The organism is Streptomyces sp. NBC_00400 (genome assembly GCF_036048035.1).
Lineage (GTDB): Bacteria > Actinomycetota > Actinomycetes > Streptomycetales > Streptomycetaceae > Streptomyces.
Genome location: NZ_CP107940.1, coordinates 3,986,919 through 4,043,434 on the forward strand (window position 1 = coordinate 3,986,919; position 56,516 = coordinate 4,043,434).

Sequence of the window (56,516 nt, forward strand, 5' to 3'; positions counted from 1 at the left end):
TCGGTCCGCTGCCCGGCAGCTCGCCGCTGGTGGCATGGCCGAAGCGGGCCGGCAGCCCGGCGAGCCGGTCATCCACCCTGGGGAACTCGCAGAACCGGTCGTCAAGCTGCTCCTCGGCGACCGTGCCCGTGATGAGGTCGATGGTCCAGCGCCAGAGGTGTGCCGAGGCCCTGCCGCCGAATGCGGCGTAGCGGGACACATACAGAACGATCCGCTGGTCACCCTCGTCGTGGGCATTCAGGGCGTGGAAGACATAGCAAGGGTCGATGGGCAGCCAGCGGACCTCGCCGTAGGGGTCATCACGCCGCAGCACCCCGAGCCGGGCGCCGTACTCCGGATCCCAGGAAAACGGCATGCCGGGGCGGCTGCGGTCGAAGACGACCGGGAGGTCCATGAAGACGACATGGCCGGCGGTCAGATGGAAGTCGTGCATCATCGTGTGCCCCGGACCATCGATGGGGCGGCTGATCACCAACTCCCCTGACACGTCGGCACGGTGGTAGGTGAGATAGGGCGGGGTGGGGCCGCCGTATCCGAAGAAATGCAGCTCGCCGGTGGTGGGACACGTTTTGGGATGGGCGGTCATGGCGGTGGTGAGCCGGCCCCCGAAGTCATGGACGCCGAGAGTCTCCAGCTCATGGCCGGGACGGCAGTCGATCTCGTAGGGCAAGGACGACTCGACCAGTGCGAGGGTGCGTCCGGCATGCCGGACGATATGGGTATTGGCCACGCCCGCCGCCAGATTGCGGCGGCCCTGCGCATCCACCGTGGGCTCGCCTTCGAAGGTGGAGGTGCGGACCCAGCGGTTGCGGTAGGAGACGGCCCGGCCGCCCTCCAGACGCAGACCGTGGACCATGCCGTCGCCGAAGAACCAGTGCGCAGTAGCGGCAGCCCTCGGGTTGGGGCCGTTCCGCAGGAACCAGCCGGTGAGCTCGGGCGGGATCGTGCCCGTGACCGGGAGGTCGTAGGCGGTCACCTCGTCCTTCACCGGGGCGAAGTTGCCGGCCATGTGGGGTGCGGGAGCGGTCGACGTGGTTGCGGTGGTCGGGGGTGTCGTGGTCATACGGCCAGGCCTCCTTGGGTGTCGGCCCGCGCGCCGGCGTTCTCCATGAAGCGGGCGCGGGCCCGCTCCGGGTAGGCGGCGGTGAAGCGGATGGGAAGGACGAATCCGGCGATCTGGAGGGCGATCGAGACGATGACGTTCCAGCCCTGGGCAGAAGCGACGGCCTGGGCGATCGCGGTGAGCGTGAAGGACAGCGCCCACGCGGCCGTGAGCACGATGTTGATGCGGCGGAACAGCGGGGTGTGCCAGACCTCGGGCGGGGCCATCCGCCGCGCGATCCCCATCGTGAAGGGCCTCCGCACGGCGATCGATACCCAGGCGATGAGCGCCAGCCAGCCCTGCGACAGGGCACTGCCGTACATCTTGAGTCCGCTGTCGGGACGGGCGAAGGCCAGCACACTGAGGCCCGCGAAGAACAGAATCGTGCCGTACTCCAGCAGCCGGTGGTCGAGCGAAAGCCCCGCGGCACGGTCGGCGATGAGCAGCGCCACGGCTATCAGCAGACCGGCGAGCGCCCCCCACTGCCAGCCGGCGGCGGCCACCCCCGCAAAGACCAGCCACGGAATGAAGCTCCGCAGGTAGTTCATGATTCCCCCTCTTCCTGCACGGCCGCGCGCCTCAACGCCGGGACGAGTCGCCACACTTGGCACACATTCCAACTTCGACATGTCGAATATAGAACCTCCACCTTTGACATGTCAACACTGGAAGGTAAAGTGCCGGTCATGAGCCTGAGACATGCAGTGCTGGGCCTGCTGGCCGAAGCCCCGGCAAGCGGATACGACCTGATGAAGCTGTTCAACGCCTCGCTGTCGAGCGTCTGGCCGGCCACGCAGAGTCAGGTGTACGGCGAGCTCACCAAGCTCACGGCCGCCGGACTCGTCGAGATCGCCGCCCACGGCCCCCGCGGCCGCAAGGAGTACGCGATCACCGAGGACGGCCTGGCGCAGCTGCGTCACTGGCTCACCGACGTCGAACCCGGCGGCCCTCCTCGCGATGACGGCCTGCTGCGCGTCTTCTTCCTCGGCATCGTGACGCCCCTCGAGGCACAGACTTTTCTCCTGCATCAGGCCGAGCGCGCCGCTCGTACCCGTGCCACGCTCGAGCACATCGAAGAGACCGCCGAGTGGGACGAGGAAATGATTTCGGTCTACGGGCGGATTGCGCTGGAGTACGGCCTGCGGATGTCGGCGACCCAGGAGGAATGGGCCCGTTGGGCAGCCGACGAGGTGACCAGCGCAAAGGCGAAAAGGGCCAGCGAACTGGCGAGGAAGCAGCACAATCAAGGCCGGCAGGAAGAAGGCCTGGAGAAGGGAAGCCGGCAGAACGAAGCGGAGTAGCGCGAAGGCAGGCAGAACGCCCCGGGCGGCCGCCCCACCGCCTCCCCGTTCCGCAATTCAGGTGCCGCCGCATGCCGCACGCGGCACCCTGGAGACATGGACAACCAGCGCTCCGTGCGCATCTCGAAGTACCTGGCGAAACATCTGCGCCATGAACCGGAGCGGATCGGTATCACCCTCGACGCCCAGGGCTGGGTGTCCGTGGAAGAGCTCATCTCAGCGGCCGCACGACATGGATTCCGCTTTTCCCGGGCGGAGTTGGCGACGGTGGTCGCCGACAACGACAAGCAGCGCTACGCCATGAAGAACGACCGGATCCGCGCCCGGCAAGGCCACTCGGTGCATGTCGACCTCGATCTGCCGCCGGCCGAACCACCCGCCCGTCTCTTCCACGGCACGGTGGCCCGCAATCTGGCCGCCATCCGGGAGGAGGGGCTGCGGCCGATGTCGCGGCATGCCGTCCATCTCTCGCCCGACCGCGCGACCGCGACCCGGGTGGGCGCCCGGCGCGGCAAGCCCGTGGTCCTGACCGTGGACGCGGGGGCGATGCACCGCGCCGGCCACGTCTTCCGGGTCAGCGCGAACGGCGTCTGGCTCATCAGCCGGGTACCGGCCCCGTTCCTGCGTTTCCCGGGCTGAGTCCTCGCTCCCGTAGGACCGCGCCGGAAGCGGTGTGCCGCGACGACCGGGGTCCACCCCGCTGTCCCCATACACCCACACCCGGCCCGCCAGGCCACTCCCTCAGAGGCCGGGCGCCCCCCACACGGGGAACCACCGCGCCAGATCCTGCTCGATCGTCAGGTCGTCCCCGAGCATCGCCCGCGCCTCCAGTTCGAGCGGGTTGTCGCGCTTCTCGCCGCCGCCCTCCTTGGGGGAGAAGGGGTAGAAGGTGCCGCGCTTGTAGAGGTAGACCAGCGCCAGCGACCGCTGCCGTTCATCACGGAAACCGACCAGCGAACACAGCAGCTGTGGGCCGAACCCCGCCTCCTCCAGCGAGGTATTGACCGCGTGCAGGTCGTTGACCAGGCCCGCTACGTCCTCGGGCGGATGCCGCGCGAGCAGCCAGGTATAGCCGTACGCGTCCTGCGTGAACTCCACCGAACCGTCCAGCAGGGAACGGGCCTCCTCCTGGATACGCGCGAACGTCCCGCCCTCGACGCTGGCGAAACACACCGACCCCAGGCCGGTGGGTTCGAATCCGGCGGCGGCCTGAAGGGTGACAGCGGCGGACGGCAGCGCGAAGAGCTGGTCGAGATCGGGGCGTACCGGTTTGCTGCGGCCGAGGATGGCATCAAGAATTCCCATGCGTGACGTACTCCTTGCTCGATACCTCCGGCCCGATCGCGCCGGCTGTCGCCTCTGCGCCCGCCGTCGCCACTGCGCCGGTCGTCACCTCCGCCCCGGCCACTCCACTCATCACGCCCGCCCCAGCTCCGCGGAGATCCTGGCCAGCTGGTCCAGCCGCTGTTCCAGCGTCGGGTGCGAGGACAGCAGCCGGCTGAAGCTCTCCTTGTTGAACGCCGGGGCGAAGTAGAAGGCGTTGAACGGCTGGGCCTTGCGCAGATCCTCGGTCGGGATCCTCGCGATCTGGCCGGTGACCTTGGTCAGCGCGGCGGCCAGTGCCGAGGGGCGGCCGGTCAGCAGCGCGGCGGCCCGGTCGGCGGACAACTCACGGTAACGGGACAGCAGCCGGGTCAGAAGGAAGCTGATCGCGTAGACGACCACGCTCACGGCGGTCACGATGAGCACCGCGATGGCCGCGTTCTGGTCCCGGTTGTTGCGCCCGATGCCGCTCCACAGGGCGGCCCGGGTGATGATGCCGGCCAGCACGCCGAGGAATGAGGCGATGGTCATCACCGCGACATCGCGGTGCGCGACATGCGAGAGCTCATGGGCCAGCACCCCCTCCAGCTCCTCCGGCTCCAGCCGCCTGAGCAGCCCGGTGGTGGCACACACCAGGGAGTTCTTCTGGCCGCGGCCGGTGGCGAAGGCGTTCGGCACATCCGACTCCGCGATCGCCACCCTCGGCTTGGGCATATCGGCCAGCGCACACAGCCGGTCGACGGCGCCGTGCAGCTCGGGCGCCTGCTCCGGTGTCACCTCGCGCGCGCCCATGCTGAACGCCGCGATCCGGTCGCTGAACCAGAACTGCGCGATGAACAGGGCGCCCGCGATCAGCAGCACCACCACCCACGCGCCCTTGAGCAGCACCACCAGCACGCCGACGACCACGACGTACAGCAGCCCGATGAAGAACATCGTGGTGACCATGCGTGTGGTCAGCCCGCGGTCCGGGGCGAATCGGGTCTGTGCCATGGCTCCTCCGAAAGCACCGCAGTTCGCGCAATGCGCCGACCGCTCGCGTGCCGCCCGCGCACCGCGCGCCGCGGGACGCACACCGCGCCCCGCTGCCCCAATTCTCCCTCTTCGGAGCTATATGCGGGGTAAAGCCCAGGCCAGGGGAGCGCCGGGCGCGTCGGGCTGCCGGGCGCGTCGGGCTGCCGGGCGCCTCCGGTGCCGGTGCTGTCGGGCAGCTTCGGGCCGGGGCTGCCGGGGCTCCCGGGGCTGCTGTGCCTCCCCGGGGCCGCAGGGACGCCCGGCGGCCGTGGAGACGCCTCCGGAGCTCCGCCTACCGGGCGGCCAGCTGCCCCAGACCCTCCGTCGCGACCCGTTCGAAGACCGCGACGTCGGCCTCGAAGACCGAATCGGCGATCGGCCAGTGGAGGACCAGCTCGTCGATGCCCAGCTCGGCGTGGCGGCCGGCGAAGTCGACAAAGGCGTCCACGGAGTCCAGCGGACGGTCCGGAGTGAAGCCGGTCAGCATGATCTTCCGCAGGTCGGCGAGGTCCCGGCCCTGGTCGGCACAGGCCTTGCCCAGCCGCTCGATCTGCCCGCGGATCGCCGCACGCGACTCGTCCGGCGTTCCGCCCCCGTTGGAGACCTTGGGGTCCCCCGTCGTCACCCAGGCCTGGCCGTACTGGGCGGCCAGCTTCAGCCCGCGCGGACCGGTGGCCGCCACCGCGAACGGCAGCCGCGGCCGCTGCGCACAGCCGGGGATGTTGCGGACCTCGTGCGCGGAGTAGTGGTCGCCGGCGTAGGAGACGACATCCTCGGTCAGCAGCCGGTCCAGCAGCCCGACGAACTCGGCGAAGCGGTCGGCCCGTTCCCGCGGCTCCCAGGGGACCTGGCCGAGCGCGGTGGCGTCGAAGCCGTTGCCGCCGGCGCCGATGCCGAGGGTGATCCGGCCGTCGCTGATGTCGTCGAGCGAGATCAGTTCCTTGGCGAGGGTGACCGGGTGCCGGAAGTTCGGCGAGGTGACGAGGGTGCCCAGCCGCAGACGGGAGGTCGCGGCCGCGGCGGCGGTCAGCGTCGGAAGGGCGCCGAACCACGCCTGGTCGCGGAAGGTCCGCCACGAGAGGTGGTCATAGGTGTACGCGGCGTGGAAGCCCAGCTCCTCGGCACGCTGCCACGCCTCCCGTCCGCCTTGGGACCAACGGCGGACGGGGAGTATCACGGTGCTCAGTCGCATACCCCCGAGCGTACGGCCGTCCGCACGGTGCGAACGCTTCACCTCGGTGCCGGGGACCGGCCCCGCCACGTCACCCCGGTGCCGTGGACGGGCTCCGCCACCGCCCGTCCTTACGCCATCCGCCCGGCCGCCACGGGCTCATGCGCGCAACCCACCGCACCCCTGTGCACGGCGGTACGGGAAGATGGCCCCGTGACTGATGCCCCCGCCACACCACCACGGGCGCCCGGAACGGCCGTTGCGCCCCGGCTGATCGCCACCGATCTCGACGGCACACTGCTGCACGACGACAAGACGGTCTCCGACCGCACGATCGCCGCGCTGGCCGCCGCGGAGCGGGCCGGCATCGAGGTGTTCTTCGTCACCGGGCGTCCGGCCCGCTGGATGGGCGTGGTCAGCGACCACGTGCACGGTCACGGCCTGGCGATCTGCGCGAACGGCGCGGCCGTCGTCGATCTGCACCGCGGCGGCCGGATCGTCGAGGTCAGCCCCCTGGAGCGCACCGTCGCACTCGCCATCGTGGACGCGCTGCGCAGTGCCGCGCCCGGCACCTCGTTCGCGGTCGAGCGCACCGGCGGTATCCACTACGAGCCGCAGTACCCGCCGCTCCTGCTGGACCCGGCCGCGGTCGTCGCGCCGGCCGAGAAGCTGCTGGCCGAGGACTTCGTCTCGACGCTGTGCCCGCACCCGACGGGGCACGACCAGCTCCTGGGGCCGGGCGGCCCCTCCGGTGATGTCTCTTCCGTAAGGGCTTCTTCCGCTGGTGCCCCTTCCGGCGACGCCCCCGCTGGCGACGTCTCCTCCGGCAACGCCAGCCGCCCCACCGATCCCACAGGCCCCGCCTTCCCCGACCAGCCCGTGATCAAGCTGCTGGCGCACCACCCCGAACTGGACCCCGACGCGTTCCTCACGCTGGCCCGTACGACCGCCGGCGATCTCGCGTCCTTCACCCGGTCCAGCCCCACCGCCCTCCTGGAGATCAGCGGTCCCGGTGTCAGCAAGGCCGGCACCCTCGCCCGCTGCTGTGCGGAGCGCGGCATCTCCCCGCAGGAAGTGGTCGCTTTCGGGGACATGCCGAACGACATAGAGATGCTGACCTGGGCCGGCACCTCGTACGCCATGGCCAACGCCCATCCCGACGTGCTGGCCGCCACGACGGGCCGTACCGCCTCCAACAACGACGACGGCGTCGCGGCCGTCATCGAGCGGATCCTGCGCCACGGCGGCCAACGGGACGGCCGGTAGCCCCGAGGGCGACAGCGCGCCGCCCGGTCTTGCCCCGGCCCCGCCGCCACGCCCGCGCCGCCCTGCCCTGCGCCGCCCCGCCCTCACAGCGGCGCCTCCCACCTCAGCGTCGTCCCCGTACCGTCCACGCCCAGCCCGGGGCCGTACGTGCTGGAGCCGCCCAGCGACTCCGCGCGCTTGGCGAGGTTCTTGAGGCCGCTGCGGCGACCGCTGCCCGAGATGCCGATCCCGTCGTCGGCGACGGTCAGGCGGACGCCGTCGGCGCCGTCCGGGAGCCGGATCGTGGCGTCGACGACGACCTCGATCCGGGAGGCCTGGGCGTGCCGGAAGGCGTTCGACAGCGCCTCACGCAGCGCGGCGATCAGGTTTTTGCCGGTCAGCTCGCCGACCCGGGAGTCGACCGGGCCGATGAAGCCTGCCGAGGGCTGGAAGCCGAGTGGTACGGCCGCGGTGCCGATTTCGCGCAGGACCCGGGTCCGCAGCCCGGACGGCGCCTCGGCCGGTCCCTGTTGCAGGGCGAAGATCGCGGTTCTGATCTCCTGGATGGTGACGTCCAGCTCGTCGACGGCCTTGCCGACGCCCTGTGCCACCTCGGGCACCACGGATCTGCGCTGTGCGCTCTCCAGGATCATGCCCGTCGCGAAGAGCCGTTGAATGACGAGATCGTGCAGGTCACGGGCGATCCGGTCGCGGTCCTCGTAGACGGCGAGCCGCTCGCGGTCGCGCTGTGCGTCGGCCAGCACCAGCGCCAGTGCGGCCTGCGCCGCGAACTGGGTGGCCAGCGTCCGCTCGGCGGCGGTGAACGGGCGGGCCCCCCTGGCCCGCGGGGTCGCAAGGGTGCCCAGCACCCGTCCGCCGCTCTTGAGCGGCAGCATCATGCTGGGGCCGAAGCGGGCCGCGATATCCGTGATCATCCGGGGGTCGGTGGCCGAGTCGTGCACGAACACGGGCTCCCCGGTGAGGAGTTGTTCCACCACCGGGCTGTGGGGCGGAATCTGCGTCCCCATGATCCCGCTGGGGTCGTCCGCCGACACCGCAACGATCTCCAGGCCGCCCTCCTCGTCGGGCAGCAGCACAATGCCGGCCGCCGACTCCGCCAGCTTGCGGGCCTGCTCGGCGACCACCGCGAGCGCATCGTCGACATCGCTGCCGGCGAGGAGTTCGGTGGTCACCGCCACGGAGCCGTCGATCCACCGCTCCCGCTGCCGGGTTGCCGCATGCAGCCGGGCGTTGCCGATAGCGATCCCGGCCTCGGTGGCCAGCACCCGCACCATGTGCAGGTCTTCCTCGCTGAACTCCCTGCCCTCGCGCTTCTCCGTCAGATAGAGGTTGCCGAAGATCTCGCCCTGGACGCGGATCGGCACTCCGAGAAACGTCCGCATCGGCGGATGCCCGGCCGGGAAGCCCGCCGAACGGGAGTCCTTCGTGAGGTCGGCGAGGCGCAGTGGCCGGGGATCATGGATGAGCGCCCCGAGCAGGCCCTTGTGGCCGTCGGGGAGCGCGCCGATCCGTTCGTGCTGCTCCCTGGTCACCCCGTACGTCACAAAGTCCGACAGCCCCTCGCGGGCATCGTCGATGATCCCGATCGCGGCGTAGCGGGCATCGGCCAGCTCGGCGGCCGTCTCCACGATCCGGTCCAGGGTGAGGTGCAGATCGAGACCCGCGCCGACCGTGCGCATTGCCTCCAGCAGCTGCGGTACCCGGGCGGTCAGCTCGGACGACAGTCCCTGCAGACTGCGGGTCGCCTCGGTGGCGGCGTCCATGGGGTCGGGGGCCGCACTCGCGCCGTCGCTCCCGGGTTCCGCGGGGTACGCGGAATCCGCGGCGTCCCCGGGGTCCGCGGGTGGGGGTTCTGCCGTGGCTGCCATGCCACGAGCCTAATAAGAGCTGTTTTCCGCGGAAAGTCCGGTTATGCGGCGGCGGCCGGGCGCGGAGGGGGGACGGGGGCCCTGTGCAGGACGGGACGAGCCTTGGCGCGGGCCCAGGACGGTGCGCGGTCCCGCGCCACCGGCAGCGCGTTGCCGTGTGCCACCGCTGGACGTGGGCCCTACGCCACCGGCTGCGCCGCCCCGTACGCCGCATCCACCGCCCGCTCACGCTCCAGCATCCGCCGGAACGGGCCGTCGGCCGCGGCCAGCTCCGCGTACGGCCCGCACTGCGCGACCCGCCCCCGATCCAGGACCAGCACCTCGTCGACCTCCTCGAGACCGGTGAGCCGGTGGGTGATCAGGATCGTCGTACGGCCCTCGGTCGCGGCCAGCAGATCGGCGGTCAGCGCATCGGCGGTGGCCAGATCCAGGTGCTCGGCGGGCTCGTCCAGAACGAGCACCGGGAAGTCCGCGAGCAGGGCACGCGCCAGGGCCAGTCGCTGCCGCTGGCCACCGGACAGCCGGGCGCCGTGCTCCCCGATCATGGTGTCCAGGCCGTCGGGCAGCCCCCGCACCCAGTCCGCGAGCCGCGCCCGGCCAAGCGCCTCCCACAGGTCCTGGTCGGCATCGCCCGAGGCGCCGTGCCGGTCCCGGCGGGCAAGCTTGAGGTTTTCCCGCAGCGAGCTGTCGAAGAGGTGCGCGTCCTGCGCACACAACCCCACCAGCCGCCGGACCGCGTCACCGTCCAGCGTCCTGGCATCCGTTCCGCCCAGCAGATACGTCCCCGACTCCCGGTCCACAAAGCGCAGCAGCACCTGCGCCAGGGTGGTCTTCCCGGAACCGGACGGGCCCACGACGGCGAGCCGGCGGCCGGCGGTCACGGTGCAGCCCACGCCGTCCAGCGCCGGGCGGTCCGCTCCCGGGTGGCGCGCGGTCAGATCCCGTACGACCAGCGGGAACGGCGCCTCGGGAGCATCGGCCGGCGTGGCCGGCTCCTGCACCGGGACCGGCGCGTCCAGCACCTCGAAGACCCGCTCGGCGGCGTGCCGGGTGCGCCGGCGGTACTGCACGGCGAGCGGCAGCCCGGTCACCGCTTCGAAGGCGGCGAGCGGGGTGAGCACGACCACGGCCAGCGCCACGCCCGACAGCCGGCCCGCGTGTACGGCCTGGACACCGGCCACCGCCGCCGCGGCGACGGTCAGTCCGCACAACAGCGCCGACAGCCCGGCGCCGGTCCCGGACACGGTGGCCGAACGGGAGGCGATCCGGGTCAGCTCCCGGTCGGCGCCCCGCACCGCCTCCGTACGGGCGGGGAGGGCACCGGCCACCGTCAACTCGGCGGTACCGGTGAGCACATCGACGACGCGGGTCGCGAGCCGCCCGCGCGCGGGCGCCAGTTGCCGCTCCGCCCGCCGGGCCAGCGCGCCCGAGAGCATCGGCACCCCCACGCCCGCGAGCAGCAGTCCGACGGCGAGAAGCGCACCGGCCTCCGGCAACAGCCAGCCGGTGAAACCGACCGCGCCCGCGCCGACCAGCACCGCCGCTCCGACGGGCAGCAGCCAGCGCAAGAAGTAGTCCTGCCCCGCATCGACATCGGCCACCAGCCGCGACAGCAGATCGCCGCGACTGCGCTCCTTGAGCCCGGCCGGTGCCAGCCGCTCCAGCCTCCGGAAGACGGCGACCCGTGCCTCGGCGAGCATCCGGAACACCGCGTCATGGGCGACCAGCCGCTCGGCGTACCGGAAGACCGCACGGCCGATGCCGAACGCCCTGGTGGCGGTGACCGCGACCATCAGATACAGGACCGGCGGCTGCTGCGCCGCCCGAGAGATCAGCCATCCCGAGGTCGCCATCAGACCCACCGCGCTGCCCAGCGCCAGGCTCCCCAGCAGCAGCGCCAGCGCGAACCGCGCCCGATGGGACCGGGCCGTTCGCCGCAGCCGGGTGAGCGCCGAGCCCCGGGCGGGGCCGGGAAGAGAGTCGGGCCCGGTGTCCTCATCCGGATCCGGCGCACCGGCCGCCGCCCCGGCGGAGCTCCGGTCCGCCTCGGCCGGGCCGACGACCGTCTGGGCGGAGCCCCGGCCCCCCTCGGCCGGGTCGACGACCGCCTCCTGGCACGACTGGCCCGTCTGGCCCGACCGACGCGAAGGCGCCCCCACGACCGCACCGGCACGGGCCCCCGCGCCCAGCGGATCCGCCGCGCCGTCCCCCGCCCCCAGAGGATCGCCCGTGTCCACGGGCCCCACCGCCCCCGGCAACCGCACCACCCGGTCCGCCACCGCCAGCAACGCCGGCCGGTGGACGACGAGCAGGACCGTACGACCGACGGCGAGCCGGCCGATCGCAGCCACCATCGCTTCCTCGGTCGCGCCGTCGAGGTTGGCGGTGGGCTCGTCCAGGAGCAGGATCGGGCGGTCGGCGAGGAAGGCACGGGCGAGCGCGAGCCGCTGGCGCTGGCCGGCCGAGAGCCCGGCACCGGACTCGCCGAGCCGGGTCGCCATGCCGTCCGGGAGCGCGTCGATGAAGTCCAGCGCATCCGCTTCGCCCAGGGCGTTGCGTACCGCGGCGTCATCCGCATCCGGCCGCGCCAGCCGTACATTCTCGGCGATGGTGCCCGCAAACAGATGCGGGTGCTGCGGCACCCAGGCGATCCGCTGCCGCCAGCTCTCGGGGGAGAGCGACGCGATGTCCCGGCCGTCGACAAGAGCCCGGCCACCGTACGGTGCGGTGAAGCCGAGCAGCACGCTCAGCAGGGTGGACTTGCCGGCGCCGGAGGGGCCGACCAGTGCGACGGTCTCGCCGGGCCGGACCTCGAACGACGTCGCCGGGAGCGAGTCGGCGGTCCGCCCGGGGTGGCGCACCACCAGCTCTTTCACGGTCAGCGCGGTGCCCTCGGGCGCGGGTGCGGTGCCGGCCGTGCGCAGCGGAGTCTCCAGCACCGCGAAGATCTCCTCCGCGGCCGAAAGCCCCTCGGCCGCCGCGTGGTACTGCGCGCCGACCTGCCGCAGCGGCAGATACGCCTCGGGCGCCAGCACCAGCACCATCAGGCCGGTGTACAGGTCGAGTTCACCGTGCACCAGCCGCATACCGATGCCGACCGCAACCAGTGCGACGGAGATGGTGGCGAGGAGTTCGAGCGCGAAGGAGGAGAGAAAGGCGATCCGCAGGGTGCGCATCGTCGCCCGGCGGTATGCGCCGGTGATGGCCCGGATGGAGGCGGCCTGGGCCTTGGCCCGGCCGAAGACCTTGAGGGTCGGCAGGCCCTCGACGACATCGAGGAAGTGGCCCGACAGCCGGGCGAGCAGCCGCCACTGGCGGTCCATCCGCGCCTGGGTGGCCCAGCCGATCAGGATCATGAACAGCGGGATCAGCGGGAGGGTGAGGACGATGGTGAGCGCCGAGATCCAGTCGCCGGTGACGATCCGGGCCAGCACGGCGAGGGGGACGACGACCGCCAGCCCCAACTGCGGCAGATAGCGGGCGAAGTAGTCGTCCAGTGCATCGATGCCCCGGGTGGCGAGGGTGGTGAGTTCGCCGGTGCGCATCTCCAGGGGGCCGGTGCCGTCGGGCGTGCCCGCGCCGGCCGCCCCGGGGCCGTACGGATCCGGGGCCGGCGTGCCACCGTCCGTGCGCCCGAGCACCGCGCCGGGCCCCAGTCGCGCCGCCCGCTCGATCAGCCTCATGCGCAGCTCGGACTTGACCGCCGCGCCGGCCCGGTGCGCGGCCAGCTCGGTGAGCCAGGAGACCAGACCGCGCCCGACGGAGACCGCGGCGAGCAGCGCCAGCGGTGTGGCCAGGGCGCCGGTACCGAGACGGTGCTGGAACGCGCCGACGACGATCTCGGCAATCAGCATCGCCTGGCCGATGACCAGGCCCGCCCCGGCAAGCCCGAGCACCACCACCGCGACGAGGAAGCCGCGGGTGGCGTGGGCGTAGCGGAGCAGACGCGGGTCGACCGGTTTCACGTGAAACATCCGTCCTGCTGGGACCGCCCCCGGGAGGGCGGCCGCTCAGCTAGTGGGCATCGGCGATGTGCTGGGTGCCGATGCGCTTGCGGAACACCCAGTACGTCCACCCTTGGTAGAGCATCACCAGCGGTGTGGCGAAACCGGCGCACCACGTGATGATCTTCAAGGTGTAGGGGCTGGACGAGGCATTGCTGACCGTGAGGCTCCAGCTCTCGTTCAGCGTCGAGGGCATGACGTTCGGGAAGAGCGTCAGGAACAGCATCGCGACCGCGGCCACGACCGTGATGCCGGAAAAGGCGAACGCCCAGCCCTCACGCCCGAGCTTGTTGGCCCCCAGCGCCGCTACCAGCGCGACCACCGCGACGATCATGGCGATCAGGCTGGTGCCGTCGCCCTTGCCTGCCTGGGTCCAGCCGAGGAAGCCGACCACCGGCACCAGGGTGAGCACCCCGAGGACGGCCGCCATCCTGCGCGCCCGCTCCCGGATGTCGCCCGTGGTCTTGAGCGAGGCGAACACCGCACCGTGGAAGGTGAACAGCGTCAGCGTGACCAGCCCGCCCAGAATCGCGTACGGGTTCAGCAGGTCGAGCACGCTCCCCACATATTCCTTGTGAGCGTCGATCTTGACGCCGTGCACGAGGTTGCCGAACAGGACGCCCCAGAGCACCGCGGGCAGCAGTGAGGCCCAGAAAATCGCGTTTTCCCAGTTCCGCTGCCAGCGCTCCTCGGTCCGCTTGTGGCGGTATTCGAAGGCGACCCCGCGCACGATCAGGCACACCAGGATCAGCAGCAGCGGCAGATAGAAGCCGGAGAAGAGCGTGGCGTACCAGTCGGGGAAGGCGGCGAAGGTCGCACCGGCCGCGCTGATCAGCCAGACCTCGTTGCCGTCCCAGACCGGGCCGATGGTGTTGATCAGTACGCGCTTCTCCCGCCGGTCGCGGGCGAGCAGCTTGGTGTGGATACCGATCCCGAAGTCGAACCCTTCGAGGAAGAAGTACCCGGTCCAGAGGACGGCGATAAGGACGAACCAGACGTCGTGGAGTTGCACAGTCGCCTCCTAGTACGAGAAGGCCATCGGCCGGTCGGCGTCCGTGCTGTCGCCGCCGATCTTGGTGGGCGGGTTGAGGTCGGAGTCGGTGAGCTCCTGCGGTCCGGCCTTGATGTACTTCACCAGCAGCTTGACCTCGACCACGGCGAGGATCGCGTAGAGCGCGGTGAAAACGATCATCGAGGTGAGCACCTCGCCCTGCGAGACGCCCGGGGACACCGCGTCCGAGGTGCGCAGCACGCCGTAGACGACCCAGGGCTGGCGGCCCATCTCGGTGAAGATCCAGCCCCACGAGTTCGCGATGAGCGGGAAGCCGAGGGTGACGAAGGCGAGCGACCAGTACCACTTGCTCAGCCGGGCACCGAGCACCTTGTTCTTGGTGAGCGCGAGGTGCGGTGGTTCCTCGTCCCCCGTCCGCAGCCCCGGAGCCAGCCAGAACTTCTTACGGGTGAGCCAGAGCCCGGCGAGCCCGATGGCGAAGGACGACATACCGAAGCCGATCATCCAGCGGAAGCCCCAGTAGGCGACCGGGATGTTGGGCCGGTAGTCGCCGGGCCCGAACTTCTGCTGCTCGGACTTGTTGACGTCGTTGATGCCGGGGACCGGCGAGCTGAAGTCGTTGTGCGCGAGGAAGGACAGCAGACCGGGTATCTCGATGGCGACCGTGTTGTGCCCCTTGTCGACATCGCCGTAGGCGAAGACCGAGAACGGCGCAGGCTGTTCCTTGTCCCACAGCGCCTCGGCCGCGGCCATCTTCATCGGCTGCTGCTTGAACATGACCTTGCCGAGCGAGTCACCGCTGACCGCCGTGAGGATGCCCGAGATGACCAGCGTGATCAGCCCGAGCCGCAGCGACGTCCGCATGACCTTGATGTGCTTCTTGCGCATCAGGTGGAAGGCGGCGATACCGACCATGAAGGCGGCGCCGGTGAGGAAGGCCGCGGTCAGCGTGTGGAAGGCGACGACCAGGGTGGTGTCCTGGGTCAGCACCTTCCAGAAGTCCGTCAGCTCGGCACGGCCGTTCGCGGCGTTGTACTTGTAGCCGACCGGGTGCTGCATCCAGGAGTTCGCCGCGAGGATGAAGTACGCGGACAGAATCGTGCCGATCGAGACCATCCACATGCAGAAGCAGTGGATCTTCTTCGGCAGCTTGTCCCAACCGAAGATCCACAGTCCGATGAAGGTGGACTCGAAGAAGAATGCGATGAGCGCCTCGAAGGCCAGCGGGGCGCCGAAGACGTCACCGACGAACCGCGAGTAGGCGGACCAGTTCATCCCGAACTGGAACTCCTGGACGATGCCGGTGACGACACCCATCGCGATGTTGATCAGAAACAGCTTGCCCCAGAACTTGGTGGCCTTGAGGTACTTCTGCTTCGCCGTGCGTACCCATGCGGTCTCGAGTCCGGCCACCAGAGCGGCGAGGGAGATCGTCAGGGGGACGAACAGGAAGTGGTAGACGGTGGTGATGCCGAATTGCCATCGCGCCAGAGTCTCTGGCGCCAACGCCAGTTCCATGCCGTGCTCCTTACGTCGCCGTTGCACTACGGCAATGCCCTGTATGCACCACATAAAGTGGCCCATACAGGACGCGCTTGTGAACGCGTTCACATTCACAAGCAATTATCTCCTACGGGTCTCAGCCATTTCTGCCGGGGGGTACGTGACTGCGGTCACGCCCGACCACCGGGCGCCATCCCGCCCTCCACCTGCCACGATTCCAGCCCGCACCGACGGCGGTCGGCGCACCCCGGCACCCGTCCGCAGCGGCGAGAAAGCGCGCATCACGCACGAGGCCGCAGGTCAGCAGACCCACGGCCCCGGCACACCCGTCCAACGGCGGGCTACAGCACCTTGCGGAACTCCTCCGCGGCCTGCAGGAACAGGTCCATCGCCGGCCCCTCACCGATCGTCACCCGTACGCCCTCGCCGGCGAACGGCCGCACGACCACACCGGCCCGCTCGCAGGCCGCCGCGAAGTCGGTCGTGCGGTCCCCCAGCCGCAGCCAGACGAAGTTCGCCTGCGATTCGGGGACCGTCCAGCCCTGCCCCAGCAGAGCGTCCACCACCCGAGACCGCTCGGCCACCAGCGCGTCGACCCGCTCCAGCAGCGCCGCCTCGCTGCGCAGCGACGCCACCGCCGCCTCCTGCGCCAGCTGGCTCACCCCGAACGGCACCGCCGTCTTCCGCAGCGCCGCGGCCACCGGCTCATGGGCCACCGCAAAGCCGACCCGCAGTCCCGCCAGGCCGTACGCCTTGGAGAAGGTGCGCAGCACACACACATTGGGGCGGTCGCGGTAGAGCTCGATGCCGTCCGGCACCTGGGGATCGCGCACGAATTCGCAGTACGCCTCGTCCAGCACCACCAGCACATCACTCGGCACCCGGTCCAGGAAGGACTCCAGCTCCGCACGGCGGACGACGGTGCCGGTGGGGTTGTTGGGGTTGCAGACGAAGATCAACCGGGTCCGGTCGGTGACCGCGGCGAGCATGGCGTCCAGGTCGTGTACCTCACCGGAGGTCAGCGGGACCTGCACGGACGTGGCGCCGGAGACCTGGGTGACGATCGGGTAGGCCTCGAACGACCGCCAGGCGTAGATCACTTCATCGCCGGGCCCGGCCGTCGACTGGACCAGCTGCTGAGCCACCCCGACCGATCCGGTGCCGGTCGCCAGATGTTCCAGGGGCACCGAGAACCGCTCGGACAGCTCCGCCATCAGGCCCGTGCAGGCCATGTCCGGGTAGCGGTTGAAGGCGCCGGCGGCGGTCACCACGCTCTCCAGGACACCCGGCAGCGGCGGATAGGGGTTCTCGTTGGAGGACAGCTTGTACGTGACGGGGCCGCCGGCCGCCGCCGGCCGGCCCGGCTTGTAGGTGGGGATGCCGTCCAGCGCAGCACGCAGTTTCGGGGTCTTCTCGCTCACCGCAGGTCCTCCTCGACCGTCCTGCCTCTTCTCCAATACTGCACACCTTATGAGGATTGACCCGTTCGGCGGCAGCCCCCGGCCCGCCGCCCGGCTCGGCCACACGCCTCGGTCCGGCACCGGGGAAGCCCCGCGCGGAGCCTCCAGGGGGCGCCGTCCGGTTCGGCGTGCGCTGGTGGCTCACTCCGTGGCGCGCGTCCCCCGTCAAGGTGACTTGAGGCCGCTTCGAGACCCGAAGCGATCGACAGGCAAACGCGCCACCTCTCCCCAGAAATGATCACCGATTGCGCCAACTTCCTTTGCTTCCATGAGAATTGAGTGCTTTCAGCCGTGCAGAAACGTACCTCTCCACAGCCATCACCCAAGCCCCGCGAATGGCCCTAATGAGCCCTACTATCGGCTCGCCATGACAGCAGCAGGGAAGCATCAGGTGAGCCGGTCGACCGGTCGCCGGCTGGGGCGGGCGGGCATCCGGGACGTGGCCGCCGCAGCCGGGGTGTCGATCACGACTGTCTCCGACGCGCTCAACGGCAAGGGCCGGCTTCCGGACGCCACCCGTAGCCATGTCCGCGAGGTGGCCGACCGGCTGGGCTACCGCCCGTCCGCAGCCGCCCGCACCCTCCGTACGGGCAAGTCGGGGCTCCTCGGCCTGACCGTGACCACGTACGGGGATGAACCTTTCACCTTCACCGAATTCGCGTACTTCGCCGAGATGGCCAGAGCGGCCACCTCCGCGGCCTTGGCCCGGGGCTATGCGCTGGTCATCCTCCCCGCGACCTCCCGCCACGACGTCTGGTCCAACGTCGCCCTGGACGGCACCGTCGTCATCGACCCCGCCGACGGCGACCCCGTCGTCACCGAGCTCGTCCGGCACGGCATCCCCGTCGTCTCCGACGGCCGCCCCGGCGGCACGCTGCCCGTCACCGGCTGGGTCGACAACGATCACGAGGCGGCCGTCCTCGGCCTGCTCGACCATCTCGCCGATGCCGGTGCCCGTCGCATCGGCCTGCTCACGGGCAACACCACCGACACCTACACCCGCCTGTCGACCACCGCCTATCTGCACTGGTGCGAGCGGGTCGGCCAGGACCCGGTGTACGAGTCCTACCCGGCACACGACCCGTGCGCCGGGGCCGTCGCCGCCGACCGGCTGCTGGCCCGCCCGGACCGCCCGGACGCCGTCTACGGGCTCTTCGACCCCAACGGCACGGACCTGCTCGCCGCCGCCCGGCGCTACGGCCTGAGAGTGCCGGAGGACCTGCTGCTGGTCTGCTGCAGCGAGTCCACCCTCTACGCCGCCACCGAACCGCCCGTCACCACGCTGTCCCTCAAACCGCGCCGCATCGGCACCGCCGTCGTGCAGATCCTCATCGACGCCATCGAAGGGCTCGACAACGGCCGGCCCGTCGAACAGGTGATACCGACCGATCTGATCGTCCGGGCCTCGTCCCAGCGGCGGCCCCCGAGAACGACCATCAGCCCACCCCGAGGGCCCACCGGCGACTGAGCGTGCTCCCACATACGAGCGACGGTGTGATCACTTCTACGAGGAAAAAACAGGGCGATCCCGGGATAAATCCGCCGCGAATGCCGGGCTTCGGCGGATTGACCACCCCCGGGTGCGTCACAACCCGCGATCGGCATTCCTATGATGGGCGCACGACACCGCGGACCGCCGTCGACCAGGCAAAGGTCCGAGAGGTGCACGGCGGCGCGACGGTGGAGGGGTCGATGACTCAGGGGGCCAGTCAGGGACCCATGGTGTGGACCATGGCGGGAGAAACTCCGGCGTCTGTTCCGCCGCCAGGAGTTCCCTCCGGCGCGTCCGCCGGGTCCCCCGTGCCGCCTGCCGGCCCGCCGCTCCACCTGCCCGCCGGCACCCCGGCCGCGCCTCCTGCCGCCCCTCCCGCCGCGCCCCCCGTGGTGCCGCCCACCGCTCCGCCCGCGGAGCTGCCCGAGGAGTACACCCCGACCGCGCGCGACCTCCCGGTCATCGAGCCCGAGCGCACGGACACCCTCATCGACCGCCCCGCCGTCGTCCCGGTGCCCGAACCGGCCCAGGACCCCGACGCGCCCGAGGGCATGGGGCCGCTGTATGTCGTCGGCGATGTGCACGGCTACTACGACGAGCTGCGCGAGGCGCTGGCCGCCGAGGGCCTGATCGACGGCGACGGCAACTGGGCGGCCGGCAATGCCCGGCTCTGGTTCCTCGGCGACTTCACCGACCGCGGCCCGGACGGCATCGGCGTCATCGACCTCGTCATGCAGCTCTCCGCCGAGGCCGCGGCGGCCGGCGGCTACTGCAAGGCCCTGATGGGCAACCACGAACTCCTGCTGCTGGGTGCCAAGCGGTTCGGCGACACCCCCGTACAGTCCGGCGCGGGCACCGCCTCCTTCCAGGCCGCCTGGCTCCTCAACGGCGGCCAGAAGACCGATATGGACCGCTTGGAGGACCACCACCTCCAGTGGATGGCCCGCCTGGACGCCGTGATGGAGGAGGACGGGCATCTGCTCGTGCACTCCGACACCACTGCCTACCTCGAATACGGCGACTCCATCGAGGCCGTCAACGACACCGTCCACGACGTGCTCACCCGCAGCGATGCGGACGAAGTCTGGGATCTTTTCCGCAAGTTCACCAAACGCTTCGCCTTCCGCGACGAGGACGGCTCGGATGCCGTACGAGAACTCCTCGATGCCTACGGCGGCGACCGCGTCGTACACGGCCACAGCCCGATCCCCTATCTGCTGGGCGAGGTCGGCACCGAGGAGAGCGAGAGCGAGAGCGTGGCGGTCGACGGTCCGCATGTCTACGCGGACGGTCTGGCCATCGCCATGGACGGCGGTATCACCATGGCCGGAAAGCTTTTGGTCGTTCAACTTCCGCTGGCCGGCTGAACGTTATCGGGGCAGGGGTACGGAAGGGCGGACGGCGGACGGACGGCACGCCGTAGGGGGCCCGCACGGGCGGAAACCGGTCGTGGCATTACTCAAATTCCGTAAACTCTCTGTCACCCCGCGCCGCAGTCGCTCTACCATCGGACTATCCGTAGCAGGCTCTCCTCCGTTTCCGCCCACTGCCCGGCCAACGCCGGCCGTACGGCCCTACGGAGCATCGGGGGATCCACATGAACAGCGCTCCGCACCTGCTGAACGAGGACCGCGCGGAATTTGCGCGGATCCTTGATGAGGCGCTGCGTACCGCCGAATACCGCCCGGACGACTTCACCGCCGCCACGGGAAATCACCTCAACAACGAGCAGTTGCGCACGATGGCGCTCAGCGCGACCACCGCCATCGCCGCGTGCGCCACGGCCGAATACCAACGCTATGTACAGCTCCGCGCCGAGTGGCGCGCACCGACGCCCGCGCCGTCCCTTGCCGCAGCGGACGACGAGGAGCAGAGCCTGGAGGCCGACGGGAGCCCAGGACCGGCCACCGCCATGGCCCCGGGCGAGGCCGAAACCCCCGGCGCCGGGCTCACCGCCATGGTCGCCGTCCTCGCGCCCGTCCTCGCCGGCATCGCTGCGGTGCTCTTCCTCCTCATCGGTTATGTGCTGCGCGCCATCAGCCCCGACAAGTCCTTGGCGCAGCCACTGATCAACGTCGGCTGGATCTTCGCGGCACTGACCGCCGCGGGGACCCTTGTCGCGATGGCCGGACTGCTCATCACCGCGCTGCGCAACGGCTCGTCCCCCCAGGCCGCCGGAGTCGGCGAACTCGGCGAGGCGCTGGACGACGCCCGTGAGGTGTGGCGCCGCGCCCTCCTGGAGCGCGGTGTGCTGCCCTTTCTCCGTGAGGCCCTTGCCGACCCCACGGCCACTCCGGACGAGGACCCGGCCCGCTATGTCCCGCGCCGCACTCCACCACCCGAAAGCCGGATCCCCACCCTCGGCTACACCCGCCCCGAGTTCACCAGCCCCGACAGCGGCTCCTCGGGGTCCCGCCCGCGCTACTCCAGCCCGGACTTCACCAGCCCGGATTACGGGGGACCGGACCACCGGACGGATTAGTGCACGGGGCGGCGGCCCGGCGCCCTGAGGGGCACCGGAGGACGCTCATCGCCGCACCGTGAGCAAGCAGAAGGCCCCCGCCTTTCGGTGGGGGCCTTCCGCCGGAGGCGGCCCAAGGAGCGACGCCCGGGCGTCCGGAGGAGCCCGAAGGAACGCCGTCCAAAGGTGGCTACTCCGCGAGCGGCAGATACACGCGGTTGCCCGCGGCCGCGAACTCCTTCGACTTCTCGGCCATTCCGGCCTCGGGGTCGATCGCCAGATCACCGCCGTGTTCGCGGCGGATGTCCTGGCTGATCTTCATCGAGCAGAACTTCGGCCCGCACATCGAGCAGAAGTGGGCCGTCTTCGCCGGCTCGGCGGGCAGCGTCTCGTCGTGGAAGGCGCGGGCCGTGTCCGGGTCGAGGGCCAGGTTGAACTGGTCCTCCCAGCGGAACTCGAAGCGGGCATCGGAGAGCGCGTCATCCCATTCCTGGGCGCCCGGGTGCCCCTTGGCCAGGTCTGCCGCATGAGCCGCGATCTTGTACGTGATGACGCCGGTCTTGACGTCGTCGCGGTCCGGGAGGCCCAGATGCTCCTTGGGCGTGACGTAGCAGAGCATGGCGGTGCCCCACCAAGCGATCATCGCCGCTCCGATACCGGAGGTGATGTGGTCGTAGGCGGGCGCGATATCCGTGGTCAGCGGGCCGAGCGTATAGAACGGGGCCTCCTCGCAGATCTCCTGCTGGAGGTCGATGTTCTCCTTGATCTTGTGCATCGGGACATGTCCCGGGCCCTCGATCATCGTCTGCACGCCGTGCCGCTTGGCGATGGTGTTCAGCTCACCGAGCGTCCGCAGCTCCGCGAACTGCGCCTCGTCGTTGGCGTCCGCGATGGACCCGGGGCGCAGACCGTCACCGAGCGAGTAGGTGACGTCGTACGAGGCCAGGATTTCGCAGAGCTCCTCGAAGTGCGTATAGAGGAACGACTCCTTGTGGTGCGCCAGGCACCAGGCCGCCATGATCGAGCCGCCGCGCGAGACGATGCCGGTCTTACGGCGGGCCGTCAGGGGGACATACCGGAGCAGCACACCGGCATGCACCGTCATGTAGTCGACGCCCTGTTCGGCCTGCTCGATGACGGTGTCCTTGTAGATCTCCCAGGTCAGCTCCTCGGCCTTGCCGTCGACCTTCTCCAGTGCCTGGTACAGCGGCACGGTGCCGATGGGTACGGGGGAGTTGCGCAGCACCCATTCGCGGGTGGTGTGGATATTGCGCCCGGTGGAGAGGTCCATGACCGTGTCGGCGCCCCAGCGAGTCGCCCAGGTCATCTTCTCCACCTCCTCCTCGATGGAGGAGGTGACCGCCGAATTACCGATGTTCGCGTTCACCTTCACCAGGAAGTTCTTGCCGATGATCATCGGCTCGATCTCCGGGTGGTTGATGTTCGCCGGCAGCACCGCGCGTCCGGCCGCGATCTCGTCGCGGACGAACTCGGGGGTGACGTTCTCGCGGAGGGCGACATACTCCATCTCCGCGGTGATCTCGCCGCGCTGGGCGTAGGCGAGCTGGGTGACCGCGGCGCCGTCACGGCCGCGGCGCGGCTGGCGGGGGCGGCCCGGGAAGACCGCGTCGAGATTCTTGAGCCCGCCGCGCGGCGAGGTGTGCTTGAGGCCGTCGTCCTCGGGCCGCGGGGGGCGCCCCGCGTACTCCTCGGTGTCGCCGCGAGCGGTGATCCAATTCTCCCGCAGCGGCGCCAGACCACGACGGACGTCGGTATCGATATGCGGATCGGTGTACGGCCCTGACGTGTCGTAGAGCGTCACGTCCTTGCCGTTGGTGAGGTGCACCCGCCGGACCGGGACCCGAAGGTCCGGGCGCGATCCGGAGACATAGCCCTTGTGCCAGCCGATCTGCGGCTCACTGCTGCCGCCGGCACCGTTTCCGTTTTCGGGCGTGCGTGCATCCTGCAGAGTCATGAGACCCAACTCCCTACGCCGGCATTACCCGGTAACAGGTTCAGCGGTCGACGCAGCGGCTTACGTCCATGGGCGTTTCACGTGAAACGCCGCTGGGACGAAGGTCAGCGCCCTCTCAGCCCGGTGCTCCGAGCTCCCGCGATTGCAAAGGTGGCACCACGGTAGCGGCCGATGCGGCGGAGTGAACAGGGGGCCCCGAGCTTCTTGCGATGATCGGGCGGTGAGCCCTCACGAGCCCCACCACCATTCCGCCACGCACTCGCATGCACACGGCCATGGCCCTGCCGCGCCCGTCTCCCGGCATCTGCGCAAGGTCATCGCGGCAGTGCTGATCCCCTTCGCAGCCGCGGTAGCGGTCGGCCTGGTCGTGCTCTGGCCGGGCGGTGCACCACCCCACAAACCGTCCGGCGTCGGCTTCGACCAGCCCACGGAGCGGGCCCGGGTCATCAAGGTGGCAGAGGTCAACTGCGCCGATGTCCATGCCGAGCAGCAGCCCCAGCCCCCCTCCCCGACCGGACAGCCACCGGCCGGGGGAGCGGACAAGGCCAAGCCCTGTCAACAGACGACGATCAAAGTCACCACGGGAAAGAACGCCGGGCGCACCTTCCAGACGGTGGTGACGCCGGACGCCCTGCGGCACTACACCACCGGCCAGGAGGTGGTGGTGGCGTACTCCCCCAAGGCGCCGAAGGATCTGCAGTATGCGGTCAGCGATGTCGACCGGACTCTCCCGATGTGGGTACTGGCCGCTCTCTTCGCGTTCGCGGTGGTAATCGTCGGCCGGCTGCGTGGAGTACTGGCGCTGGTGGCGCTGGCGGCCAGCTTTGTGGTCCTGACGCTGTTCATCCTCCCGGCGATCCTGCAGGGTTCCAACCCGCTGGTGGTGGCTGTGGTCGGGGGAAGCGCGATCATGCTGATCGCGCTTTACCTGTGCCATGGCCTGACGGCCCGTACGTCGGTGGCCGTACTCGGCACCCTCGCCTCGCTGCTGCTGATCGGGCTGCTCGGGTCAGTATTCATCAACTGGGCGCTGCTGACCGGCAATACGGACGACACGACGGGGCTGGTGCACGGCCTGTACCCCGACATCGAGATCCGCGGCCTGCTGCTCGCCGGGATCATCATCGGGTCGCTGGGTGTGCTCGACGATGTGACGGTGACGCAGACCGCCGCCGTCTGGGAACTCAAGGAGGCCGACCCGTCCGCCGGCTGGCGCAAGCTCTACGGCGCCGCGATGCGGATCGGCCGGGACCACATCGCGTCCGTCGTCAACACCCTTGTACTGGCCTACGCGGGCGCCGCCCTGCCGTTGCTTTTGCTGTTCTCGATCGCACAGAGCAGCGTCGGCACGGTCGCCACGAGCGAAGTGGTCGCGGAGGAAGTCATCCGCACGCTGGTGGGCAGCATCGGGCTGGTTGCCGCAGTGCCGCTGACGACGTTGCTGGCGGCACTGGTGGTCTCGGCGGACCGGAAGGGGCCGGGCACGCCGGGCGTCGACGGAGGGCCGGGAGTCGTCCGGCAATCCGGGGCGGATTCCGAGGCCGTGGTGGGCGCCGGCATGCCGACGGGCACCACGGAGAGCCGCCCGGGCCGTCGCGGGGGACGTGGCAGACGCCGTAAGCGGTGACGGGGACGCAGGGACGGCTTCCGCCCCCTCCACGGGCCGCGAGAGGTGCGGGGGCGGACGGGCGGAGCACGGTGACAGGCAGGCGGTACGGACGGGCGGTACGGACAGGGAAGGCACCGGGTACGCGGGTGGACCGGCGTACCCGTGGGGCGTCGGTGTGGACGGGGCGACCGGGCGGGTCAGCCGGCCGGTGCCTCCGTGAGGATCTGGTCCAGTACGGCCTCCAGGGTGTCGCAGACCTCTTCCTTACCCAGCGGTACGAGCCGGTCCGTACGGTCGAGGAAGGCGACCAGCGGCGCCGCGCTGACCCGGAACAGCGCGCGCTCGGCGCCGACTTGAAGGCTGATGAAGACATCGCTGAGGTGCGCGGGGGAAGCCGGCTCGATACGCACATCACCCTCACCGGAGGGCCGGCTCAGCCCGTCCAGCAGCAGCTCTCGACCGAACGCCCAGGTCACGGGTGCATCGCCGGGCAGATCGAAGGTGAGGCGGACGGCGTACGGATCGGCGCTGGCGAAGTCCAGCTCCACCGGAATCCGGAACGCGAGCTCTTCCGAAACGACGAAGCTCATGATCACTTCTGCCTGAACTGTGTCGGTCATCAACCACTGCCCCGCACTTGATCGGAGATGGCCGGGAAACATCCCCGTGGCCCTATTGGCGCCATCGTCTGTCACGCGCAAGCAGATCACAAGGAGTGAGTTTTCAGATACTGACAGAGAAGGCGAGTGTCGTTAGTGCCGCCTCCGCCATTTTTCGTAGTCGGTCCGTAACGGACCGCAATCGATGCAGTTCGTCCGCGGGCAGGGAATCCGCGGGCACCGAGCCGTCCGCCTCGACCTGGGCAGGGAGGGTCGCGCACGGCGCGCCCAAGGCATATCTCCGATGCGCGAAAGCCCGATGATTACCACGCACCGTATCCGCGGGGTGCAGCAATTCGTCCGCAGATCGCATGGAAAAGGGCGATATCGACTGGACGACACGGTGCGCTGGACACTCTCCGTTTGAGGCCTCGTCAAACCGTGCGAGCAGACATTGCCCGATCGCGTGGCCGGGTGTGGTGGCACGGAAGTCCACCCACGACTCCACCGGCGGCCGCTGCTGCGGTGGGCGACCGCCACCGCCCCGACATCACCCTCCCGGTGGGACGGCGAAGTAGACGGCGGCGCCGGCTCGGGCCCGCCGCGGCCCGCCTTCGCAGGCCCGGAGAGCTTCTTGCGGGCGCCCGGCTCCGGGCCGGGCACCCGCAAGGACAGCAGACGGATTGGCTGTTCATGATTGCCCTACCGAACGCCCGAGTCCGCTCACAGCGGGGCACGGGGGCCGGTCGGCGGGCGGTCCTGCCGCTTACCAGTCGCCCTTCGACGAGGACGATGACGAGCCACTGGACCTGCGGACGAGGTAGACGACTCCGGCGATCAGGGCTGCCGCTATGAGGACCTTGAACAGCACACCGATCAGGAAGCCGAGCGCGGTGGTGATCAGTCCGCCGAAGACGACGATCAGAACGACGGGCACCACGACCCAGGTGACCCACCACGGAAGTCCTGCGAATATCCCCTTACCAGCCACTGCTCTGCCCTGCTTTCTGTCTGTCGCGCTGTCGCTGTCCGTACCGCGCCATCCGTCGACTGTGCCGTTGCCGCAGTGGTCACGCCGTCCGCGTGCGGCCTGTCTGTTGCCTCACACCTTCGGTTCCCCTGCACCAACGATGCTAGGACGCGTACCGCGGCCATGGGGGCTTCGCAGCCCCGGCCCTTCCCTGACCCTTCCCCTACGGGTTCCGGGGCCAGGCCCTTAGCTCTCAGGAGGAGAGAAGACCACCATCACCCGGAGATCCTCGCTGATGTGATGGAACTTGTGGGGCACCCCGGCCGGCACATAGACGACGCTGCCCCGGGCCACCGGCTGGGTCTCTGCCCCGACGGTGATCGCCGCCCGGCCGCTGACCACGAGATACACCTCGTCCTGGGCGTGCGGCTGCTGCGGATCGATGCTGCCGGCGTCCAGTGCGTACAGCCCGACCGACATGTTGCGTTCCCGGAGGAACTGCAGATACGCGCCGTCGTTCGCGGCCCGTTCCGCTTCCAGCTCGTCCAGTCTGAAAGCCTTCATGCCGATCGTCCCCTCTGATGATTCAGACTCGTCTGCGACGATCTCACCATGAAGCATTTTCTGGTCAAGACGATCGCCAATGCCGCGGCGCTTGCCGTGGCCATCTGGCTGCTCAAGGACATCACGCTCACCGGTGAGAACACCGGCCGCAAGATACTCACTCTGATCCTGGTCGCGCTGATCTTCGGGCTGGTTAATTTCCTGGTCAAGCCTGTGGTGAAGCTGCTGTCCTTCCCTCTGTTCATCCTCACTCTCGGCCTGATCACGCTGGTCGTGAATGCGCTCATGCTGCTGCTGACCTCCTGGCTCGCCGGCAAGGCCGACCTCGCCTTCCATGTGGACGGCTTCTGGACGGCCCTGCTCGGGGGCGTGATCATCTCCATCGTCGCCTGGGCGATGCATGTGATCCTTCCCGACGAGGACTGATCCTTGACCGCCCCCTTCCGCATCTGCTTCGTCTGCACCGGCAACATCTGCCGGTCGCCGATGGCGGAGGCCGTCTTCCGCGCCCGCCTGGTGGAAGACGGCCTCGACGGCCTGGTCGAGGCCGACAGCGCGGGGACCGGCGGCTGGCACGAGGGCGAGGGAGCCGACCCGCGCACGGACGCCGTGCTGCGCGCGGGCGGCTATGAACACGTCCACGCCGCCCGGCAATTCCACACCTCCTGGTTCGACCACCTCGACCTGGTCATTGCGCTCGATTCCGGCCATCTGCGCGAGCTGCGCGGCCTGGCCCCGACCGCGCAGGACGCCGCCAAGATCCACCTGCTGCGCTCGTACGGGCCGGGCACGGCGGCGGACGCCGTCCCGGGACCGCCACACCGCCTCGGCGCCGTCGACGACCTCGACGTGCCCGATCCGTACTACGGCGGTATCGCCGGTTTCGAGAAGTGCCTGGAGATGGTCGAGGCGGCGAGCGACGGCCTGCTGGTAGCGGTACGGGCCGCGATCATGTCCCGTACCGCGGTCACCGCCCCCGCTCACGGGTATGACCCCGGCCGGCCCCAGGCGCAGGAGCCGCAGCAGCCGCACCAAAAGGAGAGCGCATGACCGGCGACGGCACCCGCGCTGTACGCGCCGGGCTTCCGGAGCCCGAGGCCTATGAGCCCACCCTCCCGGGGCCGGTGTTCGCGGCGCACTATCACCTCCCCGGCGATGCCGTCGGCCCGTACACCTACGGCCGCGACGCCAACCCGACCTGGACCCGTCTGGAACAGGCCATCGGCGAGCTCGAGTCACCGGACGAAAGCGCCCACACCGTTGCCTTCGCCTCCGGGATGGCCGCGATCACCGCGGTCCTCTTCTCCCAGCTGCGCACCGGCGACACCGTGGTGCTCCCCAGCGACGGATACCAGCTGCTGCCGGCCGTCCGCACGCGTCTGGAGGGCTACGGAATCGAGGTCCGTACCGCTCCGACCGCACACGACGCACAGCTCGACGCGCTGGACGGCGCCCGGCTGCTGTGGATCGAAACGCCCTCCAACCCCGGCCTCGATGTCTGCGACATCCGGCGGCTGGCCGACGAAGCACACCGGCGCGGTGCGCTGGTGGCCGTCGACAACACCCTCGCCACCCCGCTCGGCCAGCGGCCGCTCGACCTGGGCGCGGACTTCTCGGTCGCCAGTGGCACCAAGGCACTGACCGGCCACGGCGACGTCCTGCTGGGGTACGCCAGTACCCACGATGCCGCGCTGGCCGATTCCGTACGACTGTGGCGCAAGACGGTGGGCGCTATCCCCGGCCCGATGGAGAGCTGGCTCGCGCATCGTTCCCTGGCCACCCTCGCGCTGCGCGTCCGCCAGCAGTCGGAAGGCGCCCTGGCGCTGGCCGCGGCGCTGGCCGACCGCCCCGAGGTCACCGGCCTGCGCCACCCGGGCCTCCCGTCCGATCCGTCCCACGAGCTCGCCGCCCGGCAGATGCGCCCGGGCCGCTTCGGCTCCGTGGTGTCCTTCGTCCTGCCCGACAAGGTCCACGCAGAGCGGTTCCTGGCCGCGCTGACCCTGGTGGACGATGCGACGAGTTTCGGTGGCGTACGGTCCAGCGCCGAGCGACGGGCCCGCTGGGGCGGCGATGCCGTACCGGAGGGCTTTATCCGCTTCTCGGTCGGCATCGAGGAGCCGGAGGATCTGGTCCCGGATGTCATCCGGGCGCTGGACACGGCCGCACAGAACTGACCGGACGGCCGGAGCGACCCGAACCGCGGCACGAGTCGAACAGACAGGGGCGCGCCCCGGCCCGAGGCGCGAAAGCGGCATGAAGTGGGCCGGCAGGGCATCCCCCCTCGTCACCCTGCCGGCCTGCGGTTCCCCATGGCCCCGAGTCCACGCGTTTCACGTGAAACCAAATGTTCCACGTGAAACGAACCGCTCGAACAAGGCTAGTTGACTGAGCGTCATTGTCCAATCACGCTAGCGACACAGCCCTATCGACAAATTTATAGTTGGCCCGCGACCAGGCTTCCGAGAGGCGCAGGAGGTACGCGATGGATCTGGCTCTGCTGCGCACCTTCGTCACCGTGCACCGAGCCGGCTCCTTCACCCGTGCCGCGGCGTTACTCGGCCTCTCCCAGCCCGCGGTGACCAGCCAGATCCGGGCCCTGGAACGCCAGTTGGGCCGCCCTCTCTTCCTCCGCTGCGCCCGTGGTGTCACCCCCACCACCATCGGCGAGGAACTCGCCCACAAAGTGGCGCCGCACCTGGACGCGCTCACCGAGATCACAGAGGCCGGCCTGGACCGTGACTCCGTCACCCGCACCCTCCATCTCGCGGGGCCCCCGGAGTTCCTTGCCGAGCGCGCGCTCCCGGCACTCACTCCGCTGATCTCCCAGGGCCTGTCCATACGGACCGCCTTCGGCCCCGCGGAGGAGCTGCTGACCGGCCTGGCGGCCGGCCACCACGACCTGGCCGTCACCACCACGCGACCGCGTGGCGGGCTGCTCACCGCCACCCCGCTCTGCGACGAGGAGCATGTGCTGATCGCGGCGCCGCACTGGGTGGCCGAGCTGGGTGGGAGCGCCGTGCTGCAGGCCGGGGGAGTCCGCGTGCTGGACCCCGTGCCGCTCGTCGAGGTCCACGAAAGCCTGCCGCTGATCGCCCGCTACTGGTCAGCGGTCTTCGACGCCAAGCCCGCCGCCTCCGCCGCCGTGATCGCCGCGGACCTCCGGGCGGTGCTGTCCTGCGTGACGGCCGGTGTGGGGCTCGCGGTGCTGCCGCGCTATCTGTGCGCCGGCGCACTGGACAGCGGCGAGGTCGTGGCCCTGCTCGACCCGCCGGTGCCCCCGCTGCGGACGTACTTCTTGACCGTACGGACCGGGACGCTCGGCCTTCCGCACATCGCTCGGGCGCATGAGTGGCTGCTGCGCACCGCTGTCGGCTGGTGACCGAGGGGCGTGGGTTTCACCAGGCCGTGACTGCGGCATCTGTCCCCTATGAACGTACGGCCAGTCGTCAAACGCACCGCCCGCGCGATTCTGCTCGACGGCGCGGACCTGGTTCTGATCAAGCGCACCAAGCCGGGCCGGGCCCCGTACTGGATCACTCCGGGCGGTGGCGTGGAACCCGAGGACGCCACCGTCATCGACGCCCTCCACCGCGAACTGGACGAAGAGCTGGGCGCAAAGGTCAAGGACGTGGTGCCGGTCTTCGTCGACACCGTCGAGCACTTCAGCGACGGCGGGGTGGACGGCGTGAAGGTCCAGCACTTCTTCGTCTGCCGGCTCGACTCGATGGACGTCTCTCGCCGGCACGGCCCCGAGGTCGAGGAACCCTGCGGGGAGTACGAGATCGTGCGGGTGCCCTTCACTCGTGTCGGCATCGCCTCCGTCGAGGTCGTGCCGCTGTCGCTGCGGCACTACCTCGACGGCAACATCGAGGGCGTGCGGGCGATGCACGCCCCGGACCTGGGCTGAGCGGTATCCCGCACTACCGCCCCTGCGGCGGACTGTCTCAGCCGTCGCGCCGGTCGAACCACCCGCGGAACTCCGGATCGTCCTCCGCGGGGCGACGGGGCTGGGCACGGGCGAGCACCCGCTCGACCCGGTCCAGGAACTCCGCGTTCAGCTCCTCCACAAAGTCGTCCCGGCCCGGGTCACGGGGCGCGTCCGGGTACGCCGGACCGACCCCCGACGCAGCAGGCGTGCCGCCCCCGGGCACCGGATCGCTTCCGTACACCGGTCCACTTCCGCACGCCGGGGCCGCCCCCTGGTACACCGCGTCCTCGGTGTCCTCGTGCAGTCCGCCCCGAAGGTGCTCGTTCCTGCGCTCGGCGCGCCGGAAGGGCGGCCGCTGATCTGCCTCCGCCGCCGCACCGAAGAAGTCGCCGCCCTTGCGCTTGGCGTCGTCGGTGCCCCAGGCTCGCGCTCCGCGCTGCTGTGCCGGGACCTTCTGCAGATGCGGAATGTGCTTGGCGCAGTGGATGTACGCCTCTTCGACCTCGACGGTGACCCACAGTTGAGCACGCCGGCCGGGGACCGGGTCGACCGGCAGACCGGGGTGCTGCAGCCGCATGTCCTCGTCCATGACGACGCGCGCCCGGCCGTTGACGTGCAGCCCGATGCGGTCACGGGTGAAGTCGACCATCAAGATGCCCAGGCGCGGGTTCTCCGAGATGTTGCCGATGGACGCCATGACACCGTTGCCACGGTATTCCGGGTATGCCAGCGTCCGGGCATCGAGCACCTGGACGAACCCCGGAGGCCCGGCCCGGAACGTGGCATCGCATTCACCGTGCCGGTCGGCCGTGGACAGGAAGAACATCTCCTGCCGGGCCACGAACTCCTGCATACGGACATTGAGATGGTCCAGGACCTGGTCACCGTAGAAACGGTCGGCCCGCTTGGTCGTACCGAGCCGCTGCTGCACCAGGTGCTCGCCGTCGCTCCCGGGGCGCTCTTGACGTGGCATGCCCCACCCCTCCCCTTGTCGGACCGAATTCGACCTGCGCTGCCAAGACCTCAGTCTCCTGCCGGGACCAGCTCTTCCACCGAGTCGTGCCGTATGCGCTCGGTCGGGATGCCGACCCCCACCAAAGCGTCCACACCGTTGCGGATCAACCCTGGCGGCCCGGAAAGATAGGCGTCGTATTCCCGGAAAGGACCGTATTGCCGGACCGCGTCGGGCAGTTGGCCCCTCTCGCTGCTCGTTCCGCCGCGGGCCGCCGGTCCGGTGGCGACGACCGGGCGCACGGAGAGCCACGGGTGGGTCTGTTCCAGCTGCAGCATGGTGTCGAGGTCGTAGAGGTCGTGGTCGCTGCGGGCTCCGTAGAAGACCTCGACGGGACGGCGGACACCGTGTTCCGCGACGTCCTCGACCAGCGCCTTGATGGGGGCGATGCCGGTGCCGCCGCCGACGCACAGCAGACCGCTGCGCCTGCTGTGGTCGACGGTCATCGAGCCGCCGGGAGCACCGAGCCGGATGACATCGCCGGGGCGGGCGCGGTGGACCATGGCGTTGGAGACCCAGCCGGCCGGGACCGCCTTGACGTGGAAGGAGAGCAGGCCGTCGGAGCGCGGTGCGGAAGCGAAGGAGTAGTGCCGCCAGACCCGTGGCCACCAGGGGGTTTCCACACTCGCGTACTGCCCCGCGAGGAACGGGTAGGGCTGGTCCGGACGGACCAGTACCACCGCGATATCGGGCGTCCGCAGCTCATGCGAGACGACCTCGGCCTGCCACCAGGCGGGCGCCACGGCCTCGTTCTCGGCCGCCGCATCGATCATGATCTGCGAGATCGCGGTGTAGGCCCGTACCCATGCGGCCTGCGTCTCGGGCCCCCAACTGGACGTCGCATAGCGTGCGAGCGCGTTGAGCAGGCATTCGCCGACGGCCGGGTAGTGGTCGGGCTGGGTGCCGTACTTGCGGTGACCGCGCCCCAGGTTCGCAAGGTAGGCGGTGAGCACCTTGGCGTCGTCAACATGCTGGGCGGCGGTGAGCAGCGCCTTGAAGAGCCGGTCGCGCTGGGTGTCCATCGACGCGGGGAACAGCGCCCGCAGGTCAGGGTACTGGACGAAGAGCAGCGCGTAGAAGTACGAGGTGACCTTGTCGGCCACGGGCTCGATTTCCGCCATGGTGCGACGGATGAGCAGCGCGTCGGGGGAGGCGGGCGTGGCGGACGAGGCCGAGGCCTGCAGGGCGCCGAGAGAGGGCGCCGGGGCAGGGGCCGCACGTCGCGTCGTGGGGGTGAAGGCAGAGGGAGCGGCGGGGGCCTGGTTCTGGGCGGCCGGTGGAGCGGCGGGCACGCCACCAGTGGGGGCGTCTCCCGCGGGCGCTCCCGTGGCGCGCGCCGTTTCGTGTACGGGCTCGGGTTCCCGGCCCCGGGCGGATTCGCGCTCCCGGACCGACTGGCGGTCCATGGGCGGCTCACCACGCCAGGCGGGCTCGGCCTCGCGGCGTGGCGGGGCGGGTGCCGGCGCGGTGTTTCCTGGAACCGCGCCGATTCCCGAGGCTGCAGTGTTTCCTGGAGCTGTGGTGATCCCTGGGGCTGCGGTGGACTGCTCGGGATAGGAGGCCGCGAAGGGCTGTTCGGGGTAGCCGGCAGGGAACGGCTGCTCGGGGTAGCCCGACAGGAAGGGCTGCTCGGGGTAGCCGGCTGCCGCGGACGGCCGGTCCGCTTCGTGTCGCGGCGGAGGTGCCTGCGACGGCTCCGTCTCCCGCTCGCGCGCGGCGGCAGTGCCTACCGGCCGGATCGGGTTGACCGGCCGACTGGGTATCTGTTCCCGGTCGTTCCGTTCATCTCTCTCGTTCCACTCATGGTGGTCTCTGCGGTCGCCGTGGTCGGGGTGTTCACTCCGGTCGCCCGGTTCTGCCGGTGCGTCCTGGTTCTGCTGCCGGTCCTGGCCGTTTTGCCGTTCCTGCTGTTCTCCGGAGGACTTCTTCGCCGGTGGAGTGAACCAACCCCAATCGCCACCGCTCCCGCCGGAAGAGCCACTATCGGCCGACGTGGTGGTCGGAGCGTCCATGGTCTGCCTCGCCTCGAACGTCTTTCGGTTGTCTTCGCACTTCCGTGGAACGGAACTGCGCGGAATTCCCCCGCCCTGCCCCGGAATTCTTCATCGACTCAAGCGACTCCGGCAACACCCTCCAAAGCGGACATATCTTACTCCCTTGCGACAATGCGGAGCAGATGCCGCGTCAGCAGCATGCCATCCCTGCTCGCCACATCGGACAAATAGTCGGAAGTCCGGGTGTCGAGGGCCGCTTCGCCGCTAGGCTGACGAGCTTTGAGCCCGCCCTTCGCGCACCGCCGGAATCCATGCCTCCGCCAAGTCGGACTCGACCATACCGGCAGCAGTTGAAACCACAAGCCCTGATCTTGGAACACTCCACGCGGCCCTTCCGATAACAGTGATCCTCCCCACAGACGGCATTTTCCGCGTACGCAGTGGACGAATCCGTCGGAGGGGCTCGGAATTACCGGCCAGTAAGCACCAGTTCGTATGCCTCCCGCAGATCACCGCCCGCGTACGCATATGAGGCCAGCCCACTGACATGGTGATCCGCATTCACGGCCACGGACTGGGGAACTGCGGCGAACAGTTCGGTGTCCGACATGGAGTCGCCGTATGCCACGCAGTCGGCTCGGGTCAGCCCGTACTGCACACAGAGCTCATCGGCAATCCGTACCTTCGCCGCCGGCGAGAGGATGCCGGCCGGCTCCACCGCCTCGCGGATCGGCAACGCGGGCCAGCGGGAACCGTGTGCCGCATCGGCGCCCCAGGCCAGCAGCCGTTCGACGAAGAAGCCCGGCGAGAGAGAAATCACCGCGCACCGTTCGCCGCGCGTCCGGATATCCGCCCAGACTTCCCGGATTCCGGTCAGCCAGGGGGAGCCGTCAAAAGCCGCGGCCACCGTGAGTTCGGTCAACTCGGCGGCCCAGAGGTCACATGCCCGCTGCGCGAACTGCGGGGGAGTCAGTTCACCCGCGGCAAATCCGCGTTCCAGCTCGGCGATCTCCCGGTCCAGCCCGAGCTGCCGGGAGATCTCAACGGCGGCCGCGGACCCATGGAGCAGAGTCCCGTCCATGTCGAACAGATGCAGCTTGCCCATGCCCTGGAGCCTAGGAGGCACAACGGCGGCTGGCGAGAGCGGGAGCCGGGGGAAGGGTGCTGCGGCCGGGGCCGCACGGCGGGCGGGGCCCGGGGGACGACCGGAACCGTACGATCGGGGCCCCGGGGGCGAGCCATGTCCGGCACCGTACGTCGCGGGGCGTTTCAAGCCCGCGTATGTGCGGATACTCACCGGCGGCAGATGTACCGCGGGGCGCACGGCGTCACCGGTTGCACGACCGGCTCCCCCGACATGGCCGGCGTCGCCTACCCGGCGATGAAGATCTTCGGTTACTGGCTGGTCCTCCCCGTGGCGCTGGTCTCGCTGGTCAGCGGGCTGGTGCTGTCGCTGGGCACCGCCTGGGGGCTGGCCAGGCACCGTTGGGTTCACGTCAAGTTCTGGCTGACGCTCATCACCGTGCTGCTGTCGGTGTTCTCACTCCGGCCCGGTTTCAACGACCTCGCCGCCGAGGCCGCCGCGGGCACCCCGCCCCCGGACATCAACCCCGTCGTCGCGCCTGCGGTCGCCACGGCCACCTACCTGCTCGTCACCGCGATCTCCGTCCTCAAGCACCGGAGGCTCACCGGCACGGGAGGAGCATCGTCAGGCAAGGCCGACCTCCGCTGTCGCCTCGGTGACGATCCGGTGGTCCTGCTCGGGGGCACCGCCGCCGAAGCCGAGGGCGCCGATCAGCCGGCCGTCCCGGTGGAGCGGCACACCGCCCGCGAGGAAGAGCAGCGGCCGGTCCAACGCCGTGGGCAGGGTGTGGAAGAGCCCGTCGGGCCGTACGAGCTCGACCAGGTCAGCGGTCGGGGCGTCCAACTGCAGTGCCGTGTACGCCTTGCGGGTGCTGGTCTCCCCCGAGATCAGTACGGCCGCGTCGTCCCGCCGGAAGCCGAGCAGATGACCGCCCGCATCCAGAACGCTGACACTGCCCCGCACCCCGAGGCCTTCGGCGGCACGAACGGCGGCGTCGATGAGGCCCTCGGCATCGCGGGTGGTGAGCGGGCGGACGGTGGGGATGGGCGTAACAGGCGTAACAGAGGTGGTGGTACTCATGAGGACTCTTCCTTGGGTGCGTGGCGGTGCTGGGGGTGCGTATTGCGCTGGTGGGTGCTCGTTGGTCCGGTGAGGCCCGTGCGCCGCTGATTCGGGCGTGCGGTACGACGGGATTTCTCAGCCGTGCGCCGCCGCTACGGGCTCGTCGGCGGTCGCGTCGGCTCCGCCGGCGGCCACCACGCGGCCACGGCCTGTCTGACGCCGCTCCAGCGCGGTGGCGAATATCGCCACCCCCAGCGCCGCGACGGTCATCAGCGCACCGACCCAGTTGGGCGCGGTGTAGCCGAGGCCGGCCGAGATGACGATCCCGCCGAGCCAGGCGGCCAGCGCGTTGCCGAAGTTGAAGGCCGCGATATTGCCGGCCGAGGCGAGGGTGGGCGCCGCGGCCGCCTGGTCCATCACCCGCTTCTGCAGCGGCGGAACGGTGGCGAAGCCGAAGATGCCGATCAGCGCGATGGTGACGATGGCGGCGGTCTTGTGGTGCGCGGTGAAATTGAACGCGGCCAGCGACAGTGCCAGACCGGTCATCGACACGAACAGCATCGGCATCATGGCGCGGTCGGTGAAGCGACCGGAGACCAGGTTCCCGCCGACCATGCCGAGGCCGAAGACGGCCGTGAGCCAGATCACGGAGGACGGCGCGAAGCCGGTGACCTCGGTCATCATCGAGGCGAGGTAGGTGACGGCCGCGAAGACACCGCCGAAGCCCAGGACCGTCATCAGCATCGCGAGGCCGACCTGCGGATTGCGGAACACCGCGATTTCACTGCCCAGCGGAGAGGCCGCCTTCGCCCGCTGGGCCGGGACCAGCTTGGCGATGCCCAGCAGGCCGAGCACACCGAGCGCGGTGATGGCGTAGAAGGTGGTGCGCCAGTCGAACTGCTGGCTGAGCACGGTGCCGGCCGGTACGCCCACGACGTTGGCGATGGTCAGGCCGCTGAACATCAGCGATATGGCGGTGGCGCGCTTCTCGGGCGCCACGAGGTCGGCGGCGACGAGCGCGCCGATGCCGAAGAACGCTCCGTGCGTGAACGCGGCCACGACCCGCCCGGCGAGCATGATCCCGAAGTTGGGTGCGGTGGCCGTGAGCAGGTTGCCCACGATGAACAGGCCCATCAGCAGCATCAGCATCTGCTTGCGGGTGAAGCGCGTGCCGACGGCGGTCATCAGGGGCGCTCCGATGACCACGCCGAGGGCATAGACCGTGGTCGCGTATCCGGCGAGGGGGATGGAGACACCAAAACCTGCCGCCATGTCGGGCAGCAGGCCCATGACCGCGAACTCGGTCGTTCCGATCCCAAAGGCACCGATGGCGAGAGCCAGGAGTGCGAGAGGCATGACGGATCCCTTCAGATGATTGCGTCCGTCCCTTACAAGCGTAGACAATAATTGCAGACGCGGTTACTTGCAAGCGCCGTATATTTCGCGGGTGCCCTATCCTGGGGTGATGGGCCCATGAGGCGCGCCCTTGAGGAGGTCGTCGATGACGCAGCAGACGCGGGAGATACAGGAGCAGCAGGAGACGGTGGAGGCACCGCAGTCGGCAGCACCGGCCGATCCCGGCTGCCCGCCGGCGCCGGCCCCTGGACTGGCGCAGGGCTGGTGCGCGCTCTCCGCGCTGCACAGCCGCATCGAGTCCCACATCGAACGCGCCCTGCAGGCGCACGGCCTCAGCGTCCGTGAGTTCTCGGTCCTCAACGTGCTCAGCGAGCAGCACGACGGTCCCGGCGGCCATCTGCGGATGCACCAGGTCGCGGACTCCGTCGTCCTCAGCCAGAGCGCCACGACCCGCCTGGTCACGCGGCTCGAGGAGCGGGGGCTGCTCTCGCGCTACCTGTGCCCAGACGACCGGCGCGGCATCTACACCAATGTGACGCCCGACGGCCTCGCGCTCCTGGTGGAGGCCCGGCCCACCCACGACGGCGCACTGCGTGAAGCCCTCCAGGACGCCGCGCAGCGCCCCGAGTTGGCGCCGCTGGTCACCGCCGTCGAAACGCTCGCACCGCCGGAGTGACGCCGAGAGCCCGGGGAGGGGAGTCGGGGCCGGCGGGGCCAACGGGGCAGACGGCTGCATGGGGCACGACTGCTGGACGGGGCACGGCTGCCTGCCTCCCGCACCCTCGATCGCACGGCATAAGGTCACGCCCATGAGCGATATCGAGATACGCCGCGCCACCGAGGCCGACCTGCCCGCCATCATCGCGATGCTCGCCGACGATCCCTTGGGCGCCGCCCGCGAATCGCCGGACGACCTGGCTCCCTACCGCGCCGCGTTCGAGGCACTGGCCGCCGACCCGCGACAGCACCAGATCGTCGCGGTCCGCGAGGGGCGAACGGTCGGCACCCTTCAGCTCACGGTCATCCCTGGCCTGTCCCGGCGCGGCGCCACCCGCGCGATCATCGAGGGGGTCCGGGTCCATAGCGACGAGCGCGGCAGCGGCCTCGGCACCCAGCTCATCGAGTGGGCGGTCGCGGAATCCCGCACGCTCGGCTGTCAGATGGTCCAGCTCACCTCGGACGCAACCCGCGTCGACGCCCACCGCTTCTATGAGCGCCTCGGCTTCGAGGCCTCCCACCTGGGCTTCAAGCTCCAGCTCTGAGCAGTGCGGCTGCCGAAGCGCGGCCTCACCTGATCACGTCTGCCGTGTGCGTCCCCGCGTCCGGTGTGCCTTCTGCCGACAGGCACCGCCGCAGTAGCGCGGGGGCCGGCCCGTGCGCGCCGCCGCGATCGCCGCACCGCACACCCCACATTGCGCTTCGTTACGTTTCATGGACTCCATCGGGCGTTTCGTTACGGCGTGCGGCGGCCGCAGTGCATCGCACATCAACGCCGTCATCAGGCCCTGCTCCCCCGGCTCCGCGCCGGTTGCCGCCCGGGCCCGCTCCATGGAAAGACAGCCCACCAGCAGGGCCCTGAGATCCGCTATACCGACGTCCCGCCGTACGGCGCCTGCCTCTTGGGCTCTCCCGAGCAGGACCTCCAGCGCATCGTCGAAGTCCTGACCGACCCCCGGCGCCGGTTCGAAACGGCCCGCGCCGGCGGCTTCCAGTGCGTCACACAACGCCTTGTTCCGTGAAACGAGCCGCACCACGGAGGAAAGGAAGCGAAAGAACACCGCACCAGGGTCCGGCGCCTCGGCCAAGTCCCTTGCGGTGTCGGTGAAAAGCTCGATCCGCTCCACGATCGTCGCCCTGAACAGGGCTTCCTTGGAAGGGAAATGGCGGTAGACGGTTCCCGCGCCGACGCCCGCACGGCGCGCGATCTCTCCGAGTGGTACCCCCAACCCCTGTTCCTCGAAAGCGAATCGAGCCGCCTGGAGCACCAGTGCCCTGTTGCGCCGCGCATCCGCACGGGGACGCGTGACACCACCCTGAATCACCGCCGGACCTCCTGAAAAACGTCGACACCCGGTGCGCGCGTTCCGCCCTTTCAAGCGGGTCGCTCGTTCCGATTCTATGAGAGGGCTCCAGCAAGATCGTTCAGGGCCTCAGCGGCGCGGCGGCCGGAGAAACGGCCCCGCAGCCGACGTCGGCGCGGACAGTGGGCCGCCGACAGGACCGACCCCGGTGGATTGAGGCCCGCAAGGCAAGCAAGGTCGGCCTTGCCGGTGCCTATGGCGTCTTGCGGCACTTTGGGCGCCTTGAGGCGTTTTGTGCGTCCAGCCTGCCCCCGGAGCCTCGGGCACGCCACCGGACTACTGCTGACAGACGCCGGACCAGATAACCGCCGGCCGCGATTACCGCCGACGCCGGCTCCAGGAGAACAACGGCTCTCGCCTTCCTCCGTCGCCAGCGCTCAACTTCCCTACAAGAGACGGAGGTTGGGAACACCGCGCCTTCGGGGAGCGCTCCCAAGGGCCTGGGTGTTTCACGTGAAACGACGCCGCTTCCAGATACACGTGTGGGGTCGTGTTTCACGTGAAACACGACCCCACCACGACCACTCGCCCTACGGCTGGGCGCAGGCTCGTCTCAGTGTGCGGCCACCGCGTCCCACGCGGCGGCCGCCGCCTGCGCCGCACCCTCGGCATCCACGGACGCACCCAGTGCACGCAGTCCGCTCGCCAGTGCCGCCAGCGAAGCCATGACCACCGCCCGGTCGGCGGCGCGGCCGTAGTGGTTCACCCGGATCATCTCCTTGGCCAGCGCACCCGCCGCTGCCTGCACCGGCACCGCTGCATCCACCGCGAGCGCGGCGGTCACGATCTCCCGGGCGTCCACGCCCTCAGGCGCACGGAGCGTCGTGGCGGCCGGCGCCGCGTCCTCGTCGCTGACGACGTAAGGAGCCAGACCGCCCAACGCCCGCACACCGGCCCTGGTCGCCGCGGCCGCCGCCCGGTGCCGGGTGATGACGGCATCCAGGCCCTCGGCGTGCAGACGGTCCGTGGCCTGCTCCAGCGCGAGCATCTCCAGTTGCGCCGGGGCGTGCGGCAGTGCCGTGCGTCCACCATCGATCCAGCGCTCCTTCCAGTCCAGCAGCGAGAGGTACGAGCGCCGCGGAGCCTGCTCATTGGCGGCGATCCGCTCCCACGCACGGGCACTGACCGAGACCGCCGACACCCCGGCAGGCCCTGCCATCGCCTTCTGTCCGCCGATCACACACAGGTCCACGCCCCATTCGTCGGTGAGCAGCGGCTCGGCGCCCACCGACGCGACCGCGTCCAGCATCAGCAGCGCGCCGTGCTCCCGCACCACCCGGCCGATCTCCGCGACAGGGTTGGTGTTGCCGGTGGCTGCCTCCGCGTGCACCAGGCTCACGAAGTCGATCTCGGGGTGCTCCTGCAACGCATCCGCCACCTGCCGCGGGTCGACCGCACCCGTGAACGGCGCGGTGACAGTGACCACCTCGGCTCCGCAGGAGCGCAGCCAGCCGCCGAACGTCTCGCCATAGGGTCCGGTGATGATGTTGAGTGCGGTGCTGCCGGGCCGCACTGCCGAGCGGATACAGGCCTCCAAGGGCAGCAGCGCCTCGCCCTGCATCGCCACCACATCGCAGCGGGTGTGCATCAGGGCGGCGACCTTGTCCTCGATCCGCGCGAAGTGAGCCGCGGAAAGCGGCGGCAGGTCGAGCAGATCGAGCAGATCCGGGGCAGCGGCGTTCGCGGTCGGGTCAGACACGGCAGTCACAGGGCCTTCCAGCGGTAGCGAGCCGACTCGGCGCGGCTCCTGACATCTGGTTCGACTGTACGTCCGCTTCCCGGCCCCCCGCCGTACAGGCCTCACACCCTCCAGCCCTGCGGATCCACCCCACCGGGCACCGCTTCCGACGGCTCGTACGGCCCGCGGGTGAACACGAAGGTAGCGAGATCCAGATGGCTCACCGAGCCGTCCCGCTCCCGCACCACGCGGAGCGTCTCGCCCGCGTAATAGCCGTCCAGCCCCGTCCATGTGCCGTCCTCCTCGGCCCGGAACCGTGAGAGCCGTCCTGTCCCGGACAGCGGCGTGAGCTCCAGCCCGCCCCCGGCCCGCAGCCGCAGGAGGTGCGGGTTCGCGCCCCAGTACCAGGGCCCGGTCAGCGCCAGCAGGTCCGGATCCAGCGGCCCGGGCATCGGGCGCCAGGGCTCGGGGATCCGGGGCTCCAGCTCGCTCACGATTCCGGCGAGATCGGCGGCGAGGGCCGCGACCGCCGGGCCCGAGGTGCAGTTGGCGAGCACGACCCCGGCAACGTCCTCCTCGGGATCGGTCCACAACGCCGCCAGAAAGCCGGGCATCGAACCGACGTGCCCGGCCAGCAGCCGTCCTTCGCGCCGTACGAGCTGAAGGCCCAGTCCGTACCCCGCGTCCCACGCGTTCCCCTCCGGCGGTACGGCCGGCCTCCGCATCTCGGCCAGGCTCGCCGCACCGAGCACCCGCTCGTCGCCCCGCAGCAGAAACGCCGCCCACCGGCCCAGGTCCTCGGCAGTGGACCACAGCTGCCCCGCGGGGCCCATCAAACCGGTGTCCTCGGCCGGCTCCGGCAGCACGGCGTCGGCCCACGGGTGGACCGCCCAGCCACTCGCGTACGGACGCTCCGGCACCGGCGTCGTGCGTCCCATGTTCAGCGGCTCCAGCACCTCATTGCGCAGCACCTCGCCCCACGGGGTTCCGCCTCGCAGCCGTTCGACCAGCGCGCCGAGCAGTGCGTAGCCGGGGTTGGAGTAATGGTGGCGCCGTCCGGCGGGGAGCCGCTGCGGCCGCTCGCCGAAGAGGTCGGCCGGCTCGGGCCGCAGGGCACCCGTGGTCCGTTCCCACCACGGCCCTCGCGCCTCGGCCGTCAGTCCCGAACTGTGCGCGAGCAGTTGAGCGATTGTCGCGTCCGGCACCGGGGTCCCGTCCAGATGCCTGCCGACCGGGTCCTCCAGGCACAGCAGCCCCTCGTCCCGCAGCCGCATGACCAGCACGGCGACAAAGGTCTTGGTCAGCGAACCGATCCGGTACTGCACCTCTCCGTGCGGTGCCTCTCCCTCCACCGAGCCCCGGCCGGCCGTCCACACCGTCCGCCCGCTGCGGACGACCGCACCCGTCATGGAGGGCGCCCGCCCCTCGGTCTGCCCGGCCGCCAGCCGGTGCAGCAATGCCCGCCGTGTCCGGGGCAGCAGCTCCGCGAACTCCTCGGGCGTAGCGGCCACCTGCGGCAGAGGGCCCGCCGCCGGCTCGTGGGACTCCGTGGACTCTCCGATGGTCATGGCGCTCCTCAACAGCGGATCCGGTTCGGCCGGGCCTATCCTCGCCGCATCACCGCAGCGCTGCCGCCCCGGTCAGCGCGCCCAGTTCGCTCTGCTCCTCCTCGGGCAGCCACCGCGCGGCATGCACCGTGTGCAGCGCGGCCCGCAGCCGTGCCCGGTCGTCCTCCGTCCCGAGGTATCCGAGGTAGGCCGGGAGCGTCAGCCCCAGCGCCTTGAGATCGGCCCGCGCGCACCACCGCGACAACAAGGCCCGCACCCGTCCGTCGACCTCCTCATCGAGGTTGTGTCGCGCCGGATCCCCACCGGCATCGCCCTTCCCCTCACCGGCGTTCACCTCACTGACGTCCCCGGCACCACCGGGCGCTGTGGCACGCAGGCCCTCCGCAATCGCGAACCGGTTCCAGTCGCCGTACTGCCCCTCGGGTGCGTCCCCCACCCGCTCGGCGGCCCGCGTGAAATACGTGTGCGCAAGGGCGGTCCGGCCGAGCCGCCGGCAGGCGTGCCCCATGTTCACGTACAGCGACGGATAGAACCCGGCTACCCGCTCGTCCCCCACCCGGCCGGCGCGGTCCAGACACTCCTGGTTCCAACGAAGCGTCTCCTCCGGCGAGTTCTGGTGCCGGGCGACATAGTGCGCCGCGACGCACGCCTCGTAGTCGTCGGCAGCGATGTCCCAGGCCTGCTGGAAGAGGTCGAGCGCTCGCTCGGACCGCCCTTCCGCCTCGGCCCGCATCCCCTCCACGCACAGCCGCACCACCGGCAGTTCCGGATCCACCCGCCCGCTCCCCTCATCAGCTCTCCTCAGCACAGCAACTCAGCAACTCAGCAGCCGTTGCCCGGTCTTATCGCTCAGATCCGGGATGCGGTGTGAGCGGCGTCGGCGCGATCAGCAGCCGCGCACCTGCGCACCGGCATCACCCATGTCGTGAAACTTCCCTGGTCGGCGGAGCGGACCACGACGGGCCGGTCCGCCGAAGCGATCTCCAGCAGCACATCCGGCCCCACTCCGGCCTCCAGCGCGGGCACCAGCACGGCCGGATCAAAGCCGATCCGCAGCCTCGGCCCCGTATGCACCGTCCGCATCCGGACGGGCTCGCGGCCCCCGCCCGCCACCTCCAGCACCTGCCCCGTCCCGTACCGCATCGCGTCTCCGGCGGTGTCCGGATCCGCCGGGCCACCGCCGTCATCCGGCTCCCCGACCACCGTCCCGACCGACAACGACACCGCCCCGGCCCGCCCGGCCACCGCGTCCCGCAGCCCCACCCGGTCGACGATCAGCCGGTGCCGCACCGCCTCCAGGCCCGCCGGCAGCAGGCGGTAGTCCGGAAACCCGCCCGGTTCCCCGCCATGGGCCGGCCCCTCGCCCAGGCCCTCGGGTATGTCCCGGCAGTCCGCACCGCTCCACAGCCGGACTCCCGCCGTGTCCCCCGGGCACTCCATTTCGATCGTCATCTGCCGTACGGCCCACTCCGCCAGGTCCCGCGCCCGGGCCGCACCGATCAACACCTGCCGCGGCCCGCCCTCGAACGCGGTCGGCCGCAGCACCCGCACCGCCAGCCGATAGCGGTCCGTCGCCACCCATCGCACCTCGCCCTCGGCGAGTTCGAGCAGCACACACCCCAGCACCGGAAAGCGCTCCCTGGCCTCCCCGGTCGCCGCCGCGGGCGCCACCTGCCGTACCGCACTGGCGAGTTCGGCCCCGCCCACCCACGCCCGCGTCAGGCTCCCGCGGTCCTCCGTCGTGCCGGCTGCCTCCCGTAGGAACCCCTCCACCACGGCCCGGGCCTCGTCCGCCGTCCGCCGCGTCCGCTCCAGGTGAGTCCGTAGGACATCCCGCGCCGCCTGCGCGGGCCCGTCCAGCACGACCGCGACATCCATCAGCGGCAGCCCTGCCGCACGCAACTGCCGCAGCTTCACCGCGCGCGCTGCCTGCCCCGCCCCGTAGTGGCGATACCCCGTCGCGGTGTCCACCCGCGCCGGCCGCAGCACCCCGCAGTCGTCGTAGAACCGCAGGGCACTCGGCGCCAGCCCGGCCCGACGGGCAAAGGCACCGATCGTCAGCAGCTCTTCGGTGTCGTCCATGCACGCCATGGTGGAGCTTCAACCAACCTGAAGGTCAAGGCGCGCGGCCCGCCCCCGACCGGCCCCACCCCTCGACCGGTCCCGTCGGCCGACCGACCTCACCCGTCGACCGGTCCCGTCGACCGGCCCCACCCGTCGGCCACCGCCGCCCGGCACGCCCTCAGGCAGTCAGCGCCGCCGCGCTCCGGAACGTCCGCCGATACGCCTGCGGCGACACCCCCACCGCACCGTGCAGATGCTGGCGCAGGGAGGTGCCGGTGCCGAAGCCCGCGTGATGAGCGACGAGGTCGATGGACCAGTCCGTGGTCTCCAGCAGATGCCGGGCGCGTTCGACGCGCTGCACGGCGAGCCACTGACCTGGGCTCATACCGACCTCGTCACGGAAGCGCCGAGTGAGGGTGCGCACGCTGACCCGGGCATGGGCGGCGAGGGCATTGAGCGTCAGCGGCTCGCCGAGACGCTCCAGGGCCCATGCGCGGGTGGCCGCGGTGCCACCCGCCGACGGGAGGGGGACGGGCAGCCGGATGAACTGGGCCTGACCGCCGTCCCGCCAGGGCGGCACCACACACAAACGGGCCACTTCGTTGGCGACGGCGCTGCCGTGGTCACGGCGCACAAGGTGCACACACAGGTCCACACCGGCGGCGGCACCGGCAGAGGTGAGGACATCGCCGTCGTCGACGAAGAGCACATTGGGGTCGACACGGACCGTCGTGAAGAGGCGTTGCAGTTGTGCGGCCTCCCGCCAGTGCGTGGTGGCCGGCCGGTGATCGAGCAACCCGGCGGCGGCCAGCACGAACGCCCCGGTGCAGATCGCCACCATCCGGGTGCCGGGCCGTACGTGCTCCAGCACCGTGCGCAGTTCCTCGGGCAGCCGGCCGTCCTCGACGATCGGGCCCAGCGCGTGGGACGGCGGGATGACGACGGTGTCCACGCTCGCGAGCACGGAGGCGTCCTCGGTGACCGCGATGTCGTAGTCGGCCTTGGCGCTCACCGGGCGTCCGTCCGGACTGCAGGTGACCACGGAGTAGAGGGGTTTGCCGTCGGCGCTGTGCGCGGCGCCGAAGATCCGCGCGGGGATCCCGAGCTCGAAGGGGACGACACCGTCCAGGGCAAGGACACCAACGCGATGCATGGCCCGATTCTTTCAAACGTTGGCCATCTGGACACCGCCGGGTCCGCGGCCGCCACGCAAAGCTGGCAACACCCCGGGAAACGCGGCCGCCCAGCGGCGCGGAACGCCCGTCATCGCCGTAGGCACCAGTACCAAGGAGACTCCATGTCCGAGACCCGGACCCCGCAGATGCGTGCCGTCAGCCAGGACACCGCCGGTGGCCCCGACGTCCTCAAGATGATCACCACCGACCGTCCGGTACCCGGCCCGACGGAGATCCTGGTCCGGGTGCACGCCGCGGGCGTCAATCCGACCGACTGGAAGAGCCGCACCCAGGGCGAATTCCTCAGCGGCGCCAAGACCCCCTTCACCCTGGGCTTCGATGTCTCCGGCGTGGTCGAGGCGGTCGGGCTCGGTGTGACCGTCTTCGCGCCGGGCGACAAGGTCTTCGGCATGCCCCGCTTCCCGCATCCCGCCGGGGCCTACGCGGAGTACGTCACCGCCCCGGCGCGCCACTTCGCCCACCTCCCGGCGAGCCTGGATCACGTCCAGGGGGCCGCCCTCCCGCTGGCGTCGCTGACTGCCTGGCAGGCCCTGGCCGACACCGCGAACGTCCAGCCCGGCGCGCGGGTGCTGATCCACGCCGCGGCGGGCGGAGTCGGCCACCTGGCCGTGCAGATCGCCAAGTCCCGCGGTGCATACGTCATCGGCACCGCGCGGCAGGCCAAGCACGGCTTCCTGCGCGGCCTGGGCGCCGATGAACTCGTCGACTACACCCAGCAGGACTTCGCGGAGACGGTGCGCGACGTCGACATCGTCCTCGACACCATCGGTGGCGACTACGGCGCCCGCTCGCTGCGCACCCTGCGCCCCGGAGGCACGCTGGTGTCGATCCTGCCGCTGGACGACTCCTTCCCGGCCGCGCAGGCACGCGAGGCAGGGATCCGCGCGGGATTCCTGCTCGTCGAGCCCGACCAGGCCGGACTGCGCGCCGTCGCCGACCTGGTGAACAGCGGAAAGCTGCAGGTCACCGTCGACACCGTGCTGCCTCTCGAAGAGGCCGCAAAGGCGCACGCCCTCGGCGAGACCGGCCGCACCACCGGAAAGATCGTCCTGTCCGTCGCGCCCTGACGGCGGTTCGTCCATGTGCGTCCGTCATGCGCTGTGCGGTGCCGCGGACGCTCCCCTCACGTCTGCGCCATGTCCACGAAGCGTGAGTAGTGACCCTGGAACGCGACCGTGATCGTCGCCGTGGGGCCGTTACGGTGCTTCGCCACGATCAGGTCGGCCTCGCCGGCCCGCGGGGACTCCTTCTCATAGGCGTCCTCGCGGTGCAGCAGGATGACCATGTCGGCGTCCTGCTCGATCGAACCGGATTCACGCAGGTCGGAGACCATCGGCTTCTTGTCCGTACGCTGCTCGGGGCCACGGTTCAGCTGGGAGAGCGCGATCACCGGGAGCTCCAGCTCCTTCGCCAGCAGCTTGAGGTTTCGGGACATGTCCGAGACCTCCTGCTGGCGGCTCTCGGCGCGCTTCGAGCCGCCGGACTGCATCAGCTGGAGGTAGTCGATGACCACCAGCTTCAGTTCGTTGCGCTGCTTGAGCCGGCGGCACTTGGCGCGGATCTCCATCATCGACAGGTTCGGCGAATCGTCGATGTACAGCGGCGCGGCGGAAACATCCGGCATCCGGCGCGCCAGCCGCGTCCAGTCCTCGTCCGTCATGCTGCCGGAGCGCATGTGGTGCAGCGCGACCCGTGCCTCGGCGGACAGCAGACGCATCGCGATCTCGTTGCGTCCCATTTCCAGCGAGAAGATCACGCTCGGCAGGTTGCTCTTGATCGAACAGGCCCGCGCGAAGTCCAGCGCCAGGGTCGACTTACCCATGGCGGGACGGGCCGCGATCACGATCATCTGGCCGGGGTGCAGGCCGTTGGTCAGGGAATCCAGGTCGGTGAAGCCCGTCGGCACGCCCGTCATCTGGCCCTGGCGCGAGCCGATCGCCTCGATCTCGTCGAGGGCGCCCTCCATGATGTCGCCGAGCGGAAGGTAGTCCTCACTGGTCCGCTGCTCGGTGACGGCGTAGATCTCCGCCTGGGCGCTGTTGACGATCTCGTCGACATCGCCGTCCGCGGCGTATCCCATCTGCGTGATACGGGTGCCGGCCTCGACCAGCCGGCGCAGCACCGCACGCTCATGGACGATCTCGGCGTAGTACTCGGCGTTCGCGGCCGTCGGTACGGACTGGACGAGCGTGTGCAGATACGAGGCACCGCCGACCCGCGCGATCTCGCCGCGCTTGGTCAGCTCCGCGGCGATGGTGATCGGGTCGGCGGGCTCGCCCTTGGCGTACAGGTCGAGGATCGCCTGGTAGACCAGCTCATGGGCGGGGCGGTAGAAGTCCTCGCCCTTGAGGACTTCGACGACATCCGCGATCGCGTCCTTGGACAGCAGCATGCCGCCGAGCACGGACTGCTCGGCATCCAGGTCCTGTGGGGGGACGCGCTCGAAGCCGCCTGCCCAGGAGCCGCCGTCGTCGTCGCGTTCCTGGCGGTCGCCGCGGCCGCGTCCCTTGCCCTCACCCCGCCGGGAGCGGGCGGCCGGCAGCAGGTCGCTGGGACCGGAGTCCGCCCAGGGGTCTTCCATGGGCTCGGGAATGCTCACCCCGGCACCTCCTCCCGTCCGCGGCGCGGACCTTGCTGTGCTGTTCTTTCTTACGGCACAGCTCTGACAATCGAGACGCCCGACTCCGGTTACGGCGCGTCGAGTTCGGACGATTTCTCAGGCCGGAACAGGCGGCGGGTGCCGGACCACGGTAGGCCCGTGGGCACCGTCCGCCAATCTGGTTATCCACAGGCCATGTGGATGACTGCCCTTCAGCTGTGGAGAAGTCCCCGGATCCTGTGCACGGCACGGGGGAAACTTCTGTGGACAAGCACACAATCACCCCGCCCACACCCTTCTGACCTGCAGTTTCCTCATCCATAGGCTGTGGGGAAGAAAAACTTCCCCACGCGGCTCAAGATCACGACAAACGGCACAGGGAAGGCAGCTCCACGCAGCGGAAAGTAAGGACTGCAAGAGGTTTGCATCTCTTACCTGTGGACGATTACCTTGGGCGCATGACCCAGGCTCCCGCGACACCGCGGCGCACCGACCGTCGCCATGACCGCGAGATCATCGCCCTCGCCCTGCCCGCCTTCGGCTCACTGGTCGCGGAACCTCTCTTCGTCATGGTCGACAGCGCCGTCATCGGCCACCTCGGCACTCCCCAGCTCGCCGGCCTGGGCGTCGCCGCCGCCCTGCTCACCACCGCCGTCTCCGTCTTCGTCTTCCTCGCCTATGCGACCACCGCGGCGGTCTCCCGCAGGGTCGGCGCCGGCGATCTTCCCGCCGCCATCCGCCAGGGCATGGACGGCATCTGGCTCGCCCTGCTGCTCGGCGCCGCCGTCATCGTGGCCGTCCTGCCCACGGCCCCCTGGCTCGTCGAGGCCTTCGGAGCCTCCGCCACCGCCGCCCCGTACGCGACGGCGTATCTGCGCATCAGCGCCCTCGGCATCCCCGCGATGCTCGTCGTGCTGGCCGCCACCGGCGTGCTCCGCGGTCTCCAGGACACCCGGACCCCGCTCTATGTCGCCATCGGCGGCTTCTCCGCCAACGCCGCGCTCAACATCTGCCTGGTCTACGGCGCCGGGCTCGGCATCGCGGGCTCCGCCTGGGGCACGGTCATCGCCCAGTGCGGCATGGCCGCGGTCTACCTCACCGTGGTCATCCGCGGTGCGCGGCGGCATGGCGCCTCGCTGCGCCCCGACGCCGTGGGCATCCGCGCTTCGGCCCAGGCAGGGGTACCGCTGCTGGTCCGTACGCTCTCGCTGCGCGCTGTGCTGATGATCGCCACCGCCGTTGCCGCCCGGCTCGGCGACGCCGAGGTCGCCGCGCACCAGATCGTGCTCACGCTGTGGTCCCTGCTGGCCTTCGCGCTGGACGCCATCGCCATCGCCGGGCAGGCCATCATAGGCCGCTACCTCGGTGCGGAGGACCGCGACGGCGCCCGGGCCGTCTGCCGGCGGATGGTCCAGTGGGGCGTCGCCGCCGGCCTGGTCCTCGGTGTGCTGGTCGCGCTCGCCCGCCCCTTGTTCATCCCCCTGTTCACCTCGGACCCCGCCGTGCAGGGTCCACTGCTGAGCACGCTCCTGGTCGTGGCCGTGACACAGCCGGTCTCCGGCATCGTCTTCATCCTCGACGGCGTCCTGATGGGCGCGGGGGACGGCCCGTATCTCGCCTGGGCCATGGTGGTGACGCTGGCGCTGTTCGCTCCGGCCGCGCTGGCCGTGCCCGCTCTGGGCGGCGGACTGGTGGCGCTGTGGTGGGCCATGGCGCTGATGATGACCGTCCGCATGCTGACTCTGTGGCTGCGTACTCGCTCCGGCCGGTGGATTGTGACAGGAGCCTCGCGCTGAACCATCTCCCGCAGCACGCACCGCATGTCAATAATGACCGTGTGCGCTCGCTTGCCAGTAGGTCCGTGGTGCCCCTGACGCTCGTCGTCATGGTGGCTGCTGTCGTGGTGGGCTACGCCTCGGAGGGGGAGGGCGAGAGGAGCAGCAGCCGTGTCAGCGGTCACAGCAGCTTCGGCAAGTCCGGCGAGGCCGGCCAAGATCCCCAGGATCAGGATCCCGCCGCGACGACTCCGGCCGAAGACGGCAATGCCTACACTCCACGCCGCACCGAGCAGAACGCCCGGGTCGGCGTGGTCTTCGAGAAGGACGACTCCGGAGACCACTTCTGTACGGCGAGCGTGGTACAGAGCCCGGGCCGGAACATGCTCATCACCGCGGCGCACTGTGCCTTTGACGCGGACGCCGGGACGACGGTGAACGATCTCGTCTTTGCCCCCGACTACCGCGACCGCGACGAGCCCACCGGCCTCTGGAAGGTCAAGAAGGTGATCGTCGACGACCGCTGGGCCAAGTCGCAGGACGAGGATCTTGATGTCGCCTTCCTCGTGCTCGACAAGAAGAACGGCAAGCAGATCCAGGACGTCCTGGGCGGCAACACCCTCGGCGTCGACCGTGGCTTCGACAACGAGGTCAAGATCACCGGCTATCCGACCAGCCGTGACACCCCGATCTCCTGCCAGAACCGCACCACGAAGTACAGCGACACCCAGATGCGCATCCAGTGCACCGACTTCGAAGGCGGGACGAGCGGCAGCCCCTGGCTAGCCGACTACGACCCCAAGAGCCACACCGGCACGGTCATCGGTGTTCTCGGCGGCCATGAAGGCGGTGGCGACGAAGACGATATCTCCTACGCCGCGTACTTCGACGACGACGTCGCCGAGCTCTACAAGCGCGCCCAGGACGAGGACTGACAGCCGGCCGCCGCCCCCCGGACACGGCGAAGGGCCGCATCCCGATGGTGACGGGATACGGCCCTTCGGCGTGGTGCGGAAACTACGCGGCGACGACCTCGACGCCGAGCTTCGCCACGACCTCGGCGTGCAGACGCACGGAGATCTGGTGCGCGCCCAGGGTCTTGATCGGCGAGCCGAGCTCGACACGACGCTTGTCGACGTCCGGACCACCGGCGGCCTTGATCGCCGAGGCGACATCGGCCGGGGTGACGGAGCCGAACAGGCGGCCCGCGTCGCCGGCGCGAACGGCCAGCTTCACGTTGACGCCCTCGAGCCGGCCCTTGACCTCGTTGGCCTGCTCGATCGTGGCGATCTCGCGGATCTTGCGACCGCGGCGGATCTGCTCGACGTCCTTCTCGCCACCCTTGGTCCAGCGGATCGCGAAACCACGCGGGACCAGGTAGTTACGGGCGTACCCGTCGCGGACGTCAACGACGTCGCCGGCGGTGCCGAGGCCGGAGACCTCGTGGGTGAGGATGATCTTCATGATTCGGTCACCCTTCCCTTATCGCGCGGTGGACGTGTAGGGCAGCAGCGCCATCTCACGGCTGTTCTTCACGGCCGTGGCGACGTCACGCTGGTGCTGAGTGCAGTTGCCGGTGACCCGGCGGGCACGGATCTTGCCGCGGTCGGAGATGAACTTCCGCAGCAGGTTCGTGTCCTTGTAGTCGACGTAGGAGATCTTCTCCTTGCAGAACACGCAAACCTTCTTCTTAGGCTTGCGAGCAGGCGGCTTCGCCATTATCTCTCTCCAATGAGTTCAAGAAGTTTGTGCTGACGCCCTCAAGGCCGCCGGCCGCCTCACGGCGCTGTTTCACGTGAAACAGCGCGGAGTCGGGCCGGCTGTACGGACCTAGAAGGGCGGCTCGTCCGAGTAGCCACCGCCGGAGCTACCGCCCCAGCCACCGCCGCCACCCTGCTGACCGCCGCCGGCCGGGCCGTTGGTCGCCCACGGGTCGTCGGCGGGAGCACCGCCGCCGCCCTGCTGGCCGCCGCCGGGGCCGCCGCCCCAGCCGCCGCCACCCTGGCCACCGCCCTGCTGACCGCCGCCGAAGCCGCCGCCGCCCTGGCCACCACGACCGCTGGTCTTGGTGATCTTGGCCGTGGCGTTCTTCAGGCTCGCGCCGACTTCCTCGACGTCGAGCTCGTAGACCGTGCGCTTCACGCCTTCGCGGTCCTCGTACGACCGCTGCTTGAGGCGGCCCTGGACGACCACGCGGGTACCCCGCGTCAGGGACTCGGCGACGTTCTCCGCCGCCTGACGCCACACCGAGCAGGTCAGGAACAGGCTCTCGCCGTCCTTCCACTCATTGGTCTGACGGTCGAAAGTGCGGGGAGTGGACGCGACGCGGAACTTCGCGACCGCCGCACCGGACGGGGTGAAGCGCAGCTCGGGGTCGTCGACAAGATTGCCGACGACCGTGATGACGGTCTCGCCTGCCATTAGGGGAACCTCTCGGCGGGTGTGCTGCTGGCTGCTGGTGTTGCTGCTACTCGGACCCGGTTACCGCTGGACGCTTGCGCGCTCAGTGGGTCTCGGGACGAAGGACCTTGGTCCGGAGGACCGACTCATTCAGGTTCATCTGACGGTCGAGCTCCTTGACGACCGCAGGCTCGGCCTGCAGGTCGATGACCGAGTAGATGCCCTCAGGCTTCTTCTTGATCTCGTAAGAGAGACGACGACGGCCCCAGGTGTCGACCTTCTCGACCTTTCCGTTGCCCTCACGGACGACGGAGAGGAAGTTCTCGATCAGCGGGGAGACAGCGCGCTCCTCGAGATCGGGGTCGAGGATGACCATCACCTCGTAGTGACGCATGTAGAACCCACCTCCTTTGGACTCAGCGGCCACGGTCGTTCCGTGGCAGGAGGGTCGTATGCGTTCCACACCGAGCCCGTCCGGTCATCCGGACAGACATAGGCGCAGACCGTACACAGTACCTGCCTGAAGCCTTCCGGTTGAAATCCGCCCGCTCCACCCCTCAATCTGGAACACAACGGGTGTGAGCGGCGTTACAGTGCGCCGCCCTGTCATCGGAGGTGCCGTATGGCACAGGCAGCACGGACCCAGCGCAGTCTGCTTTCGCTTCTCAACAGCGACGGCAAGGACCATCCCGTCGAGAACACCATCGCCATTGTGACCGTGGTCCTCGGCGCGATCGCCATCTTCACCACGCTCTCTCCCAGCCTGCACCTGGTCAGCTCCTGGGTCGGCCTGATCGGAATCGGCACCGGCCTGTGGGGACAGTTCATCTCGTCGACGACGGGTGAACGCTTCCTGTTGATCATCGGCCTCGGGGCGGCGGCCGTCGGCTTCTACCTCGGCCTGGCGCACGGCGGCCTCTTCGGCGGCGTGATCGGCTAGCCGATACGGCATACGGGGCTCCGTCCCGTATGGCCCAGACGGGGCGCTCCGCGGTCACAGTAGGCTTCGGCGCGAGAGCCGGAGCCCCACCAAGGGGACACACCTGCCGAGGAGCGCCCCGCATGAGCCTGACCCTGAGGACCATCAGCCGAGAGCAGCATCTGGCATATATCCAGAGTCTGCCCGCGGCCAGCCACATGCAGGTTCCTGCCTGGGCGGACGTCAAGGCCGAATGGCTTTCGGAGAGTCTGGGCTGGTTCGACGCGAGCGGCGCGCTGGTCGGCGCGGGTCTGGTGCTCTACCGCCAGCTGCCCAAGATCAAGCGCTACCTCGCCTATCTCCCCGAAGGCCCGGTCATCAACTGGTTCTCACCGAACCTCGAGGACTGGCTGCAGCCGATGCTCAGCCACCTCAAGCAGAAGGGCGCCTTCTCCGTGAAGATGGGCCCGCCGGTGATCATCCGCCGCTGGGACTCCGTCGCGATCAAGTCCGGCATCCAGAGCCCGGACGTCAAGCGGCTGCGCGACGTCGAGGCCACCCACATCGAGCCCCGCGCCTTCGAGGTCGCCGACCGGCTGCGGCGCATGGGCTGGCAGCAGGGCGAGGACGGCGGCGCCGGCTTCGGCGACGTGCAGCCGCGTTATGTCTTCCAGGTGCCGCTGGCCAACCGCTCGCTGGAGGACGTCCACAAGGGCTTCAACCAGCTGTGGCGCCGCAACATCAAGAAGGCCGAAAAGGCCGGCGTCGAGGTCGTCCAGGGAAGCTACGAGGAGCTGGCCGAATGGCAGCGGCTCTACGAGATCACCGCGGAGCGTGACCGCTTCCACCCGCGGCCGCTGGGCTACTTCCAGCGCATGTGGACGGCCCTCAACTCCGAGGACCCCAACCGCATGCGGCTCTACTTCGCCCGCCACGAGGGCGAGAACGTCGCAGCGGCCACGATGCTGATCGTCGGGGGCCACGTCTGGTACTCCTACGGTGCCTCCGCCAACCACAAGCGCGAGGTCAGGCCCTCGAACGCGATGCAGTGGAAGATGCTCCAGGATTCCTACGCGCTCGGCGCTTCGGTCTACGACCTCCGCGGCATCAGCGACTCGCTGGACGAGAACGACCATCTCTTCGGCCTGATCCAGTTCAAGGTCGGCACGGGCGGGCAGGCAGCGGAGTACCTCGGCGAGTGGGACTTCCCGCTCAACAAGCTGCTGCACAAGGCACTCGACATGTATATGTCGCGCCGCTGACGCTTCACCGCACCGTCCGTACTCCTGACACACCCCAGCCACGAGAAAGGTTCCGGGCCCGGCCATGGCGCTCACCCTCTACGTCGACACCGCGCGCTGGCGGGCGCATCAGCAGAGCGTTCTCCAGCAGTTCCCCGGGCTGGTCCCGGTCTGCAAAGGCAACGGTTACGGCTTCGGCCATGAGCGTCTCGCCGACGAGGCGACCCGCCTGGGCGCCGACATCCTCGCGGTCGGCACGACCTACGAAGCAGCCCGTATCAAGGACTTCTTCAGCGGCGACCTGCTCGTCCTGACCCCGTTCCGCCACGGTGAGGAGCCGGTGCCGCTGCCCGACCGGGCGATCCGCTCGGTCTCCTCGGTCGAGGGCGTGGGTGGCCTGGTCGGCGCCCGGGTCGTCATCGAGGTCATGAGCAGCATGAAGCGCCATGGCGTCAAGCCGGAGGATCTGCCGAAGCTTGCCGCGGCCATCGAAGACATCCGACTTGAGGGCTTCGCGTTGCACCTCCCGCTGGACCGTGCCGACGGTTCCGACGCGGTCGAGGAGGTCATCGGCTGGATGGACCGGCTCCGCAATGCCCGCCTCCCGCTGCACACCATGTTCGTCAGCCACCTCAAGGCCGATGAACTCGCCCGTCTCCAGCAGCAGTTCCCCCAGACACGGTTCCGCGCGCGGATCGGTACGCGGCTGTGGCTCGGCGACCATGAGGCCACCGAGTACCGCGGCTCGGTGCTCGATGTCACCCAGGTCGCCAAGGGCGAGCGCTTTGGCTACCGCCAGCAGAAGGCGGCCTCCGACGGCTACCTGGTCGTGGTGGCCGGCGGCACCTCGCACGGCGTCGGCCTGGAGTCACCCAAGGCACTGCACGGTGTGATGCCTCGCGCCAAGGGCGTGGCCCGGGCCGGCCTGGCCACCGTCAACCGCAATCTCGCACCCTATGTGTGGGCCGGGAAGCAACGCTGGTTCGCAGAGCCGCCGCACATGCAGGTGTCGATCCTGTTCGTGCCGGGCGACGCACCGCAGCCGCAGGTCGGGGAGGAACTGGTGGCCCATCTGCGGCACACCACCACGCAGTTCGACCGCCTTGTGGACCGCTGATCCGGTAGCGCCCGGCTTGCTCGGAACACACACGCCAAGGGCCCGGTGCCGCAGACCTTCTCTGCGGCACCGGGCCCGGTGCATGGACGGCCCGGTGCGGCCTTACTCCCTTACAGCTCCCCAGCTCACCTGTGGTGCCCCCTCGAACTGCACCGCGTGCCGGGGACGGTGGTGGGCCCGGCCGAGCACGAACACATCGGGGCTGCGGTCCAGGACGCCGCCCGACGGATCGTCGTCCCCGTCCCTGCGGACCACATCGCGCTCCGGCAGCAGAATGTCCCGGACGACCACGGCACACAGATAGAGGGTTCCCAGGAGGTGCAGCACGATGGCCAGCTGGTAGCCCTCGAGCGGCAGGCCTTGGTGCTTGTCTTCGTTGCCTGTGTAGGCGAGGTACAGCCAGATCCCCAGGAAGTACATGACCTCGCAGGCCTGCCAGATCAGGAAGTCCCGCCAGCGCGGCCGGGCCAGCACGGCGAGCGGGGTCAGCCACAGGACGTACTGCGGCGAGTAGACCTTGTTGGTGAGGATGAAGAGCGCGACGACCAGGAACGCCAGCTGTGCGAAGCGTGGCCGGCGCGGCGCATACAGGGTCAGCAGGCCGATGGCGCCACAGCCCAGGATCATCAGCAGCGTGGCATAGGTATTGGCGTTCTCCAACGGGTTACCGGTTCGCTGCGAGATCAGGAGCCAGAGCGAACCGAAGTCGATGGGCCGCTCCTGGCTGAACGTGTAGAACTTTGCCCAA

51 protein-coding genes (2 of these 51 cut by a window edge) are annotated in these 56,516 nt (G+C 69.9%); 20 read left to right on the forward strand and 31 right to left on the reverse strand.

The genetic code is table 11. The annotated features are described in order from the left end of the window. Together OHS81_RS17310 and OHS81_RS17315 are read right to left on the reverse strand one after the other, a co-directional pair. Positions 1–1,063, reverse strand: the 5' portion of a protein-coding gene (locus OHS81_RS17310) for a carotenoid oxygenase family protein (RefSeq protein ID WP_328385650.1). Its footprint begins 284 nt before the window's first position; the window shows 1,063 of its 1,347 coding nt (coding positions 1–1,063); its start codon is at positions 1,061–1,063; its stop codon lies beyond the left edge, outside the window. Next, positions 1,060–1,650, reverse strand: coding sequence for a hypothetical protein (locus OHS81_RS17315; protein ID WP_328385651.1), 591 nt, complete (start codon positions 1,648–1,650; stop codon positions 1,060–1,062). The genes OHS81_RS17310 and OHS81_RS17315 overlap by 4 nt, the downstream gene beginning before the upstream one ends. Positions 1,651–1,788: 138 nt before the next feature. On the opposite strand from OHS81_RS17315, the gene OHS81_RS17320 reads away from it, so the two are divergent. Both OHS81_RS17320 and OHS81_RS17325 read left to right on the forward strand, forming a co-directional pair. Beyond that, positions 1,789–2,403 carry a PadR family transcriptional regulator gene (locus tag OHS81_RS17320; RefSeq protein WP_443058857.1) on the forward strand — a complete coding sequence of 205 codons (615 nt, stop codon included), beginning with the start codon at positions 1,789–1,791 and terminating at the stop codon, positions 2,401–2,403. Positions 2,404–2,499: 96 nt separating this feature from the next. Then, the gene (locus OHS81_RS17325; RefSeq protein ID WP_328385653.1) at positions 2,500–3,042 is read left to right on the forward strand and encodes an RNA 2'-phosphotransferase; all 543 of its coding nucleotides are present in this window, start codon (positions 2,500–2,502) and stop codon (positions 3,040–3,042) included. Between the two features lie 102 nt (positions 3,043–3,144). Here OHS81_RS17325 and pspAB read toward each other — a convergent pair whose 3' ends face one another. From pspAB to OHS81_RS17340, 3 genes are all read right to left on the reverse strand, one after another. Next, positions 3,145–3,708 carry a PspA-associated protein PspAB gene (pspAB, locus tag OHS81_RS17330; protein WP_328385654.1) on the reverse strand — a complete coding sequence of 188 codons (564 nt, stop codon included), beginning with the start codon at positions 3,706–3,708 and terminating at the stop codon, positions 3,145–3,147. Positions 3,709–3,819: 111 nt separating this feature from the next. After that, positions 3,820–4,719 carry a zinc metalloprotease HtpX gene (gene htpX / locus OHS81_RS17335; RefSeq protein ID WP_328385655.1) on the reverse strand — a complete coding sequence of 300 codons (900 nt, stop codon included), beginning with the start codon at positions 4,717–4,719 and terminating at the stop codon, positions 3,820–3,822. A gap of 313 nt (positions 4,720–5,032) precedes the next feature. Further along, a complete protein-coding gene (locus tag OHS81_RS17340; protein WP_328385656.1) occupies positions 5,033–5,932 on the reverse strand; it encodes an LLM class flavin-dependent oxidoreductase in 900 nt (299 codons plus the stop codon). Between the two features lie 192 nt (positions 5,933–6,124). On the opposite strand from OHS81_RS17340, the gene OHS81_RS17345 reads away from it, so the two are divergent. Then, positions 6,125–7,177 (forward strand): HAD hydrolase family protein, encoded by a 1,053-nt coding sequence (locus tag OHS81_RS17345; protein WP_328385657.1) that lies wholly within the window; start codon positions 6,125–6,127, stop codon positions 7,175–7,177. A gap of 83 nt (positions 7,178–7,260) precedes the next feature. On the opposite strand, the gene OHS81_RS17350 is transcribed toward OHS81_RS17345, so the two are convergent. The 5 genes from OHS81_RS17350 to hisC all read right to left on the reverse strand — a co-directional run bounded on the left by OHS81_RS17350 (position 7,261) and on the right by hisC (position 16,985). Beyond that, positions 7,261–8,940, reverse strand: a complete 1,680-nt coding sequence (locus tag OHS81_RS17350; RefSeq protein ID WP_328391222.1) for a sensor histidine kinase — start codon at positions 8,938–8,940, stop codon at positions 7,261–7,263. Positions 8,941–9,224: 284 nt separating this feature from the next. Further along, positions 9,225–13,019: a thiol reductant ABC exporter subunit CydD gene (cydD, locus tag OHS81_RS17355; RefSeq protein ID WP_328385658.1), complete on the reverse strand. Its 3,795-nt coding sequence runs from the start codon at positions 13,017–13,019 to the stop codon at positions 9,225–9,227. A 40-nt stretch (positions 13,020–13,059) separates the two neighbouring features. Further along, complete coding sequence (gene cydB, locus OHS81_RS17360) at positions 13,060–14,061, reverse strand: cytochrome d ubiquinol oxidase subunit II (RefSeq protein WP_328385659.1); 1,002 nt, start codon at positions 14,059–14,061, stop codon at positions 13,060–13,062. Between the two features lie 9 nt (positions 14,062–14,070). After that, positions 14,071–15,579, reverse strand: coding sequence for a cytochrome ubiquinol oxidase subunit I (locus tag OHS81_RS17365; protein ID WP_328385660.1), 1,509 nt, complete (start codon positions 15,577–15,579; stop codon positions 14,071–14,073). 326 nt (positions 15,580–15,905) lie between these two features. Further along, complete coding sequence (gene hisC / locus OHS81_RS17370) at positions 15,906–16,985, reverse strand: histidinol-phosphate transaminase (RefSeq protein WP_328385661.1); 1,080 nt, start codon at positions 16,983–16,985, stop codon at positions 15,906–15,908. A 406-nt stretch (positions 16,986–17,391) separates the two neighbouring features. Here hisC and OHS81_RS17375 point away from each other — a divergent pair, with 406 nt between their 5' ends. The 3 genes from OHS81_RS17375 (at position 17,392) to OHS81_RS17385 (ending at position 20,998) form a co-directional block, all read left to right on the forward strand. Beyond that, positions 17,392–18,492, forward strand: a complete 1,101-nt coding sequence (locus OHS81_RS17375) for a LacI family DNA-binding transcriptional regulator (RefSeq protein ID WP_088798889.1) — start codon at positions 17,392–17,394, stop codon at positions 18,490–18,492. A gap of 251 nt (positions 18,493–18,743) precedes the next feature. Further along, positions 18,744–19,883, forward strand: coding sequence for a metallophosphoesterase (locus tag OHS81_RS17380; RefSeq protein ID WP_328385662.1), 1,140 nt, complete (start codon positions 18,744–18,746; stop codon positions 19,881–19,883). Positions 19,884–20,113: 230 nt separating this feature from the next. Beyond that, positions 20,114–20,998, forward strand: coding sequence for a hypothetical protein (locus OHS81_RS17385; protein ID WP_328385663.1), 885 nt, complete (start codon positions 20,114–20,116; stop codon positions 20,996–20,998). 169 nt (positions 20,999–21,167) lie between these two features. Here OHS81_RS17385 and thiC read toward each other — a convergent pair whose 3' ends face one another. After that, positions 21,168–22,952 (reverse strand): phosphomethylpyrimidine synthase ThiC, encoded by a 1,785-nt coding sequence (gene thiC, locus OHS81_RS17390; RefSeq protein WP_328385664.1) that lies wholly within the window; start codon positions 22,950–22,952, stop codon positions 21,168–21,170. Positions 22,953–23,172: 220 nt separating this feature from the next. Between thiC and OHS81_RS17395 the strand changes: the two genes are divergently transcribed. Further along, on the forward strand, positions 23,173–24,579 hold the full coding sequence (locus OHS81_RS17395) for a YibE/F family protein (protein ID WP_328385665.1): 1,407 nt from the start codon (positions 23,173–23,175) through the stop codon (positions 24,577–24,579). A 179-nt stretch (positions 24,580–24,758) separates the two neighbouring features. Here the strand turns inward: OHS81_RS17395 and OHS81_RS17400 are convergent, their stop codons facing one another. From OHS81_RS17400 to OHS81_RS17410, 3 genes are all read right to left on the reverse strand, one after another. Then, the gene (locus tag OHS81_RS17400) at positions 24,759–25,181 is read right to left on the reverse strand and encodes an SsgA family sporulation/cell division regulator (RefSeq protein WP_328385666.1); all 423 of its coding nucleotides are present in this window, start codon (positions 25,179–25,181) and stop codon (positions 24,759–24,761) included. 745 nt (positions 25,182–25,926) lie between these two features. Further along, positions 25,927–26,151 carry a DUF5326 family protein gene (locus OHS81_RS17405; protein ID WP_328385667.1) on the reverse strand — a complete coding sequence of 75 codons (225 nt, stop codon included), beginning with the start codon at positions 26,149–26,151 and terminating at the stop codon, positions 25,927–25,929. 225 nt (positions 26,152–26,376) lie between these two features. Beyond that, entirely contained in the window at positions 26,377–26,694 is a 318-nt protein-coding gene (locus OHS81_RS17410) for a cupin domain-containing protein (RefSeq protein WP_311622940.1), read from the reverse strand. A 48-nt stretch (positions 26,695–26,742) separates the two neighbouring features. On the opposite strand from OHS81_RS17410, the gene OHS81_RS17415 reads away from it, so the two are divergent. The 5 genes from OHS81_RS17415 (at position 26,743) to OHS81_RS17435 (ending at position 30,601) form a co-directional block, all read left to right on the forward strand. After that, positions 26,743–27,120 (forward strand): phage holin family protein, encoded by a 378-nt coding sequence (locus OHS81_RS17415; RefSeq protein WP_086719046.1) that lies wholly within the window; start codon positions 26,743–26,745, stop codon positions 27,118–27,120. Between the two features lie 3 nt (positions 27,121–27,123). Then, positions 27,124–27,744: a low molecular weight protein-tyrosine-phosphatase gene (locus OHS81_RS17420; protein ID WP_328385668.1), complete on the forward strand. Its 621-nt coding sequence runs from the start codon at positions 27,124–27,126 to the stop codon at positions 27,742–27,744. Beyond that, on the forward strand, positions 27,741–28,868 hold the full coding sequence (locus OHS81_RS17425; protein WP_328385669.1) for a cystathionine gamma-lyase: 1,128 nt from the start codon (positions 27,741–27,743) through the stop codon (positions 28,866–28,868). Before OHS81_RS17420 ends, OHS81_RS17425 begins: the two co-directional genes overlap by 4 nt. A 308-nt stretch (positions 28,869–29,176) precedes the next feature. Continuing rightward, positions 29,177–30,073, forward strand: a complete 897-nt coding sequence (locus OHS81_RS17430; protein WP_328385670.1) for a LysR family transcriptional regulator — start codon at positions 29,177–29,179, stop codon at positions 30,071–30,073. 48 nt (positions 30,074–30,121) lie between these two features. Further along, entirely contained in the window at positions 30,122–30,601 is a 480-nt protein-coding gene (locus OHS81_RS17435; protein ID WP_328385671.1) for an NUDIX hydrolase, read from the forward strand. Between the two features lie 37 nt (positions 30,602–30,638). On the opposite strand, the gene OHS81_RS17440 is transcribed toward OHS81_RS17435, so the two are convergent. The 5 genes from OHS81_RS17440 to OHS81_RS17460 form a co-directional block, all read right to left on the reverse strand. After that, on the reverse strand, positions 30,639–31,595 hold the full coding sequence (locus OHS81_RS17440) for a pyridoxamine 5'-phosphate oxidase family protein (RefSeq protein WP_328385672.1): 957 nt from the start codon (positions 31,593–31,595) through the stop codon (positions 30,639–30,641). Between the two features lie 50 nt (positions 31,596–31,645). Continuing rightward, entirely contained in the window at positions 31,646–33,646 is a 2,001-nt protein-coding gene (locus OHS81_RS17445) for a globin domain-containing protein (protein ID WP_328385673.1), read from the reverse strand. 451 nt (positions 33,647–34,097) lie between these two features. Beyond that, the gene (locus tag OHS81_RS17450) at positions 34,098–34,733 is read right to left on the reverse strand and encodes an HAD family hydrolase (RefSeq protein ID WP_328385674.1); all 636 of its coding nucleotides are present in this window, start codon (positions 34,731–34,733) and stop codon (positions 34,098–34,100) included. A gap of 603 nt (positions 34,734–35,336) precedes the next feature. Next, positions 35,337–35,792, reverse strand: coding sequence for a GlcG/HbpS family heme-binding protein (locus tag OHS81_RS17455; RefSeq protein WP_328385675.1), 456 nt, complete (start codon positions 35,790–35,792; stop codon positions 35,337–35,339). A 117-nt stretch (positions 35,793–35,909) separates the two neighbouring features. Next, positions 35,910–37,130 carry an MFS transporter gene (locus tag OHS81_RS17460; RefSeq protein WP_328385676.1) on the reverse strand — a complete coding sequence of 407 codons (1,221 nt, stop codon included), beginning with the start codon at positions 37,128–37,130 and terminating at the stop codon, positions 35,910–35,912. Positions 37,131–37,275: 145 nt separating this feature from the next. Between OHS81_RS17460 and OHS81_RS17465 the strand changes: the two genes are divergently transcribed. Both OHS81_RS17465 and OHS81_RS17470 read left to right on the forward strand, forming a co-directional pair. Then, positions 37,276–37,806 carry a MarR family winged helix-turn-helix transcriptional regulator gene (locus OHS81_RS17465; RefSeq protein WP_328385677.1) on the forward strand — a complete coding sequence of 177 codons (531 nt, stop codon included), beginning with the start codon at positions 37,276–37,278 and terminating at the stop codon, positions 37,804–37,806. 133 nt (positions 37,807–37,939) lie between these two features. Further along, on the forward strand, positions 37,940–38,392 hold the full coding sequence (locus OHS81_RS17470; protein ID WP_328385678.1) for a GNAT family N-acetyltransferase: 453 nt from the start codon (positions 37,940–37,942) through the stop codon (positions 38,390–38,392). 33 nt (positions 38,393–38,425) lie between these two features. Here the strand turns inward: OHS81_RS17470 and OHS81_RS17475 are convergent, their stop codons facing one another. The 6 genes from OHS81_RS17475 to OHS81_RS17500 form a co-directional block, all read right to left on the reverse strand. After that, the gene (locus OHS81_RS17475) at positions 38,426–39,172 is read right to left on the reverse strand and encodes a TetR/AcrR family transcriptional regulator (RefSeq protein ID WP_328385679.1); all 747 of its coding nucleotides are present in this window, start codon (positions 39,170–39,172) and stop codon (positions 38,426–38,428) included. 592 nt (positions 39,173–39,764) lie between these two features. Further along, positions 39,765–40,919 (reverse strand): pyridoxal-phosphate-dependent aminotransferase family protein, encoded by a 1,155-nt coding sequence (locus OHS81_RS17480; RefSeq protein ID WP_328385680.1) that lies wholly within the window; start codon positions 40,917–40,919, stop codon positions 39,765–39,767. A 92-nt stretch (positions 40,920–41,011) separates the two neighbouring features. Continuing rightward, the gene (locus OHS81_RS17485; RefSeq protein WP_328385681.1) at positions 41,012–42,457 is read right to left on the reverse strand and encodes a serine hydrolase domain-containing protein; all 1,446 of its coding nucleotides are present in this window, start codon (positions 42,455–42,457) and stop codon (positions 41,012–41,014) included. Positions 42,458–42,506: 49 nt separating this feature from the next. Further along, positions 42,507–43,232 carry a hypothetical protein gene (locus OHS81_RS17490; RefSeq protein ID WP_328385682.1) on the reverse strand — a complete coding sequence of 242 codons (726 nt, stop codon included), beginning with the start codon at positions 43,230–43,232 and terminating at the stop codon, positions 42,507–42,509. Positions 43,233–43,306: 74 nt separating this feature from the next. Continuing rightward, a complete protein-coding gene (locus tag OHS81_RS17495) occupies positions 43,307–44,539 on the reverse strand; it encodes a DNA polymerase III subunit beta family protein (RefSeq protein ID WP_328385683.1) in 1,233 nt (410 codons plus the stop codon). A 160-nt stretch (positions 44,540–44,699) separates the two neighbouring features. Next, on the reverse strand, positions 44,700–45,674 hold the full coding sequence (locus OHS81_RS17500) for a GlxA family transcriptional regulator (RefSeq protein WP_328385684.1): 975 nt from the start codon (positions 45,672–45,674) through the stop codon (positions 44,700–44,702). A gap of 144 nt (positions 45,675–45,818) precedes the next feature. On the opposite strand from OHS81_RS17500, the gene OHS81_RS17505 reads away from it, so the two are divergent. After that, the gene (locus OHS81_RS17505) at positions 45,819–46,784 is read left to right on the forward strand and encodes an NADP-dependent oxidoreductase (RefSeq protein WP_328385685.1); all 966 of its coding nucleotides are present in this window, start codon (positions 45,819–45,821) and stop codon (positions 46,782–46,784) included. A 56-nt stretch (positions 46,785–46,840) separates the two neighbouring features. Here the strand turns inward: OHS81_RS17505 and dnaB are convergent, their stop codons facing one another. Next, positions 46,841–48,298 (reverse strand): replicative DNA helicase, encoded by a 1,458-nt coding sequence (dnaB, locus tag OHS81_RS17510; RefSeq protein WP_206739846.1) that lies wholly within the window; start codon positions 48,296–48,298, stop codon positions 46,841–46,843. Positions 48,299–48,774: 476 nt separating this feature from the next. On the opposite strand from dnaB, the gene OHS81_RS17515 reads away from it, so the two are divergent. Together OHS81_RS17515 and OHS81_RS17520 are read left to right on the forward strand one after the other, a co-directional pair. Beyond that, complete coding sequence (locus OHS81_RS17515; RefSeq protein WP_328385686.1) at positions 48,775–50,112, forward strand: MATE family efflux transporter; 1,338 nt, start codon at positions 48,775–48,777, stop codon at positions 50,110–50,112. An 89-nt stretch (positions 50,113–50,201) separates the two neighbouring features. After that, entirely contained in the window at positions 50,202–51,026 is an 825-nt protein-coding gene (locus OHS81_RS17520; protein ID WP_328385687.1) for a trypsin-like serine peptidase, read from the forward strand. A gap of 82 nt (positions 51,027–51,108) precedes the next feature. Here the strand turns inward: OHS81_RS17520 and rplI are convergent, their stop codons facing one another. The 4 genes from rplI to rpsF all read right to left on the reverse strand — a co-directional run bounded on the left by rplI (position 51,109) and on the right by rpsF (position 52,885). Further along, positions 51,109–51,555: a 50S ribosomal protein L9 gene (gene rplI / locus OHS81_RS17525; protein ID WP_311622961.1), complete on the reverse strand. Its 447-nt coding sequence runs from the start codon at positions 51,553–51,555 to the stop codon at positions 51,109–51,111. 18 nt (positions 51,556–51,573) lie between these two features. Continuing rightward, complete coding sequence (rpsR, locus tag OHS81_RS17530; protein ID WP_003978893.1) at positions 51,574–51,810, reverse strand: 30S ribosomal protein S18; 237 nt, start codon at positions 51,808–51,810, stop codon at positions 51,574–51,576. A gap of 111 nt (positions 51,811–51,921) precedes the next feature. Further along, positions 51,922–52,512 carry a single-stranded DNA-binding protein gene (locus tag OHS81_RS17535; RefSeq protein WP_088798859.1) on the reverse strand — a complete coding sequence of 197 codons (591 nt, stop codon included), beginning with the start codon at positions 52,510–52,512 and terminating at the stop codon, positions 51,922–51,924. Between the two features lie 82 nt (positions 52,513–52,594). After that, positions 52,595–52,885 (reverse strand): 30S ribosomal protein S6, encoded by a 291-nt coding sequence (gene rpsF, locus OHS81_RS17540; protein WP_006604399.1) that lies wholly within the window; start codon positions 52,883–52,885, stop codon positions 52,595–52,597. A gap of 228 nt (positions 52,886–53,113) precedes the next feature. Between rpsF and OHS81_RS17545 the strand changes: the two genes are divergently transcribed. The 3 genes from OHS81_RS17545 to OHS81_RS17555 all read left to right on the forward strand — a co-directional run bounded on the left by OHS81_RS17545 (position 53,114) and on the right by OHS81_RS17555 (position 55,768). Continuing rightward, a complete protein-coding gene (locus tag OHS81_RS17545) occupies positions 53,114–53,431 on the forward strand; it encodes a hypothetical protein (RefSeq protein WP_129295302.1) in 318 nt (105 codons plus the stop codon). Between the two features lie 122 nt (positions 53,432–53,553). Beyond that, positions 53,554–54,672, forward strand: coding sequence for a lipid II:glycine glycyltransferase FemX (locus OHS81_RS17550; RefSeq protein ID WP_328385688.1), 1,119 nt, complete (start codon positions 53,554–53,556; stop codon positions 54,670–54,672). 64 nt (positions 54,673–54,736) lie between these two features. Then, positions 54,737–55,768, forward strand: coding sequence for an alanine racemase (locus OHS81_RS17555; protein WP_129295304.1), 1,032 nt, complete (start codon positions 54,737–54,739; stop codon positions 55,766–55,768). 102 nt (positions 55,769–55,870) lie between these two features. Here the strand turns inward: OHS81_RS17555 and OHS81_RS17560 are convergent, their stop codons facing one another. After that, positions 55,871–56,516, reverse strand: partial view of a glycosyltransferase family 87 protein gene (locus OHS81_RS17560; protein WP_328385689.1) — the 3' portion only. 836 nt of this gene lie beyond the right edge of the window; 646 of the gene's 1,482 nt are visible here — the last part of the coding sequence; its start codon lies beyond the right edge, outside the window; it ends in the stop codon at positions 55,871–55,873.

Excerpts from the sequence above, each read along its gene's own strand:
- OHS81_RS17315 (WP_328385651.1), bottom strand. The coding sequence starts at position 1,650 with ATGAACTACCTGCGGAGCTTCATTCCGTGGCTGGTCTTTGCGGGGGTG.
- OHS81_RS17320 (WP_443058857.1), top strand. The coding sequence starts at position 1,789 with ATGAGCCTGAGACATGCAGTGCTGGGCCTGCTGGCCGAAGCCCCGGCA.
- OHS81_RS17325 (WP_328385653.1), top strand. The coding sequence starts at position 2,500 with ATGGACAACCAGCGCTCCGTGCGCATCTCGAAGTACCTGGCGAAACAT.
- pspAB (WP_328385654.1), bottom strand. The coding sequence starts at position 3,708 with ATGGGAATTCTTGATGCCATCCTCGGCCGCAGCAAACCGGTACGCCCC.
- htpX (WP_328385655.1), bottom strand. The coding sequence starts at position 4,719 with ATGGCACAGACCCGATTCGCCCCGGACCGCGGGCTGACCACACGCATG.
- OHS81_RS17340 (WP_328385656.1), bottom strand. The coding sequence starts at position 5,932 with ATGCGACTGAGCACCGTGATACTCCCCGTCCGCCGTTGGTCCCAAGGC.
- OHS81_RS17350 (WP_328391222.1), bottom strand. The coding sequence starts at position 8,940 with ATGGACGCCGCCACCGAGGCGACCCGCAGTCTGCAGGGACTGTCGTCC.
- cydD (WP_328385658.1), bottom strand. The coding sequence starts at position 13,019 with ATGTTTCACGTGAAACCGGTCGACCCGCGTCTGCTCCGCTACGCCCAC.
- OHS81_RS17365 (WP_328385660.1), bottom strand. The coding sequence starts at position 15,579 with ATGGAACTGGCGTTGGCGCCAGAGACTCTGGCGCGATGGCAATTCGGC.
- OHS81_RS17375 (WP_088798889.1), top strand. The coding sequence starts at position 17,392 with ATGACAGCAGCAGGGAAGCATCAGGTGAGCCGGTCGACCGGTCGCCGG.
- OHS81_RS17380 (WP_328385662.1), top strand. The coding sequence starts at position 18,744 with ATGGTGTGGACCATGGCGGGAGAAACTCCGGCGTCTGTTCCGCCGCCA.
- OHS81_RS17385 (WP_328385663.1), top strand. The coding sequence starts at position 20,114 with ATGAACAGCGCTCCGCACCTGCTGAACGAGGACCGCGCGGAATTTGCG.
- thiC (WP_328385664.1), bottom strand. The coding sequence starts at position 22,952 with ATGACTCTGCAGGATGCACGCACGCCCGAAAACGGAAACGGTGCCGGC.
- OHS81_RS17400 (WP_328385666.1), bottom strand. The coding sequence starts at position 25,181 with ATGACCGACACAGTTCAGGCAGAAGTGATCATGAGCTTCGTCGTTTCG.
- OHS81_RS17410 (WP_311622940.1), bottom strand. The coding sequence starts at position 26,694 with ATGAAGGCTTTCAGACTGGACGAGCTGGAAGCGGAACGGGCCGCGAAC.
- OHS81_RS17415 (WP_086719046.1), top strand. The coding sequence starts at position 26,743 with ATGAAGCATTTTCTGGTCAAGACGATCGCCAATGCCGCGGCGCTTGCC.
- OHS81_RS17425 (WP_328385669.1), top strand. The coding sequence starts at position 27,741 with ATGACCGGCGACGGCACCCGCGCTGTACGCGCCGGGCTTCCGGAGCCC.
- OHS81_RS17430 (WP_328385670.1), top strand. The coding sequence starts at position 29,177 with ATGGATCTGGCTCTGCTGCGCACCTTCGTCACCGTGCACCGAGCCGGC.
- OHS81_RS17435 (WP_328385671.1), top strand. The coding sequence starts at position 30,122 with ATGAACGTACGGCCAGTCGTCAAACGCACCGCCCGCGCGATTCTGCTC.
- OHS81_RS17440 (WP_328385672.1), bottom strand. The coding sequence starts at position 31,595 with ATGCCACGTCAAGAGCGCCCCGGGAGCGACGGCGAGCACCTGGTGCAG.
- OHS81_RS17445 (WP_328385673.1), bottom strand. The coding sequence starts at position 33,646 with ATGGACGCTCCGACCACCACGTCGGCCGATAGTGGCTCTTCCGGCGGG.
- OHS81_RS17450 (WP_328385674.1), bottom strand. The coding sequence starts at position 34,733 with ATGGGCAAGCTGCATCTGTTCGACATGGACGGGACTCTGCTCCATGGG.
- OHS81_RS17455 (WP_328385675.1), bottom strand. The coding sequence starts at position 35,792 with ATGAGTACCACCACCTCTGTTACGCCTGTTACGCCCATCCCCACCGTC.
- OHS81_RS17460 (WP_328385676.1), bottom strand. The coding sequence starts at position 37,130 with ATGCCTCTCGCACTCCTGGCTCTCGCCATCGGTGCCTTTGGGATCGGA.
- OHS81_RS17465 (WP_328385677.1), top strand. The coding sequence starts at position 37,276 with ATGACGCAGCAGACGCGGGAGATACAGGAGCAGCAGGAGACGGTGGAG.
- OHS81_RS17470 (WP_328385678.1), top strand. The coding sequence starts at position 37,940 with ATGAGCGATATCGAGATACGCCGCGCCACCGAGGCCGACCTGCCCGCC.
- OHS81_RS17485 (WP_328385681.1), bottom strand. The coding sequence starts at position 42,457 with ATGACCATCGGAGAGTCCACGGAGTCCCACGAGCCGGCGGCGGGCCCT.
- OHS81_RS17495 (WP_328385683.1), bottom strand. The coding sequence starts at position 44,539 with ATGGACGACACCGAAGAGCTGCTGACGATCGGTGCCTTTGCCCGTCGG.
- OHS81_RS17500 (WP_328385684.1), bottom strand. The coding sequence starts at position 45,674 with ATGCATCGCGTTGGTGTCCTTGCCCTGGACGGTGTCGTCCCCTTCGAG.
- OHS81_RS17505 (WP_328385685.1), top strand. The coding sequence starts at position 45,819 with ATGTCCGAGACCCGGACCCCGCAGATGCGTGCCGTCAGCCAGGACACC.
- dnaB (WP_206739846.1), bottom strand. The coding sequence starts at position 48,298 with ATGGAAGACCCCTGGGCGGACTCCGGTCCCAGCGACCTGCTGCCGGCC.
- OHS81_RS17515 (WP_328385686.1), top strand. The coding sequence starts at position 48,775 with ATGACCCAGGCTCCCGCGACACCGCGGCGCACCGACCGTCGCCATGAC.
- OHS81_RS17520 (WP_328385687.1), top strand. The coding sequence starts at position 50,202 with ATGGTGGCTGCTGTCGTGGTGGGCTACGCCTCGGAGGGGGAGGGCGAG.
- rplI (WP_311622961.1), bottom strand. The coding sequence starts at position 51,555 with ATGAAGATCATCCTCACCCACGAGGTCTCCGGCCTCGGCACCGCCGGC.
- rpsR (WP_003978893.1), bottom strand. The coding sequence starts at position 51,810 with ATGGCGAAGCCGCCTGCTCGCAAGCCTAAGAAGAAGGTTTGCGTGTTC.
- OHS81_RS17535 (WP_088798859.1), bottom strand. The coding sequence starts at position 52,512 with ATGGCAGGCGAGACCGTCATCACGGTCGTCGGCAATCTTGTCGACGAC.
- rpsF (WP_006604399.1), bottom strand. The coding sequence starts at position 52,885 with ATGCGTCACTACGAGGTGATGGTCATCCTCGACCCCGATCTCGAGGAG.
- OHS81_RS17545 (WP_129295302.1), top strand. The coding sequence starts at position 53,114 with ATGGCACAGGCAGCACGGACCCAGCGCAGTCTGCTTTCGCTTCTCAAC.
- OHS81_RS17550 (WP_328385688.1), top strand. The coding sequence starts at position 53,554 with ATGAGCCTGACCCTGAGGACCATCAGCCGAGAGCAGCATCTGGCATAT.
- OHS81_RS17555 (WP_129295304.1), top strand. The coding sequence starts at position 54,737 with ATGGCGCTCACCCTCTACGTCGACACCGCGCGCTGGCGGGCGCATCAG.